Source organism: Streptomyces sp. NPDC048018, assembly GCF_043202995.1.
GTDB lineage: Bacteria > Actinomycetota > Actinomycetes > Streptomycetales > Streptomycetaceae > Streptomyces.
Genome location: NZ_JBIDBK010000004.1, coordinates 267,722 through 324,619, shown reverse-complemented (window position 1 = coordinate 324,619; position 56,898 = coordinate 267,722). Strand labels below are relative to the sequence as shown.

The window sequence follows — 56,898 nt, the reverse complement described above, 5'->3', positions numbered from 1 at the left end:
TTTCGGCTTCGAGCCCATCGGCTTCCGTCGCGGCTACTACCAGCCCGGCAACGTGGACGCCCTCGTGATGCGACACACCGTTCAAGGAACAGAGACTGATTCAGATGGCTGCTGACGAACCGCTCGTACTCGGCATCGAGACCTCCTGCGACGAGACCGGGGTCGGCATCGTCCACGGAACCACCCTGCTCGCCGACGCCGTCGCCTCCAGCGTCGACACCCACGCCCGCTTCGGCGGCGTCGTGCCCGAGATCGCCTCCCGCGCGCACCTGGAGGCCATGGTCCCCACCATCGAGCGCGCCCTGAAGCAGGCCGGGGTGTCCGCCGGGGACCTCGACGGCATCGCCGTCACCGCCGGTCCCGGCCTCGCGGGCGCGCTGCTCGTCGGTGTCTCGGCGGCCAAGGCCTACGCGTACGCCCTCGGCAAGCCGCTCTACGGCGTCAACCACCTCGCCTCGCACATCTGCGTGGACCAGCTGGAGCACGGCCGGCTGCCCGAGCCGACGATGGCGCTGCTCGTCTCCGGCGGCCACTCCTCGCTGCTCCTCTCCAGCGACATCACCTCCGACGTGCGGCCCCTCGGCGCCACCATCGACGACGCCGCCGGCGAGGCCTTCGACAAGATCGCCCGCGTGCTCGACCTCGGCTTCCCCGGCGGCCCGGTCATCGACCGGCTCGCCCGGGAGGGCGACCCGGCGGCGATCGCGTTCCCGCGCGGTCTGACCGGCTCCAGGGACCCCGCGTACGACTTCTCCTTCTCCGGTCTGAAGACCGCCGTGGCCCGCTGGATCGAGGCCAGGCGGAACGCGGGCGAGGAGGTGCCGGTCCGGGACGTCGCCGCGTCCTTCCAGGAGGCCGTCGTCGACGTGCTCACCCGCAAGGCCGTGCGGGCCTGCAAGGACGAGGGCGTCGACCACCTGATGATCGGCGGCGGCGTGGCCGCCAACTCGCGCCTGCGCGCCCTCGCCGAGGAGCGCTGCGAGCGGGCCGGCATCCGGCTGCGGGTGCCCCGGCCGGGCCTGTGCACCGACAACGGCGCCATGGTCGCCGCGCTCGGCGCCGAGATGGTGGCGCGCGGCCGGGCCGCGTCCGACCTGGAGCTCTCGGCGGACTCCTCGCTGCCGGTGACCGAGTCGCACGTGCCGGGGGCGGCCCACGCCCACGACCACGATCACGTGCACGAGGTCAGCAAGGAGAACCTGTACCCGTGACCACGGTGACCCTCATGTGGGAGGCGCGCGCGGCCGAGGGCCGCGGCGCCGAACTCCTCGACTGGGCCCGGGCGTGCGCGCTGCCGGCCGAGCCGCTGCGGCGCGAGACCTTCCGGGCGCCGCAGGACCGGGTGCTGGTCCTGACCTGGTGGGAGACGCCGGACGGGCTCGACGCCGAACTGCCCGAGCTGCCGGAGCCGGAACCGGGTCTGACCACCCGTCCGGTGCACCGCTGGCGCTTCGAATCGGTCGGATAGGCGCCTCCCGAGCAACCTTTCGAGCGATTCGGGCATCCCACAGCGCGTGAAGAAGACCCTCGCGCTGTGGGCGGCGCTGACCGCCGTGGCCCTGTTCGCGACCGGCTGCGCGGTCGCCGACGCCGACGCGCCGCCCGCCCCCACGGCCGGCTCCGTGACCCCCTCGGCCGGGAACAGGGCCCCCGCCACCCCCGCCGCCCCGGACCCGCGCGCCGCCGCCTACGCGAAGTGGGGCCTGAAGCCCCTCGCCGCCCCGCCGGCCCCGCCCGCGAAGAAGCCGGTGACGCGCGCCGCCGGCGGCCCCGTCCCCGTCGTCAGCGACATCCCGACCGAGGACAGGGTCGTCTTCGTCACGATCGACGACGGCGCCGAGAAGGACCCCGAGTTCGTCGCGATGATGCGCGACCTCAAGGTGCCGGTGACGATGTTCCTCACCGACGCCGCGATACGCGCCGACTACCGGTACTTCGAACCGCTGGTCGCCCAGGGCCACGGCGTCGCCAACCACACCCTCACCCACCCCGATCTGCGCACCCTCTCCCAGGACGCCCAGCGCCGGGAGATCTGCGGCCAGCAGGACAGGCTCACCGCGGAGTACGGCAAGCGGCCGCGGCTCTTCCGTCCGCCGTACGGCAACTGGAACGAGGCCACCCGGGCCGCCGCCGGGCGGTGCGGCGCCGACGCGATCGTGCTGTGGCGCGAGTCCATGCAGATCCAGAACATGCAGTACCAGCGAGGCGACCGGAAGCTGCACCCCGGCGACATCGTGCTGGCCCACTTCCGCGGCCCCTCCGAACTCAAGGGGCGGACGATGACGCAGATGATGGCCAACCTGCTGCGGCACATCCAGGAGCAGGGCTTCACGGTGGCCCGCCTGGAGGACTACCTCTGAGCGGCGGCCCTTCGGGGGACCGGGGAAGAAGACCGCGGGCGGTTGTCGATGCGGACGTCTCCCGATCGACGTATGAGTGTGAAGGCGGGGAACGGCCCCGCCCACCGCACCCGAGGAGTCACCATGCCCCGCTTCCTGTCCCTCGTCCGCATCGAGGAGAACACCATCGACATGGAGTCGGCCGACCCCGGCTTCGAGGAGCGCATGGGCGCGCTGTTCGAGGAGATCGCCAAGGCCGGCGCGCTCGTCGACACGGCCGGACTGAAGCCCACCGCCGAGAGCACCCGGATCACCTGGCGGGACGGCAGGCTGTCGTACACCGACGGCCCCTTCACCGAGACCAAGGAGGTCGTCGGCGGCTACGCCATGCTGCAGTGCAAGGACATGGCGGAGGCCGTCGAGTGGGGGAAGCGCTTCCTGGAGGTCCACCCGGCGCACTGGACCGTGGGCCTGGAGGTCCGCGAGGTCGAGGAGATGCCGGGCTCCTGAACCACCACGGCCGTCGGCGGTCTGTGCTGTCATGTGAGACGTGACGGCACAGACGGTCGAGGAGACCCTGGACACGGTCTTCCGCATGGAGTCGGCCCGGATCATCGCCACCGTGGCGCGGATCGTCCGGGACGTCGGGATCGCCGAGGAGATCGCCCAGGACGCGCTCGTCGCCGCACTGGAGCAGTGGCCGGCCTCGGGCGTCCCGGACCGGCCCGGCGCCTGGCTGACGGCCACGGCCAAGCACCGCGCGGTCGACCTGGTGCGGCGGCGCGAGACCTACGCGCGCAAGCTCGCGGAGGCCGGCCGTGAGCTCGTGGAGGAGTCCTGCGATCCCGAGCCGTCGGGGCCGGGGGACATCGACGACGACGTGCTGCGGCTGGTCTTCACGGCCTGCCATCCCGTGCTCTCCGCCGAGGCCCGGGCGGCGCTGACGCTGCGGCTCGTCGGCGGTCTGCGCACCGACGAGATCGCCCGCGCCTTCCTGGTGCCCGAGCCGACGGTCGCCCAGCGGATCGTGCGGGCCAAGCGGACGCTCGCCAGGGCGGGGGTCGCCTTCGAGGTGCCGTACGGGGAGGACCGGGCGGCCCGGCTCGGCTCGGTGCTCGAGGTCATCTACCTGATCTTCAACGAGGGATACGCGGCGACCGCCGGCGACGACCTCCTGCGGCCCGCCCTGTGCGAGGACGCGCTGCGGCTCGCCCGGCAGCTGGCCGCGCTGATGCCCGGGGAGGGCGAGGTGCACGGCCTCGCCGCCCTGCTGGAGATCCAGGCCTCGCGGACGGCGGCGAGGACCGGCCCGGACGGGGCGCCCGTGCTGCTCGCGGACCAGAACCGGCGACGGTGGAACCGGCTGCTGATCCGGCGCGGCTTCGCGGCCCTGGGCCGGGCCGTCGGGGCGGGCGGCGCGAACGGTCCGTACGCGCTGCAGGCCGCCGTCGCCGCGTGCCACGCGCGGGCGGCGACGTACGAGGAGACGGACTGGCGCACCATCGCCATGCTCTACGGGCGGCTCGCCGCCGTCGCGCCCTCCCCGGTCGTGGAGCTCAACCGGGCCGTCGCGGTGTCGATGGCCGACGGCCCCGAGGCGGGTCTGGCCCTGGTGGACGCGCTGGCCGCCGCACCGGCCCTGTCCGGCTACCACCTGCTCCCCAGCGTCCGCGGAGACCTGCTGGCCCGCCTGGGCCGCACCGCGGAGGCCCGCGCCGAGTTCGCACGCGCCGCCGCCCTGACCCGCAACGAACGGGAACGCGCGCTGCTGCGGGAACGGGCCGCGACGGCCGGGGAGCCCGCCGGGGGAGCCCCGCGGGCCCGGCCCTAGAGGGAACCGCGGCCGCGGGGCGTGCGGCGGCCGGGGGCTGGGTCCGGTCCGGGAGCGGTACGGGGGCGGGCCTCGGCCCGGCGCCGGGGCGCAGGGTCCGGAAGCGGTACGGGGCCGGGCGCGGCACTGGGTCGGGTGCGGGGTCCGGGCGCGGCACTGGGTCGGGTGCGGTACGGGGGCGGGGCCTCGGGGCGTGCCTCGGCGGCGTGGGTCGGGCGCAGGTCCGGGCGCGGCAAGGGCCGGGTGCGGGGTCCGGGAGCGGCTCGGGGCCGGGCCGCGGGGGCCGGGGTGGATCTTGGCCGGGGGTGCGGGGCCGGGCGGGGTGGCCACCGCCTAGGCTCCACGCCATGTCGAACCTGCCGCCGCCCCCGCCCCCCGCCGAGCTGCAGAGCTGGCCCGACCGCGCGGCACGGCTCGCCGATCGGGCGCGGGCCCTGGACGAGCTCGGGCGCCGGCTGCTCGGCGCCGGCCGGCTGACGCTGTTTCTGGTGTGGCTGGTGGTGCTGGAGTTCGGCTGGGGCCTCATCGGCGTCGGCATGTCGGCGTTCCGCGGCGGGGGAGTGGCCGACCCGCTCACCCTGCTCTTCGGCCTGTTCTTCGCGATCGCCGGGATCGGTGTCCTGGTCCCGGCCGTCTGGCTGACCGTGCGCAGCGTGCTGCGCGACCGCCTGGCGCGCGAGCGGCTGGTCCGGTGGGCCGCACTCGACGCCGACCCCGTGGCCGACGCCCGGCTGCGCGCCCCCGTGCTGAGCGCCTGCTGGCTGCTGCTGTCGTTCACCCTGTGCGCGACGGGCCTCTGGACCTCCTTCGCGGTCGCCGCGCACACCACCCGCGACAACGGCGGCTACCCGCTGGTCGTCTACGGGATGGGCGCCGCCCTCGGCCTCTGGATCACCGGTCTGATCGGTCTCACGAAGGCCGTCGGGCACTACCGCCTGGCGATCCGCCTCACCGGCCGGCCGGCCGCCCGATCAGCATCGTCGGGGCTCCCGCGACCCGAGTGAGCAGGACCGTCGCCGCGTTGGGGCCCTTCGGCTTCACCCTGCGGCGGATCTCCTCGGGCTCGACGGCCGAACCGCGCTTCTTGACGGTGAGGGTGCCGACCTCGCGTTCGCGGAGCAGGGCCTTCAGTCTCTTGAGGTTGAAGGGCAGCACGTCGGTGATCTCGTAGGCGGCGGCGAACGGGGTCGGGGTGAGGGCGTCGGCCGTGATGTAGGCGATGGTCTCGTCGATCAGACCGCCGTCGAGGTCCCGGGCCACGTCGGCGACCAGGTGGGCGCGGATGACGGCGCCGTCGGGCTCGTACAGGTAGCGCCCGACCGGGCGGACCGCCGGGTCGGGCAGCCCCCGGCCGACGAGGCCGGCGCCGCCGGGCAGCAGCGTCGCGCGCCGGGCGCCGGGCTCGGTGCCGAACCAGAGCACCGCCTCCTTCACGTCGCCGCCGTCGGAGATCCACTCCGCCTCGGCCTCCTCCGGCACCGCCTCGTGGGGGATGCCCGGGGCGATCTTGAGGGCCGCGTGCGGGGCCCTGCGGGCCGCCTCCACCGCCCAGGAGAGCGGCGGGGAGTACGCCTCGGGGTCGAAGATGCGGCCGCGGCCGCCGCGCCGTGCCGGGTCGACGAAGACCGCGTCGTACGGTCCGGTGTCGACCTCGGTCACGTCCGCGCAGCGCACCTCGACCAGGTCCGCGAGCCCGAGCGCGGTCGCGTTCGCCCGCGCCGCGGCCGCGGTCAGCGGGTCGCGGTCGACGGCGAGCACCGAGATCCCGGCGCGGGCCAGCGCGATGGCGTCGCCGCCGATGCCGGAGCAGAGGTCCGCGACGCTCCCGACCCCGAGCGCCCTGAGCCGGGCGGCCCGGTGGGCGCCGACGCTCGCCCGGGTGGACTGCTCGACGCCGTTGGGCGTGAAGTACATCCGGTACGCGTCCTCGGCGCCGAACTTGGCGACCGCCCGCTGCCGCAGCCGGGCCTGGCCGAGCGCCGCCGAGACCAGTTCGGCGGGGTGGTCGCGGCGCAGCCGTGAGGCGACCGCCAGCTCCTGCGAGGGGTCGTGGTCGCGCAGCGTGTCGAGGAGGGCCTGCCCCTCGGGGGCGAGCAGGGCGGTGAAGGCGGCGAGGTCGGTCACCCGTCCCATTGTGCTGGTCGGGGGAGGTGTGGGCCGCCCGGGGGATGGTGCGGGCCCGCCGGTGGTGTCGGCGCCCCGGAGGGGCGTGGCGCTGACAGGATGCGGCGCCATGCAGCTAGTACGACAAAAAGAACAGAGGGTCTCCTTTCGGTCGGTGCGCACGGTCGGGGTCGCCCTGCTCGTCGCCGTGCTCGGCTCCGCCTGCGCCGACCCGGGGGCCGGTGAGCAGCCCGCCCCCGCGAAGCCGGCCGCCGGCCGGCAGGGGCGCCCGGAAGGCGCCGCCGGCGCGCTGAACGCCTATGTCGAACGGGTCCGCCAGGCGCGCGCCGCACGCGTCGCCGCCGCCAGGAAGTGGGGCCTGGACAAGCCCCCGCTCGAGGCGCCCCAGCCGCCCGGGGTGAAGCCGGGGATCACCACCCGCAAGGGCTTCGAGACCGCCGGGAAGGGCCTGCCGCCGGTCTTCACCACCGTGCCGACCAAGGAGAAGGTCGTCTTCCTGACGATCGACGACGGCGCCGAGAAGGACCCCGCGCTGCTGCGGATGATGAGCGACCTGAAGATCCCGTACAGCGCCTTCCTCAGTGACTACCTGGTCAAGGACGACTACGGGTACTTCAGGAAGATGCAGGACGCCGGGGTCTCCCTGCACAACCACACCCTGACCCACCCGTATCTGCCGGGCCTCGACTACGACGACCAGAAGCGCCAGATCTGCGGGATGCAGGACGTCATCCAGAAGCAGTTCGGCAAGCGGCCGCGGCTCTTCCGCCCGCCGTACGGCAACTACAACGAGGACACCCTGCGCGCGGCGAAGTCCTGCGGCGTCGAGGCGGTGCCGCTGTGGGCCTCCGAGGCCTTCGTCGACCACATGGAGTGGCGCGAGTGGGACCGGGACCTGCACCCGGGCGACATCATCCTCACCCACTTCCGCGGCAAGGGGGACTGGAAGGGCACCATGCCGGACATGATCCGCAGGGTGATGAAGACGGTCACGGACAAGGGGTACGCGGTGGCGAAGCTCGAGGACTACGTATGAGCCGGGCGCGCCGGCTGACCGCGGCCCTGGCCCTGACCGGTGCGCTGTTCGCCCTGCCGGCCTGCGCGTCCTCCGTCGACCCGATCGAGCGCCTCGGCCGCAAGGCGGCGGAGAAGGTCTCCCCGCGTGCCCACCGGGACCGGGCGGCGCACCCGCCGGCGGTCCGGCCGCCGGCGGACCCCGGGCCCTCGGCGTCCTTCCGGCCCTCCGCCCCCACCGTCGTCCCGCTCGTACGGAACCACGGACTCCGCCCGGGCGTTCCCCCTCAGGGCGCCGCGGTGAGGGCCGTCGTTCGCGCCACGGGGTCGTGAATTGGCACTCCGCTTGACCGAGTGCTAATCGCGGTCATAGTCTCGGCTCTGGCACTCCCCACTGGAGAGTGCCAACACAGCGACGGGCAGGTCCGGCACCCGCGACGACGGATCCACCTGGTCGCCACCTCAGACAGTTAACCCCGTGAGATCTCCGAAGGGGGAGGTCGGATCGTGACGACCACCAGCTCCAAGGTTGCCATCAAGCCGCTCGAGGACCGCATTGTGGTCCAGCCGCTCGACGCCGAGCAGACCACCGCCTCTGGCCTGGTCATTCCGGACACTGCGAAGGAGAAGCCCCAGGAGGGCGCCGTCCTCGCCGTGGGTCCGGGTCGCTTCGAGAACGGCGAGCGCCTGCCGCTCGACGTCAAGGTCGGCGATGTCGTGCTCTACAGCAAGTACGGCGGCACCGAGGTGAAGTACAACGGCGAGGAGTTCCTCGTCCTCTCGGCTCGCGACGTGCTCGCGATCATCGAGAAGTAAGTCACCAAGGCACCTGAACCAGATGCTTTGAGCTGCGCCCCTGACCCCCTGGTTTCTCCGCGGGCGTTCAGGGGCGCAGTTTTTTCTACGATTTCCGAGAGGGCTGAATCGCTCCCATGGCGAAGATCCTGAAGTTCGACGAGGACGCCCGTCGCGCCCTTGAGCGCGGCGTCAACAAGCTGGCCGACACGGTGAAGGTGACGATCGGCCCCAAGGGCCGCAACGTCGTCATCGACAAGAAGTTCGGCGCCCCCACCATCACCAACGACGGTGTCACGATCGCCCGTGAGGTCGAGATCGAGGACCCGTACGAGAACCTCGGCGCCCAGCTGGTGAAGGAGGTGGCGACCAAGACCAACGACATCGCGGGTGACGGCACCACCACCGCCACCGTGCTCGCCCAGGCCCTGGTCCGCGAGGGTCTGCGCAACGTCGCCGCCGGCGCCTCCCCGGCCGCCCTGAAGAAGGGCATCGACGCCGCCGTCAAGGCCGTCTCCGACGAGCTGCTCGCCACCGCGCGCCCGATCGACGACAAGTCCGACATCGCCGCCGTCGCCGCGCTCTCCGCGCAGGACCAGCAGGTCGGCGAGCTCATCGCCGAGGCGATGGACAAGGTCGGCAAGGACGGTGTCATCACCGTCGAGGAGTCCAACACCTTCGGTCTGGAGCTCGACTTCACCGAGGGCATGGCCTTCGACAAGGGCTACCTGTCCCCGTACATGGTCAGCGACCAGGAGCGCATGGAGGCCGTCCTCGACGACCCCTACATCCTGATCAACCAGGGCAAGATCTCCTCCATCCAGGACCTCCTGCCGCTGCTCGAGAAGGTCATCCAGGCCGGTGGCTCCAAGCCGCTGCTGATCATCGCCGAGGACGTCGAGGGCGAGGCGCTCTCCACCCTCGTCGTCAACAAGATCCGTGGCACCTTCAACGCCGTCGCCGTCAAGGCGCCCGGCTTCGGTGACCGCCGCAAGGCGATGCTCCAGGACATGGCCACCCTCACCGGTGCGACCGTCATCTCCGAGGAGGTCGGCCTCAAGCTCGACCAGGCCGGTCTGGACGTGCTGGGCTCCGCCCGCCGCGTGACCGTCACCAAGGACGACACCACGATCGTGGACGGCGCCGGCACCTCCGAGGACGTCCTCGGCCGCGTCAACCAGATCAAGGCCGAGATCGAGTCCACGGACTCCGACTGGGACCGCGAGAAGCTCCAGGAGCGCCTCGCGAAGCTGGCCGGCGGCGTGTGCGTCATCAAGGTTGGCGCCGCCACCGAGGTGGAGCTGAAGGAGAAGAAGCACCGTCTGGAGGACGCCATCTCCGCGACCCGCGCCGCGGTCGAGGAGGGCATCGTCTCCGGTGGTGGCTCCGCGCTCGTCCACGCCGTCAAGGTCCTCGAGGGCAACCTCGACAAGACCGGCGACGAGGCCACCGGTGTCGCCGTCGTCCGCCGCGCCGCCGTCGAGCCGCTGCGCTGGATCGCCGAGAACGCGGGCCTCGAGGGCTACGTCATCACCGCGAAGGTGGCGGAGCTCGACAAGGGCCAGGGCTTCAACGCCGCGACCGGCGAGTACGGCGACCTGGTCAAGGCCGGCGTCATCGACCCGGTGAAGGTCACGCGCTCCGCCCTGGAGAACGCGGCCTCGATCGCCTCCCTGCTTCTCACCACCGAGACCCTCGTGGTGGAGAAGAAGGAGGAGGAGCCGGCGGACGCGGGCCACGGCCACGGCCACTCCCACTGACGCCTGAACGTACGCCCGTACGTCACGAGGCCCGGTGCTCCCGTCGCGGGAGCACCGGGCCTCGCCCGTGGCCGGCCGCCCCGGCTCATCCCTCGACCGCGCCGAGCTGCCCCATCAGCCCGAGCAGGTCGTACTGCCACCACCCTTCCCTGATCTTCCCGTCGTCCCGGAAGCGGTGGACGACCGTGCCGGTCATGGACACCTCCATGCCGGTGGGCTGCAGCCCCATGAAGTCGCCGGTGTGGGTGCCCTGCCAGGTCCAGCGGGTGCACACCCGGTCGCCCTCGGCGATCTGGTCGTCGACGGTGAAGGTGAAGTCGAAGCCGCCCCGCCACATCTCCACCTCGCGCCGGACGGCGTCCATGCCGATGACGTCCTGCTCGTTCGTCGGGTCGTGGTCGTGGTACCCCTCGGCCAGCACCCCGTCGAGCAGCGCGAGCTCCTCCTCCTCGGCGAACATCCGCAGGAGCCGCCGGGCATTGCCCTTGTACAGCGCCTCGTCCCGCACGACGTCGAGGTCGGTGAAGGTCGGCATCTCGTCGCAGAGCGCCACCATCTCCCGGAAGATCCGGTCGGTCTCGGGAAGCTGCGAATTGCGCATCGCCACGTCGTACGACGGGAATTCGACGATCTCCACGACATGGGAGGCGTCGGAGCGGTCCTTGCCGACCATGCTGTGGGTGGCGGTGCGTCTGCCCTGCGTCTGGTCGATCCAGCGGTCCATGAGGCGATTGAGGCCGTCGACGTCGCTGGTCTTGCAGTCGATGATCTGCACGAAGGTCATGGCGCCTCCCGGAGCCGCTCCCGGACCCGCTCGAACTCTTCCAGTCTAGGTCCGGGGGGCCGGGGTGCCCTGGCAGCATGGGAGCCATGGAGCAGACGCGGGGGGAGCGGCCGGTCACCGTCGACAATTCCGACGGCGTCGTGGTCGTCGGGGACGGAAACCAGGTCGTGGTGGGCGTCGCGCCGGCCGTCCGCTCGGGCTACCGGGAACAGCTGCGCCGGATCGCGCCCGCGGAACTGGTGGGCCGCGAGGCGGAGTCGGCGGAACTCGCCGCCTTCTGCCGGACCGGCTCCGGATACGCGTACTGGCGCGCCGACGCCTGGGCCGGCAAGACGGCCCTGATGGCCGCCTTCGCCCTCGCCCCGCCACCCGGTGTACGCCTCGTGCCCTTCTTCGTCACCGCCCGCTGGGGCGCCCAGAACGACGCCGTCGCCTTCGTGGACGTCGTCGTGGAACAGCTCGCCGAGCTGGCCGGCGAGCCGCTGCCCGCCCTGCTCACCCCCGCCACCCGCGAGGCCCACCTGCTGCGGCTGCACCGGGCGGCCCGCCGCGTCTGCGCCGCGCGCGGCGAACGGCTCGTCCTCCTCGTCGACGGCCTCGACGAGGACCGGGGCGTGACCACCGGCGCGGACGCCCACTCCATCGCGGCCCTCCTCCCGCCGGACGGGCACGTGATCGTCTCCGGCCGTCTCCATCCGCCGCTCCCGCCGGACGTCCCCGAGACCCATCCGCTGCGCGACCCGGCGACCGTCCGGCTCCTCGCCCCGTCCCCCGCCGCCCGCGCGATCCGGACCGAGGCCGAGCGCGAGCTCAAGCACCTGCTGACCGCCGACGGACCGCCGCACGAGATCCTCGCCCTGGTCACGGCCGCGGGCGGCGGCCTCACCGCCGACGACCTCGCGGAGCTGACCGGCGAGGTCCCCTACCGCGTACGGGACGTGCTGCGCACCGGCCCCGGCCGGACCTTCGCCCGGCGCGGCGACGCCTTTCTGCTCGCCCACGAGGAACTCGCCGCCCAGGCCCAGGAGATGCTGGGCACCCGCGAACTCGACCGCCGCCGGAACCGGCTGCACGACTGGGCCGGGGAGTGGCGGCGGCGCGGCTGGCCGGAGGGGACACCGGAGTACCTGCTCCGGTCGTACGGCGCGATGCTGCGGACCGCCGGGGACACGGACCGCATGCTGGCGTGCGCGCTGGACGCCGCACGCCACGACCGGATGCGCGCGGCGACGGGCGGGGACGGGACCGCGGCCGCCGAGGTCCGTGCCGCCGCGGAGGCGCTCCTCGCCCTCGGGGACGGGCCGGACCTCGTCCCGTCGATGCTCCGCCTCGCGATGCGCCGGGACGCGCTCGCCCTGCGCACCGGCGCCCTCCCGGCCGAACTCGCCGGCGCCTGGGCCGCCGCGGGCGAGCTGGACCGGGCCCTCGCCCTCGTCGAGGGCGAGAGCCCGCTGCGCACCGTGCGGGTCCTCGCCGCGATCGCGACCCGGCTGCTGGACGCGGGCGACGGGGCCGCCGCGGCGGAGCTCGTCGACCGGGCGGAGCGGCTCGCGCTCGCGCGGGAGAGCGACTTCGAACGGCACCGGGCCGCCGTGCACCTGACCCCGCTGCTCCTCGCGACGGGCGCGCACCGGCGGGCCGAACGGATGGTCCTGGCCATGCCGGAGGGGTTCAGGAACGAGGAACTGACGGCGCTGGTGCGGGCGCTGTGCGCGGCCGGGGAGTTCGCGTCGGCGCTGCGGATCGCCCGTACGGCGCGCGGCGAGGTCGAGCATCCGCTGCGGATGGCGACGGTCACCCTGGTGTGCCGGGCCCTGCTGGCGGCCGGCCGGCCCGCCGAGGCCGAGGAGGCCGTCACCGGAACCCCCGAGGACCCGTGCCGGGCCGCGCTGCTCCTGCACGGCGCGGACGCCCTGCGGGCGGCCGGGTACGCGGAGCGGGCCGACGCCCTGCGGAGGGCCGGACTGGCGGCGGCCGAGGAGACCGACGCGGACGTCTACGCGCTGCACGCGGTGGCCCGGGCCCTCGTCGACGCGGGGGAGTTCGCACGGCTCACGGCCCTCGGGCTGCGGTTCGGCGGCGGCCCCGGCGAGGAGGAGTTCGCCGAGCAGCTGGCCCGTGCGGGGGCCTTCGACCGGGCGCTGGCCGTCCTGGACCGGCTGCCCGACGACATCACCGGCCGAGCGGTCCGCCGCATCCTGGCCGAGGAGCTGATCGGCGCCGGGCGCGGCGCCGAGGCGGAACCGCTGCTGGACGGTCTGCCCCGCCAGGACGCGGCACGGGGCTGGGAGCTGCTGGCCGCCCAGCGGGCCGAGGCCTGCGACTGGCGCGGGCTCAGGCCGCTGCTGCGGAAGCTCGGCCCCCGCGCCCAGGACCGGGTCCTCGGCGGCTACACGCGGGCTCTCGTCCGGCGCGGCGACACGGCCAGGGCCGTCGCCCTGACCCGTACGGGAGGCGCGACGGACGCCGCCATGGCGCTGGCGGTGGCGGACGAACTCCTGGCCCGCGGGGACCGGGCGACCGCCCTGCAGCTGCTTGCCGACGCCGAGCGGCTGCACAGCGCCCCGCCGCGCGGCGGGCTCGTCCGCCGGATCGCCGGCGTCGCCGAGGCGGTCGCCCCACTGGACGGACTGCTCGGCACGGCCCGCGAGCTCCTTGCGGAGGACCTGCTCCGGGGCGCGGACGGCCAGCCCCTCCGCCTGGTCGACGCCCTGCTGGCGGTGGGCGAGACCGACCGGGCGGAGGCCCTCGCCGGGGAGCTGCCGTTCCTGCTGCGCGAGTCCGCGCTCGTCCCCGTGGTGGAGGCCCGGATCGCGGCGGGCGCCCACGACGCGGCGATCCGTGTCGTGGAGGGCTGCTCCGATCTCGTGGACACCGTCCTTCTGGCGGCCCTGCGCGCCCTGGCGGAGGCGGGCGCGTGGCGGCACGCCGCCCGGCTCGCGGCCGACCCGCCCGACCGGGAGCGCGAGGGTCAGGCGGAGGCGCTCGTGGCGCTGGCACTGGCCCGGGCGGGGCGCCCGGAGCAGGCGCTGGACCGGCTGCGGCGGGCGGAGGCCGCGGTCTCCGTGATCTCCCTGCCGGACCTGGTGCGGGCCCAGCTCGCCCTGGGGCGGCGGGCGGACGCGCAGGACGTGGTCCGGGCGACGGCGACCGCGGCGGCGGACCCGGAGGAGGTCGCCGCCGCCGCCCGGGCCCTCGTCCTCACCGGCCGGCCCGACGAGGCCCTCGCCCTGACCGGCTCCCTGGGCCCGGACGAGGCCCCCGAGCTCCAGCTCGGGCTCGCCCGGGACCTGGTCGCGGCCGGTGACCACGACCGGGCCGAGGAGGTCCTGGCCGGGCTGCACGGGCTCGGGCGGAGCTGCGCCGGGGTCCTGGCGGAGCTCGCCGTCGCCCTGCCGGACACGGAGGCGGCCCGGGCCCGCCGCTGCACCGCGCTCGCGCTGCACCTGGGGCACTGGTTCGACGTGCTCCCGGCGGTGCTGCACCGTGCGCCGGAGGTCCTCCCGGAGGTCCTCGCCGAGGGCGCGCGGCTACGCCGAGCGCTGCAGGTCTGAGGCCCTGACCCGCTCCGCGAACGGCTCCCCCCGCGCGTACCGGGCCACCTCCGCCAGGGCGTGGTCGGCCATGCGGTGGAGTTCGTTGCCGAGGGAGCCGGCGACGTGCGGGGTGAGGAGGACGTTGGGGAGCTCGTAGAGCGGGGAGTCCGGCGGCGGGAGCTCGGGGTCGGTCACGTCGAGGACGGCGTGCAGGCGGCCCGAGCGGAGATGGGGCAGCAGGGCGTCCTCGTCGACGAGGGAGCCGCGGGCGGTGTTGACGAGGGTCGCGCCGTCGGGCATCGCGGCGAGCTGGGGCGCGCCGATCATGCGGTACGTGGCCGGGAGCTGCGGCGCGTGGACGGAGACGACCGTGCTGCGCGCGCACAGTTCGTCGAGGCCGACGAGCTCGACGCCGGGCGGCGCGGCCGTCACGTACGGGTCGTGGAGGAGGACCTGGAGGTCGAAGGGGCGGAGCAGGTCGAGGACCCGGCGGCCGATGCGGGAGGCGCCGACGATGCCGACGGTCCGCCGGTAGTTGCCCCAGTCGGCGGACTCGGCGATCCAGGCCTGGTCGGTGCGCAGTTCGGCGTACTGCCGGGCCGAGTGCAGCACCCGCTTCCCGGCGAACAGGATCGCGGCGAGGGTGTACTCGGCGACGGGCAGCGCGTTGGCGGCGGCCGCCGAGGTGACCTGGATGCCGCGGGCCCAGCAGGCGTCGGTGATGTGGTGCTTGACCGAGCCCGCCGCGTGGACGACGGCCCGCAGCCGCGGGGCGCGGTCGAGGACCTCGGGGGTGAGCGGGGTGGCTCCCCAGCAGGTGAGGAGGAGTTCGGCCTCGGCGAGGGCCGCGGCCGCCTCGGGGGAGGGCGCCGTCAGGTCAGGGGCGACCAGCGAGGGGTCGGTGCGCGTGAGCGCGGCCAGCCGGGCGCGGTGGTCCTCGGTGAGGAGGCGTTCGGCGACGCCCGGGCCCATCGCGAGGAGGAGGGCGGGGCGGTTGTCGGTGGTGGGGTGCATCGTGGGTTCTGGCTTCCTCACTTGACGCTGCCGGCGGTCAGACCCGCCTTCCAGTGGCGCTGGAGGGAGACGAAGGCGACGACCAGGGGGACGACGGCCAGCAGGGATCCGGTGACGACGAGGGGGTAGAAGTCGGGTTCGGCGTGGGCGTTGCTGTTCCACGCGTAGAGGCCGAGGCTCAGCGGGAAGAGCTTCTGGTCCGAGAGCATCACCAGGGGGAGGAAGAAGTTGTTCCATATCGCGGTGAACTGGAAGAGGAAGACGGTGACGAAGCCGGGCATCACCATGGGCAGCCCGATGGACCAGAAGGTGCGCAGTTCGCCGGCCCCGTCGATGCGCGCGGCCTCCAGTGCCTCGTCGGGGATGTAGCCGGCGCTGAAGACCCGGGCGAGGTAGACCCCGAAGGGGTTGACGAGGACCGGGACGAGGACGGCCCCGTAGGTGTTGACGACGCCCACCTCGCTGGCGAGCAGGTACATGGGCAGTGCGAGGGCCGTGGTGGGGACGAGCACGCCGAGCAGGACGACGCCGAACAGCTTCTCCTTGCCCGGGAAGTCGTACTTGTCGAAGGCGTATCCGGCGGCGACGCTGACCAGCGAGCAGGCCAGGGCGCCGAGGCCGGCGTAGAGCAGGCTGTTCAGGTACCAGTGGACGTAGATGCCGTCGTTGTAGGCGGCGAGGCGGGACAGGTTGCCGCCGAGGTCGAAGCCCTCGAAGGAGAAGGCGTTTCCGGCGAGGAGTCCGCCGGCGTCCTTGGTGGCGGCGGTCAGCAGCCAGCCGAGGGGGAGGAGCATGTAGACGACGGCGAGGACGAGGGCGCCGTTGACGGCGGTCTTCGACAGCCAGGCGTTCCGGGGGCGGTTGCTCATGCCGTCCGCTCCGTCCTGCGCCCCCGGCGGCCGGTCAGGCGGGTGACGGCGAAGGAGAGCAGTGCCGCCGTGAGGGCGAGCAGCACGGACGCGGCCGCGGCGAGGCCGTAGTCGTTCCGGTCGAACGCGGCGGTGTACGCGTACATGTTGGGTGTCCAGGTCGAGGTGACGGCCGAGCCGGTGCCCTTGTTGAGGATGAGCGGCTCGGTGAACAGCTGCAGCGAGCCGATGACGGTGAACAGGGCGACCATCGCCAGCGAGGCCCTGATCAGCGGGAGTTTGACGGCGAGGGCGGTCCGCCAGGCACCGGCGCCGTCGACGGTGGCGGCCTCCAGGACGGAGCGGTCGATGGCCTGGAGCGCGGCGTAGAAGATCACCATGTTGTAGCCGAGCCATTCCCACAGCGCGATGTTGACGACGGAGGGCAGCGAGCCCTCGGGGGAGAAGAAGTCGAAGCCGATGCCGCCGGCCTCCATGGCCTGGACGACCGGGCTGAGCTGGGGCGTGTAGAGGTAGACCCAGATCAGCGCGGCGATGATGCCGGGGACGGCGTGCGGCAGGAAGAGCGCGAGCTGGAAGAAGCGGCGGGCGCGGGCGAGCGCCGAGTCGAGCAGCAGGGCGAGGCCGAGGGCCCCGGCGAGCAGCAGCGGGATGTAGAGCAGGCAGTAGCCGAGCAGCACGCCGAAGCCCTCGCGGAAGGCCCGGTCACCCAGCGCCGCGGTGTAGTTGCCGAGGCCGCTGAACACGGTCTCGGCGCCGCCGAAGCCGAGTCCCGACTGCTTCTCGGTGAACAGGCTGAGCCAGACCGCGTAGCCGATCGGCACGACCATCACCACGGTGAAGAGCAGGAAGAACGGGGCCAGCAGGGTCGCCGCCGCGCGGGTGCGGGCCTTCACCGGGTCAGCCCTCGACCTTCAGACCGCGCTTGCCGAGTTCGGCGACGGTGGCGTCGTGACCGGCCTTGATCGCGTCGGTGATGCCGGGGCCGCCGCGCGTGATCTTCCCGAAGTGGTCCTTGATGGTGGTGTTGGTGGTGCCGGTGGTCGGGCCCCACGCCCACTTCCCGTCGATGGAGGCGCCGGCCTCCTCGAAGAGGGCGTAGATGTCCTGGCCGCCGTAGTAGCTCGCGTCGAAGACCGACTTGGCGACCGGGCGCAGGGAGGTCGCGGCGGGGAAGGCGCTGGAGGTGCCGGAGGCGATGCGGGCCTTCACGCCGGCCTCGGTGGTCGCCATCCACTCGGCGAACTCGACCGCCGCGGCCTTCTTCTCGCTGTCCCTGGTCACGGCGAAGGAGGTGCCGCCGAGCATGCCGCTGGCGGGGGTGCCCCAGTTCGGCATGGGCGCGACGGCCCACTTGCCGCTCTGTTCGGGCAGGGTGCCCTTGAGGACGCCCGCGCCCCAGGAGGCGCCGAGGTAGCCGATGGTGGTGCCGTTCTTGAGGGAGCCGGTCCACTCGGGGCTGAAGGAGGCGTTCTTGTGGACGAGGTCGGCGTCGAGGAGGCCCTGCCAGTAGGCGGCGACCCTGGTGGTGGCCGGGTCGGTCGTGTCGATCTTCCAGGTGTCGTTCTCGGCCTTGAACCACTGGGCGCCGGCCTGCCAGGCCATGGCCTCGAAGGTGGTGGGGTCGTCGGGGAAGAAGGTGGCGATCCGGGCCCTGGCGTCGGCCTTCCTGACCTGCTCCGCGGCCGACCTGAACTCGTCCCAGGTCCTGGGGACGGGGACCCGGTACTTCGCGAAGAGGTCCTTGCGGTAGTAGAAGGCCTGCGGGGCGGCGTCGAAGGGCACCGCCCAGGTCCTGCCGCCGAGGGTGGTGAGCTCGACGGTCTGGGGCAGGAGCTTCGCCCGGTCCTGCTCGGTGAACTCGCCGCCGATGTCCTGCAGGGCGCCCGAGGAGACGAACTCGGGGAGCGAGGAGTACTCGACGGAGACCAGGTCGGGGGCGTTGCCGGCCTTCACGGCGTTGGAGATCTTGGCGTAGCCGCCGGCGGTGCCGGACGGGATCTCCTCGAACGTCACCCGGATGTCGTCGTGGGAGGCGTTGAAGGCGTCGACCACGTCCTTGGAGCCCTTGGCCCAGCCCCAGAAGGTGATGGTCACGGGCCCGTTCGCGCTGCCCTTGCCCGTGTCGTCACCGCTCCCGCCGCAGGCCGTGAGGAGGGCCAGGGCGGTGGCGGTGCCCGCCATCACGCGGGTGGTTCTGCTCCAGGGGTTCCAACTACGGCTCACGGCACGGCTCCTGACACGGCGGCGCGGACGGGGTTGGCCGTGATCCTGGGGCGCTGCCTGAGCGAAGTCAAGAGCGAAAGATTGATTGATCGAAAAAAGATCAGAACGTGTGCGGAGTGACCGGCTTCCCGTCCGCACCGCACGAGGCCCGGACGCGCAGCCGCGGCAGCAGGCTCAGGTGCCGCCGCGCGGACTCCTCGCCCGCCCCCTCCGTCAGCCGCTCGACCAGCAGCTCCGTGGCGTGCCGGCCCACCTGCCGCTTGGGCGGGGCGACCGCCGTGAGCGGGGTGTCGGCGAGCGCGGCGACCTCGTCGTCGTACGCGATCAGGGCCAGGTCCTCCGGCACCCGCACGCCCAGCTCGGCGAGCCGCTGCACCATCTGGATCGCGTCCACGTCGTTGTGGACCAGTGCCGCGCTCGCGAGCCCCGAGGCCACCGCCTCGTGCAGGGCGCGCACCGCCCCCTCGAAGCCCTCCGGGTCGGTCTCCGCGGGCACGGAGCCGATCACCGGGTGCGGCGCCTCCAGGCCCAGCGTCGCCAGGGCCTCCGCGTACCCCGCGCGCACCGCGAGCGCCGTCGGGCTGTCCCCGCGGGCCACCAGGAGCGGGGTCCCGTGGCCGAGCCCGAGCAGATGGCGCACGGCGAGCAGCACCCCGTGCGCGTGGTCGGAGGACACCCGGTCCAGGCCGTCGAGCGGGGTGCCCGGCGCGGCCCGGCGCTCCAGGAGGACGGCCGGCACCGGCAGTCCGGCCAGCCAGTCCCCGTACGCGGGCAGGTCCTCGGGCCCGCGCCAGCCGGGCGCGACCAGCACGCCCTCGGCGCCGGCCGCGAGCAGGCCCTCGGTGCGGGCCCGGTCCTCCTCGGGCCGGTAGTCGGAGATCCGCAGGATGAGCCGGGCGCCGGCCCGGGCCGCGGCCTCGTGGGCGCCCCGGATGACCTCGGCGAAGTAGTACGTGGCGGAGGGCGCGAGCAGTCCGAGGACCGGGCCGCCGGCCGCGGCGGGCCCGGTGCCCGCTCCCGCGCCGCCTGGCCAGGACACCTGGCCGTGCACCCGGTCGAGCAGGCCCTTCGCGGCCAGCGCCTCGACGTCCCGGCGCGCGGTGACGGGAGAGACCCCGAGCTGTCCGGCCAGGTCGGAGACGCGGGCCGTGCCGCGCTCGCGCACCAGGGCCAGCAGTCGGGCGTGTCGTTCGGCGGCACTCTCGCGCACGGTGCGGTCCCCCTTGCGGTGGTGGTGGTCACCCGACCTTAGTCCAGGCCGAGGCGAAATGATCGAACGGAAGGAGTTTCGATCATTCGCTCCGTCTCCCCTTGACGTCCGATCGAAGCGTCTTCAGGATTCCGGGCGACGCCGACGTCCCCAGCGAGTTCCAGGGAGCATCATGCCCACGCCGCCCGAGAAGCGTGAGCCCGCGGCCGCGGTGCCCGCGCCCCCGGCCCCCGCCGCACCCGCGCCCCCGGCCCCGGCAGCACCCGCCGTGCCCGAGGACCGCGTGCTCAGCCCGCACACCGGATGGACCCGGGCCCACTGGGAGGACGCCGCCGACCGGCTCCTGCACGCCGTCCGCCCCCACGCCTCGCCCCGCGGCGGCCTGATCGACCTCCCCGGACCCCGCCCCAGCGTGTCCGGCCCGCGCTCGGACGGACTGGAGGGCTACGCCCGCACCTTCCTCCTCGCCGGCCTCCTCGGCGACGACGCCCACCTCGCCCGCTACGCCGAAGGACTCGCCGCGGGCACCGAACGCCCCGGGACCGGCGGACCGGAGTCCTGGCCGCTCGCGTCCGGCACCCCCCAGGCCGTCGTCGAGTCCGCCTCCGTCGCCCTCGCCCTGCGCCTCACCCGCACCCGCCTGTGGGACCGGCTCGACGACCGCGTCCGCCAACGGGCCGTCGACTGGCTGCTCCCCGCCCTCGGACCGTCCCCCGTCGACAACAACTGGTGGCTCTTCGGCCTCACCGTCGCCGGCTTCCTCCAGGACGCCGGCATCGAGACCGACCGCGCCGCCGCCACGATCGCGCGCTCCCTCGACCGGATCGAGAAGTGGTGGCTCGGCGAGGGCTGGTACAGCGACGGCGACAACCGTGCCTTCGACCACTACAACGCCTGGGCCCTGCACTTCTACCCCGTGCTGCACGCCCACCTCGCCGGAGACCGCGCCCTCCTCGACCGCTACGGCCGCCGCCTGCGGGAACACCTCGACGACCACGTCCGGCTCTTCGACGCCAACGGCGCCCCGCTCCCCTACGGACGCTCCCTGACCTACCGCTTCGCCGCCGCCGCGGCCCCCTGGCTCGGCGCCCTCACCGGGCACACCCCGCTCACCCCCGGCGCCACCCGCCGGCTCGCCTCCGGCGCCCTGCGGTACTTCCTCGACCGCGGCGCCACCGACGCCCGCGGACGGCTCACCCTCGGCTGGCACGGTCCGTACGAGCCCGTCCTCCAGCCCTACTCGGGCCCCGGCTCCCCGTACTGGGCGGCCAAGGGGTTCCTCGGCCTGCTGCTCCCCGCGGACCACCCCGTGTGGACCGCCACCGAGGAGCCGCTGCCCGCCGAACGCGCCGACGCCGTCCGGCCCCTCGGGCCCACCGGACTGCTCGTCCAGAGCACCGTCGCCGACGGACTCGTCCGCCTCCACAACCACGGCAGCAACCACGCCGGCGCGGACGACGACCCCGGCTACGCCCGGTTCGCCTGGTCCACCCGTACGGGGCCCACCACCGCCCCCGACCCGGCCGACAACCACTTCGCGCTGCTCCGCCCCGACGGCACCGCGACCGTCCGCGGCCCCGTCGGCCCGCTGGGCACCGGTCCCGGCCGGGCGGTCTCCCGCCACACCCCGCTGCCCGGCGTCCGCGTCCTGTCCGCGACCCTCGCCCACGGCCGCGCCGAGGTCCGCGCCCACCTCGTGCTCGGTGCTCCGGAGGGGACCCCGGTGCGGCAGACCGGCTGGGCCACGCACACCGGCGGCCCCGTCTCCCAGCTGCACCCCGTCCACGGCTACGGCCCCGGGGTGACCGAACTGCCCACCGGGGCGACCCTCCAGGGTCCCGGTCCCACCCGCACCCCCGCCGTGCACGGCCGCACGAGCGGCGGCGAGACGCTCTTCGTCGCCCTCGTCTCCCTCACCGCCGAGCCCGCCCCCGGCCCCGTCGCCGCCCTCGCGACCGTCCGGGTCACCGGCCCCCGCACGCTCCGCGTGACCTGGCGGGACGGCTCCACCGCTCGTCTCGCCTACGACGACGTCGACCACCCTCCGGACCCCGTGAGCCCGGCATGATCCGAGAGGACAGGACCTAGCGTCCCCCGTCGCCGCGCCGTCCGCGTCCGGTGAGGGAGGCGACCAGGGCGGAGACGGCGAAGGCCCCCGCGAAACCTCCCACGGCGACCGTGCCCACGCCGATCACGTAGAGACCGCTGGCGTCGTCCGACCAGTCGGCGAAGGCGGCGACGGTCAGCCCGGTCGCGGTGCCCGACGCGGCGGCCATGACGTGGCGCCGGGACGCCGCCCAGCACACCGGCACCAGCAGCGTCAGGACGAGACCGACGACCTGCCAGGCCTCGTACGGGCCGGTCTCCGAGCCGTCCGGGTGGACGTCACGGTGCTGGTCCCAGCCCAGCCACGCGAGCCAGGCCGCGGCCGACACGGCAGCGGTCAGCAGGAGGGGAACGGGTCTCAGGGGCTTCATGTCCATGCCCCGAGTCTCCTGCCGCGCCCGGTGCCCGGGCAGAGCGCCCGTACTCAACCCCCGCTGAGTAGCGGTTCTTCCGGGCACCGGCCCCGTACGGGACCTACTTAGGGCCGTACTTGCGGCCGGCCTTCGACGACACCCCGCCGAGCAGACCGCGCGGGGCCAGCTTCACCACACCCATGAGCGCCTTGTAGCGGGGATCGGGGACGGACAGCGTCCGGCCCCGGGACAGGTCGGCGAGCGCCGCCGTCACCAGCTTGTCCGCGTCCAGCCACATCCAGCCCGGGATGTTGTCCGTCCCCATGCCCGCCCGCTGGTGGAACTCGGTCCGTACGAAGCCTGGGCACAGCGCCATCAGGCGCACCCCGCTGCCCGCCAGGTCCCGGGCGGCGCCCTGGGTGAACTGCACCACCCAGGACTTCGAGGCCCCGTAGGTCCCGCGCGGCACGAACGCGGCCACCGAGGCGACGTTCACCACCCCGCCCCGGCCGCGCGACCGCATCGCCCCGGCGGCCGCGGAGGTCAGCCGCAGCACGGCCTCGCAGTGCACCTTCAGCATCCGCAGCTCGTCGTCCATCGACACCTCGAGGAAGCGGCCCTTGTTGCCGAACCCGGCGTTGTTCACCAGGAGATCGACCGGGCGCCGCTCGTCGGAGAGCCGCGCCTCGACGGCCGCGATGCCCTCTTCCTCCGCCAGGTCCGCCGCCAGCACCTCGGCCTCGATCCCGTGCCGGTCGTGCAGCTCGGTGGCCTGCTCCCGGAGCCGCTTCACGTCGCGTGCCACGAGCACCACGTCATGTCCGTCCGCGGCGAGCCGCCGCGCGAAGGCGGCGCCGATGCCGGCGGTCGCACCCGTAATCAATGCAGTCGTCATACGCGGCACGTTAGCCCGCGCCGTGTGAACGACGTGTGTGCGAAGGCGCCCGGCCGCGGACGGCGACGGCCTACCGCCCCCGCTCCGCCCCGCCCGGCCGCCCGCCCTCCGTCCCGTACTTCGCCGCGTAGGTGCGGGCGAGTCCCAGGAGGCCCGACTCCATCCACTCGGCCGCCACCAGGGTCTCCGGCAGCAGCGAGCGGTCGGCGGTCACGGCGTGGTGCAGCCGGGCGACGCTGATCTCGTGGGCGGGCCGGTGGACGACCTCGATGCGGTCGCCGGCCCGGACCTCGCCGGGGACGACCACCCGGAGCAGCGCGCCCGGTCCGGCCGCCGAGGCGTTGAAGCGGCGCACCCAGCCGGCCTCCTCGACGAAGCCCGCGAAGGTACGGCACGGGATGCGGCCGCCGGTCACCTCCAGGACGACCCCGTCGCCGATCCGCCAGCGCTCGCCGATCAGGGCGTTGTTGACGTCCAGGCCCCGGGTGGTGAGGTTCTCGCCGAAGGAGCCGGGGGAGAAGGAGCGGCCGAGCTCGGCCTCCCAGGAGTCCAGGTCCTCGCGGGCGAAGGCGTAGACGGCCCGGTCCGGGCCCCCGTGGAAGCGCAGGTCGCAGACGGCGTCCCCGGCGACCCCGCTCGCTCCGCCGGGGACGGGCGCGGCGACGCGCACGGGTCCGTCGACGGGGCGCTTGTCGATCCCCGTCCGCCCCGAGGGGGCGTTCGTGTAGTCCACCGGGCGGTCCTGTCCGACGTTCACGCTCAAGAGCTCCATGGACGCACCCTAGGACGGGCCCGGTGGATCATGCCCGTGACCTGGGAGGGCACCCGGACGGCCCTCAAAGTTCAGCTACAGAATTCGCGCGCCCACCCAAGGTCCGCTTATGCTCGAAACATGATCGAGGCCCGCCATCTCCGTGTCCTGCGCGCTGTCGCCGCGACCGGCTCCTTCTCCGCCGCCGCACGGGAACTCGGCTGCACCCAGCCCGCGGTGAGTCAGCAGATGAAGGCGCTCGAAGCCTCCGCCGGCACCCCGCTGCTCGTCCGCACCGGACGCGAGATGCGCCTCACGCAGGCGGGCGAGGCCCTGGTCCGGCACGCCTCCGGCATCCTCGCCGGGCTCACCGCCGCGGAGGAGGAGGTCGCCGCCATCGCGGGCCTGCGGGCCGGCCGGGTCCGGCTGGTCTCCTTCCCCAGCGGCAGTTCCACGCTGGTGCCCACCGCGCTCGCCGCCCTGCGCGCCGCCCACCCCGGCACCCGGGTCTCGCTCGTCGAGGCCGAGCCGCCGCGCTCGGTGGAGATGCTCCGCGAGGGCGACTGCGACGTGGCCCTCGCCTTCCGCTACGGAGCGAGCCCCGACGCCTGGGACGACCTCGTGGTCCGGCCGCTCCTCGCCGACCGGCTCGTCGGGCTCGTCCCCGAGGGGCACCGGCTCGCCGGGGCGGAGTCCGTCACGATCGGCGAGCTCGCCGAGGACCCCTGGATCGCGGGCTGTCCGCGCTGCCGCCGCCAGTTGGTGGACGTCTGCGAGAAGGCGGGCTTCACGCCGCGGATCGACTTCGCCACCGACGACTACCCGGCCGTGGTGGGCCTGGTGGGCGCGGGGCTGGGCGTGGCGGTGCTGCCGGAGCTCGCGATCGAGTCCGTACGCCCGAAGGGAGCCGTCACCGTGACGGTGGAGCCCGCCGAGGAGCGCGAGATCGTGGCGCTGACCCTTCCGGACCTGGCCCAGGTCCCCGCCGTCGCCGCCACCCTCGACGAGCTGGCCCGCGCCGCCGCGCGCGGCACGAACCCCGCGGGGACACGGGTGTAGGGCCGTCGGAGTGACGCGCCGGTGCGGCCGTACGAGTGGTCCGCCCACCGGCCGTACGGGTGGATTGCGGGTCCCGTACGGCCCAGCGCGCAGGGCCGTCGGAGTGACCCGCGCGGGGCCGTCCGGGTGGCCGGCCCGGGGCCGGCCGGGTGACGGCGTGTGGGCCGTCGGAGTGGGCGCCGTGCGTCCGTCCGTGCGCCTCGCGGTGTCCGCCGCTCCGCCGCGCGGGTGAAGCGGGCGGCGCGGATCGGGGCCGTCCGGGCGCCCGGGGTCGGGCCGTCCGGGTGAGGACCGTCCGGCATCCGGGGTCCGCGCCCTCGCATGCCGGGGCCGCGCTCCGTACGCCCCCGGGCCGCGTGCGGCGCGGGGACCGGGCCCGTGGTGCCACTCCGCCGGTCAGCGGAGCAGAAACGTTCCTTCAGGCGTGGGCCACGCCTGCCGAGCTCGATGCCGACGCCCGTGCCGCGGCGGCCGTGGCCGCCGTCGTGGCCGTCGTCGCGACCAGGCGGTTGCGCGCCCGGCCCATGAGTTCCTCGCGTTCGTCCTCGGTGAGGCCGCCCCAGACGCCGTAGGGCTCACGCACGGCGAGCGCGTGTGCCGCGCACTCCGCGCGTACCGGGCACCGCATGCAGACCTCTTTCGCCGAGTTCTCGCGCGCACTCCGTGCCGCGCCGCGCTCTCCCTCGGGGTGGAAGAACAGGGAACTGTCGACTCCGCGGCAGGCCGCGAGGAGCTGCCAGTCCCACAGATCGGCGTTGGGTCCGGGAAGGCGGGAGAAATCTGCCATTGCGCTAGTCCCCTTGAAACCGTTTCGAACGGATTTTTGGTGGGCGGGTGGATGGCTGATCGTCGGGAGCCCTTCGCCCCCGTGGGGCTCGGGTACCCGCTCTCGCGGGTTCGACCCGACCGTACAACTACTGACTGAGTAGATGTAAATATGACTCATTGCGAATCTAGCCACAGACACCGCGAAAAGGGAAGAAAACCCGCTAAATGGGGCATAGCTTCGAGGCGAAGGACGGATGACCTGCGACGCTCTCCTCCGCTTACGGGCCCTCACGTAGAGTGCCGAAGGCGGCCGTCCGACCCGTAACTCTTTCGAGTGACCGTCGTTGAGAGTGCGGAGGCGGTTGAAGGAACAAGCGCTCGGGCAGGTGTCCGAGGGCGTCAACCGCACAGGTGACGATACGTACCAGCCCTGGAGGCTCAAGGTGACGCGCATCAGCTGCGAGAGCCGCGGAGGTCAGTCGTGACATCCGTGCTCGTCTGCGACGACTCCCCGCTTGCCCGAGAGGCGCTTCGCCGGGCGGTCGCGACCGTGCCCGGCGTCGAGCGCGTGACGACCGCGGCCAACGGCGAGGAAGTCCTCCGCCGCTGGGGTGCGGACCGCTCGGACCTGATTCTGATGGACGTGCGCATGCCCGGCCTGGGCGGCGTGGAGACCGTCCGCCGGCTGCTGTCCGCGGACCCCGGCGCCCGCATCATCATGCTCACCGTCGCCGAGGACCTGGACGGCGTCGCGCTCGCGGTCGCCGCCGGTGCCCGTGGCTATCTGCACAAGGACGCCTCGCGCGCCGAGCTGCGGGCCACCGTCACGCAGGCGCTCGCCGACCCGACCTGGCGGCTCGCCCCGCGCCGGCTGCGCTCGGCCGAGATGGGCGCGGCCCCCACCCTCACCGCCCGCGAGATCCAGGTCCTGGAGGGCATGAGCCACGGCCGGTCCAACGCGGAGATCGGGCGCGAGCTCTTCCTCTCGGAGGACACGGTCAAGACCCACGCCCGGCGTCTCTTCAAGAAGCTGGGTGCCTCCGACCGGGCGCATGCCGTCGCCCTCGGATTCCGCTGGGGCCTGGTCCGCTGACCTGCGGCCGCCGGGCGTATCCCCGTCCGCCGCGGGGCGGACGGGGTGGGCTTGTGTCACTTCCCCGCGGAATGCCGCATCCTTGAAGGCGTGGAGTTCCTCGGGGACGAGACGAGCGAGCCGGCGGAAGACAAGCTGAAGGGGAGGGCGCAGGAGATGAGTCCCGGCGCACCTGCTCATAACGCTTCGGTGCACAACTACGGACGCGGTGCCGCGAACGACGCGGCGCCGGGGCACCATGGAGCGATGCGCGACGACGAGACCGTGGGGTCGCCCGTGCCTCCCGGGCAGGGGGAGATCGGTGCCCTCGTTCGCCGTGCCGTCGAGGGGGACGGGCAGGCCACGCACGACCTCCTGGCGCGCGTGCATCCCCTCGCCCTGCGCTATTGCCGTACGCGGCTGAACAGGCTGCCCGGCGACGCCCGGCACTTCGTGGAGGACCTCGCCCAGGAGGTCTGCGTGGCCGTCCTCATGGCGCTGCCCCGCTACAAGGACACCGGCAGGCCCTTCGAGGCCTTCGTCTTCGCCATCGCCGGCCACAAGGTCGCCGACCTGCAGCGGGCCGCCATGCGGCACCCCGGGTCCACGGCCGTGCCCTCCGACGAGATGCCCGAGCGGCCCGACGACTCCCTCGGCCCCGAGGAGCGCGCGCTGCTCAGCGACGACGCCGAATGGGCCAAGAGGCTGCTCGCCAACCTCCCGGAGAACCAGCGCGAACTCCTCGTCCTGCGGGTGGCCGTCGGGCTGACCGCCGAGGAGACCGGGCAGATGCTCGGCATGTCCCCGGGCGCCGTCCGGGTGGCGCAGCACCGCGCGCTCAGCCGGCTGCGGGCGCTGGCCGAGCAGTAAGGGTTGTGCGGGGTTTGTGTCCCTCACGTACACGTAGGATTGTCCAAAGCTTCCCGCTGATCTTGCTCGTGGAATGAGACACGGCTGCGGCCCGTTAGCATGGACATCCGCACCGATCAAGGCCATTGGGGAAGGTGTCATGACCAACGTCGACGGAGTGCCCGAGAAGTTCGCGACACTCGGGCTGACCTACGACGATGTGCTGTTGCTGCCGGGTGCCTCAGAGGTCCTCCCGAACGCGGTCGACACCTCGTCCCGCATCTCCCGGAACGTGCGGGTGAACATCCCGCTGCTGTCGGCGGCGATGGACAAGGTCACCGAGTCCCGCATGGCGATCGCCATGGCCCGTCTGGGCGGCGTCGGCGTCCTCCACCGGAACCTCTCCGTCGAGGACCAGGTGAACCAGGTCGACCTGGTGAAGCGCTCCGAGTCCGGCATGGTCACCGACCCGATCACGGTGCACCCGGACGCGACGCTCGCCGAGGCGGACGCGCTGTGCGCCAAGTTCCGCATCAGCGGCGTCCCGGTCACCGACCCGGCCGGCAAGCTCCTCGGCATCGTGACCAACCGCGACATGGCCTTCGAGACCGACCGCAGCCGTCAGGTCCGCGAGGTCATGACGCCGATGCCGCTGGTCACCGGCAAGGTCGGCATCTCCGGCGTGGACGCCATGGAGCTGCTGCGCCGCCACAAGATCGAGAAGCTGCCCCTGGTCGACGACAAGGGCGTCCTCAAGGGCCTCATCACGGTCAAGGACTTCGTCAAGGCGGAGAAGTACCCGAACGCCGCCAAGGACGCCGAGGGCCGCCTGCTCGTCGGCGCGGCCGTCGGTGCCAGCCCCGAGGCCCTGGAGCGCGCCCAGGCGCTCGCCGCGGCCGGCGCGGACTTCCTCATCGTCGACACCTCCCACGGGCACAACAGCAACGCCCTGAGCTGGATGGCGAAGATCAAGTCGAGCGTGAACGTCGACGTGATCGGCGGCAACGTCGCCACGCGTGACGGCGCGCAGGCGATGATCGACGCCGGTGTCGACGGCATCAAGGTCGGTGTGGGCCCCGGCTCCATCTGCACCACCCGTGTGGTCGCGGGCATCGGCGTCCCGCAGGTCACCGCCATCTACGAGGCCTCGCTCGCCGCCCGCGCCGCCGGCGTCCCGCTGATCGGCGACGGTGGTCTGCAGTACTCCGGCGACATCGGCAAGGCGCTCGCCGCCGGTGCCGACACCGTGATGCTCGGCAGCCTCCTCGCGGGCTGTGAGGAGTCGCCCGGCGAGCTGCTCTTCATCAACGGCAAGCAGTTCAAGTCGTACCGCGGCATGGGCTCGCTCGGCGCCATGCAGTCCCGTGGCCAGGGCCGGTCGTACTCGAAGGACCGCTACTTCCAGGCCGACGTCGCCTCCGACGACAAGCTCGTGCCCGAGGGCGTCGAGGGCCAGGTGCCCTACCGCGGCCCGCTGGCCAACGTGCTCCACCAGCTCGTCGGCGGTCTGCGCCAGACCATGGGCTACGTGGGCGCCGCCACCATCGAGGAGATGGAGTCCAAGGGCCGCTTCGTCCGGATCACGGCCGCGGGGCTCAAGGAGAGCCACCCGCACGACATCCAGATGACGGTCGAAGCGCCGAACTACAGCAGGACGAAGTAAGGCTCGACCGGCCCACCGGCATGGAGGGGGCGGTTCCGGCATGTGGCCGGAACCGCCCCTTCGGCGCGTGTCGGGGATACTGGTAGGCGCAGACACAGAGGGAAAGGCCACACAACGTGACTGAGATCGAGATCGGGCGCGGCAAGCGCGGCCGCAGGGCGTACGCGTTCGACGACATCGCCGTCGTACCGAGCCGGCGCACCCGGGACCCGAAGGAGGTCTCGATCGCCTGGCAGATCGACGCCTACCGCTTCGAGCTGCCCTTCCTGGCCGCCCCGATGGACTCGGTCGTCTCGCCGCAGACCGCCATCCGCATCGGCGAGCTCGGCGGCCTGGGCGTGCTGAACCTCGAAGGCCTGTGGACCCGTTACGAGGACCCGCAGCCGCTGCTCGACGAGATCGCCGAGCTGGACGAGGCCGCCGCGACCCGCCGTCTGCAGGAGATCTACGCAGCGCCGATCAAGGAGGAGCTGATCGGGCAGCGCATCAAGGAGGTGCGCGACTCGGGCGTGGTCACCGCCGCCGCGCTCTCCCCGCAGCGCACCGCCCAGTTCTCCAAGGCCGTGGTCGACGCCGGCGTGGACATCTTCGTCATCCGCGGCACGACCGTCTCCGCCGAGCACGTCTCCGGCGCCGCCGAGCCGCTGAACCTGAAGCAGTTCATCTACGAGCTCGACGTCCCGGTCATCGTCGGCGGCTGCGCCACCTACACGGCGGCCCTGCACCTGATGCGCACCGGCGCCGCGGGCGTCCTGGTCGGCTTCGGGGGCGGCGCCGCCCACACGACCCGCAACGTGCTCGGCATCCAGGTCCCGATGGCCACCGCCGTCGCCGACGTGGCCGCCGCCCGCCGCGACTACATGGACGAGTCCGGCGGCCGCTACGTGCACGTCATCGCCGACGGCGGCGTGGGCTGGTCCGGCGACCTGCCGAAGGCCGTCGCGTGCGGTGCCGACGCCGTCATGGTGGGCTCGCCGCTGGCCCGTGCCACGGACGCTCCCGGCAAGGGCCACCACTGGGGCATGGAGGCCGTCCACGAGGACGTGCCGCGCGGCAAGCTGGTCGACCTGGGCATCGTCGGTACCACCGAGGAGATCCTCACCGGTCCGTCGCACACGCCCGACGGCTCGATGAACTTCTTCGGCGCCCTGCGCCGCGCGATGGCCACCACCGGCTACAGCGAGCTCAAGGAGTTCCAGCGCGTGGAGGTCACGGTCGCGGACGCGCAGCACAAGCGCTGACCCGCTCCCGTACGCCCGAGGGGCCCCGCACCACCCGGTGCGGGGCCCCTCGTGCTACGGCCGCAGGGCTCAGGCCGCGGCCTTCTTCGAGCCGCTGAACGCGGCGAAGGCGGCGAGCGCGAAGAACAGGAAGGTCAGCGGGTCCAGCTCGTCCTTCCACACCTGCGTCAGGCCGTCGAAGTGCTCGAAGAAGACGGTGGAGGCCGAGACGTCCAGCTCCTTGCCGGCGATGATCGCGAGGGCGACCAGCTGGCCGAAGTAGACGGCGCCGAGCGAGAGCACGGCGCTGACCACGGGCAGGGCGGGGTTGTTGCCGCCGGCCTTGCCGGCCGCGAAGCCGACGAGGAAGCCCACGCCGACGGCCGCCCAGCCGATCTCCCGCTCGATGCCGCCCGCGAGGGCGCCGTAGACGCCGCCCGCGACGAGGGCGGCGACGAGGGCCGCCACCAGGCCGAGCCCCACGTGGGAGCGGGCCGGGGCTGCGGGCGGGGCGGGCGGCGGCGCCTGCGGCACCTGGCCGGGCCCGGCCCCCTGGGCGAACGGGTTGCCGGGCGGCGGAACGGACTGGCTCATGGAACGTAAATCCCCCCTGGGACGGTGCCGCACGAGTGTGCGGTCAAGCGCCGGAGGCTAGCAGCTCCCTGTGACGGGGCGGGGGGATTTACGGGCCCTGGAGGCCCAGGGGGACGCTCAGAGCCGGTGGGCGGCGCCCGCCGGGGTCGCGCCGCGGGTGTCGAGGAGGAGCTGCGCCTTCACCGCGAGGCCCTGGAGGTCGTATGTGCGGTGGTGCTGGAGGAGCAGCGTCAGGTCGGCGTGGGCGGTGGCCTCGTAGAGGGAGTCGGCGCGGGGGACGGGCAGGTCACGGACGCGCCAGTCGGGGACGTACGGGTCGTGGTAGCTGACGGCGGCGCCGAGGTCCATCAGGCGGCGGGCGATCTCGTCGGCGGGGGAGCCCTGGCGGTCGGCGAGATCGGGTTTGTACGTGACCCCGAGCAGCAGGATCCGGGCGCCGCGGGCGGACTTGCCGTGTTCGTTGAGGAGCGTGGCGCAGCGCTGGACGACGTACTGCGGCATGCGTTCGTTGACCTGCCCGGCGAGTTCGACCAGGCGCAGCGGGCGGTGGCCGCCCACGGTGTCGACGGGCACGCCGTGGCCGCCGACGCCGGGACCCGGGCGGAAGGCCTGGAAGCCGAAGGGCTTGGTCTCGGCGCAGCGGATGACGTCCCAGAGGTCGACGCCGAGCTCGTGGCAGAGCACGGCCATCTCGTTGACGAGGGCGATGTTGACGTGCCGGAAGTTCGTCTCCAGGAGCTTGACGGTCTCGGCCTCGCGCGGGCCGCGGGCGCGGACGACCTTGTCGGTGAGGCGGCCGTAGAAGGCGGCGGCGGACTCGGTGCAGGCGGGGGTCAGGCCGCCGATCACCTTGGGCGTGCCGGCGAGGGCGTGGGCGCCGTGGGCGCCGCGGCCGCCGGGGTCGATCCGGCCGGGGGAGTACGCGAGGTGGAAGTCGCGTCCGGCGCGCAGCCCGGACCCCGTTTCGAGGAGCTCGCGCAGCGGGCCCTCGGTGGTGCCGGGCGGCACCGGGGACTCCAGCACGACGGTGGTGTGGGGCCGCAGCCGGGCGGCGAGGGCGCGGACGGCGTCGGTGACGGCGGTGAGGTCGAGTGCTCCGTCGGGTCCGGACGGGGTGGGCGCGCAGATGACGGCGGTGCGGACCCGGCCGAGCTCGGCCGGGTTGGCGGCGGGCGAGAAGCCGCTGGCGAGCATCCGGCGGATCTCGGCGGCGGTGAGGGAGCCGTCGACCGGGGGACGTCCGGCGGCCAGTTCGGCGAGGGGGCGGGGGTCGGTGTCGTAGCCGATGGTGGCGATGCGGGCCGCTGTGGCCGCCTGGGCGAGGGGGAGTCCGTGGTGACCGAGGCCGATGACGGCGAGATCAGCGGGCATGGGGGGTGGGCCGTCCTTCCCAGTAGCCGGAGGGAACGCGGTGCGCAAGCCCGGTGGACCGAAGGGGGCCGACGCAATGTCAGACTAGGCGTAAATATGACCGATATGCGGCATTGCGGAGCCGAAGGTCGCCGAGTGTTATCCACAGGGTGGGGGCGAGGCGGTGGCTGAAGTCGGGCGGGCGGGACAGAATCGACGGTGAGCCGGACCGCACGAGGACCGGTTCGCGTGCTGACGCAGACGGGGGACGACGGGAGGCACCAACCGTGAGGACAGCGACACTGGGACCGGCCGAGCGCACCGAGGCGCTCGCGGCCATGGCCGAGCGCGAACTGGACGTGCTGGTCGTCGGCGCCGGGGTCGTCGGCGCGGGCACCGCCCTCGACGCCGCCACCCGAGGACTCTCCACCGGCCTCGTCGAGGCCCGCGACTGGGCGTCCGGCACCTCCAGCCGGTCGAGCAAGCTGATCCACGGAGGCCTGCGCTATCTGGAGATGCTCGACTTCGCCCTCGTCCGCGAGGCGCTGAAGGAGCGCGGCCTCCTCCTCGAACGCCTCGCTCCCCACCTCGTCAAACCGGTCCCGTTCCTCTACCCCCTGCAGCACAAGGGCTGGGAGCGGATGTACGCGGGCTCCGGCGTCGCCCTGTACGACGCGATGTCGGTCTCCTCGGGCCACGGCCGCGGCCTCCCGGTCCACCGCCACCTCAGCCGCGGCAAGGCCCTCCGCGTGGCGCCCTGCCTGCGCAAGGACGCCCTCGTCGGCGCCCTGCAGTACTACGACGCCCAGATGGACGACGCCCGCTTCGTCGCCACCCTCGTCCGCACCGCCGCGAGCTACGGCGCGAAGGTCGCCAGCCGGGCCCGGGTCGTCGGCTTCATGCGCGAGGGGGAACGGGTCGTCGGCGCCCGCGTCCAGGACGTCGAGACCGGCGGCGAGTACGCGATCAGGGCCCATCAGATCGTCAACGCCACCGGCGTGTGGACCGACGACACCCAGGCGCTCATCGGCGAGCGCGGCCAGTTCCACGTCCGCGCCTCCAAGGGCATCCACCTCGTCGTGCCCAAGGACCGCATCCACTCCACCAGCGGACTCATCCTGCGCACCGAGAAGTCGGTCCTCTTCGTCATCCCCTGGGGCCGCCACTGGATCATCGGCACCACCGACACCGACTGGGACCTCGACAAGGCCCACCCGGCCGCCTCCAGCGCCGACATCGACTACCTGCTGGAACACGTCAACACCGTGCTCGCCACCCCGCTCACCCGCGACGACGTCGAGGGCGTCTACGCGGGCCTGCGGCCCCTGCTCGCCGGCGAGTCCGACGCCACCAGCAAGTTGTCCCGCGAGCACATCGTCGCCCACCCGGTGCCCGGCCTCGTGGTCGTCGCCGGCGGCAAGTACACGACCTACCGCGTGATGGCCAAGGACGCCGTCGACGAGGCCGTCCACGCCCTCGACAAACGGGTCGCCGCCTGCGTCACCGACGACGTCCCGCTCCTCGGCGCCGAGGGCTACCGGGCACTGTGGAACGCCCGCGCCGGCATCGCCGCGCGCGCCGGACTCCACGTGGCCCGGGTCGAGCACCTGCTCAACCGCTACGGCTCCCTGACGGAGGAGCTCCTCGACCTGATCGCCGCCGACCCGGCGCTCGCCGCGCCCCTCCCGGCGGCCGAGGACTATCTGAAGGCCGAGATCGTCTACGCCGCCTCGCACGAGGGCGCGCGGCACCTGGACGACGTCCTGACCCGGCGCACCAGGATCTCCATCGAGACCTTCGACCGGGGCACGCTGAGCGCCCGCGAGTGCGCCGAACTCATGGCGCCGGTGCTCGGTTGGGACGCCCTCCAGATCGACAAGGAGGTCGAACACTACGAGAAGCGGGTCGAGGCGGAGCGCGAATCCCAGCGTCAGCCCGACGACCTGACGGCCGACGCGGCCAGGCTCGGCGCGCCGGACATCGTGCCGATCTGACCCGTTTCGCTTCTCGGACTCCGGACCCGGGGGAGCCGGCGGTCCCGGAGTGAGGGACAATGAGCTCTCTTCCAGGGCGGGTTGCCGCATCAAGCGGGAGCTGCGGACGCGGGCGGGAATCAGGGATCGCAGAGGGGACGCATGTCGGAGGCGGAGCAGTCGCGGGACACGGGGCAGGCCCCCCGGCGGGACGCCGCCGCGGGTGCCGCGACCGACGGCGACCGGGGCACGGTCCCGGCGGCGCGCGCGGCCGGGCGGAACGAGGACGCCACGGCGCGCGAGGGCGGGCCCGAGGGCCCGTCGGAAAGCGGGCCTGCGGGCGCGGGTGACGCCGCGTCGGCGGCACCGGAGGACGCGCCGCGCGCGTCCGGCGCCGACCGGGAACCGGCCGGACCGGAGGACGCGCCGCGGGCCGGGGCGTCGGCGGACACGTCCGCGGACGACGCCACGGACGCGGCGGAACCACGGGACGCGGCGCCGAGGGACGCGGCACCCGGGCTCGTGAAGCCCACGGCCGCGACGCCCGGTGACGGCGGCACGGCGGGCGCCGGGAACGACCGGGCCCGCGGCCGGGATCCGCGGGCCGGCGTGGGGCTCGCGAAGAGCGCCGGTGCCGGTCAGGGCGGGCGCAGCGGCTCGACCGACGGGGCCGCGCCGGCCGCCGGGTTCGGCGCGGACGCCACCGGAACCGGCGCCCGGACCGGACGCGCTGACACGCCGTCGGCCGAGGGGCGGCTGCTGGCCGGCCGCTACCGGCTCGGCGTGGTCCTGGGCCGCGGTGGCATGGGCACGGTGTGGCGCGCGGTCGACGAGACGCTGGGCCGGACCGTCGCCGTCAAGGAACTGCGCTTCCCCAGCAGCATCGACGAGGACGAGAAGCGACGCCTCATCACCCGGACCCTGCGCGAGGCCAAGGCCATCGCCCGGATCCGCAACAACGGCGCCGTGACCGTCTACGACGTCGTCGACGAGGACGACCGCCCGTGGATCGTCATGGAGCTCATCGAGGGCAAGTCCCTCGCCGAGGCCGTACGCGAGGACGGCACGCTCACCCCGCGCCGCGCCGCCGAGGTCGGTCTCGCCATCCTCGACGTCCTGCGCTCCGCGCACCGCGAGGGAATCCTCCACCGCGACGTGAAGCCCTCCAACGTGCTGATCGGTGAGGACGGCCGCGCCGTCCTCACCGACTTCGGCATCGCCCAGGTCGAGGGCGACCCCTCGATCACCTCCACCGGCATGCTCGTCGGCGCCCCCTCGTACATCTCGCCCGAGCGGGCCCGCGGCCACAAGCCCGGCCCCGCCGCCGACCTGTGGTCCCTCGGCGGACTGCTGTACGCGGCCGTCGAGGGCAGCCCTCCGTACGACAAGGGCTCCGCCATCGCCACGCTCACCGCGGTGATGACCGAGCCGGTCGACCCGCCGAAGAACGCGGGCCCCGAGCTGGAGAAGGTCATCTACGGCCTGCTCGCCAAGGATCCGGAACAGCGGCTCGACGACGCCGGCGCGCGGGTGCTGCTGCGCGCCGTCCTCGACGCGCCCGAGGCACCGCCGAAGCCGTCTCCCGAGGCCACCAGGGTCGTACCGCTGCCCCCGCTCCCGGAGGGCCCGCCGAGCGGCGGCCCCGCCACGCCCGGCACGCCGAAGCCGGTCCGCGAGAAGACCGCCGACGCGGCCGCCGAGCGGATGCGGGGCGCCCTGAAGTCGGTCCGCAACGCCGCGGTCTCGGCCAAGGCCGCCTCCGGGCGCGCGACCGGCGCCGGGACCCCGGACCGGCCGGCGTCGAGCAGGGCCTCGCTCACCGACGTCGTCCCGCGCCGCACCCTGGTGGTCATCGCCGCCGTGGTGCTCGTCGCGCTGCTCGGCACGATCCTGTACGTCGCCCTCGGCGGCGGCCAGGACGGTGCCGACCAGGGCAAGGGCAAGGCGACCGGCGGCACCACCGCCTCGGCCGGCAGCGCGTCCGGCGGGACCGACGGGCAGGGCACGGACAAGGGGTCGGGCGACCCGTCCCAGCAGGGCGGCGGCAAGCCGGCCGCCAACAGCGGCGGCCAGAGCGGCGTCACGCCCACCGGGACCCCTGGCGGCGGTCCGTCCGGCGGCGGGAGCGGGCCGCAGCTGCCGCCCGGCTACGTCATGGTGACCAACGCCCGCTTCCACTTCACCATGGCGATGCCGGCGTCCTTCCGGATGACCGACATAGCGGGTGAGAACTCCGGAGGCATCTTCAACGCCTCCCAGGGCGCCTTCCCCCGCGTGCAGGTCGACTTCAACGACAGTCCGAAGGACGACGCGGCCGCCGCCTGGCGTGCCGCGCTGACCGCGGTCGCCGCGACCAGCAACGGCTACCGGCACATCGGCATACACCCGGTCTCCTACAAGGGCTATCCGACCGTCGCGGACTGGGAGTTCGAGCGCACCCAGAAGGGTGTGCGGGTCCACGTGCTCAACCGCGGCTTCAAGGTCGACGCCGGGCACGGCTACTCGATCATGGTGAGCTGCCGGGCCGAGGCGTGGGACGCCGCGGAGTGCAAGACGCTGCGGGACACCGCGTTCGCCACGTTCAGCCCCAAGGACTGACCGGCGGCACGTATCGTGAGAGGCCCCGTCCGCGAGGGCGGGGCACGGGGGACGTGGGGCGCGTGGGGAGGCGTCGTGGACGACTACGCGGGAAGAGTGCTGGCGGACCGGTACCGCCTGCCCCTGCCGTCGGCGGACGCGGACGATCCCGTCGAGACGCGGGCCTTCGACACGTACAGCGGCCAGGAAGTGCGCATCCGTCATGTGCCGCTGCCGGAGGTCGTCGACGCCGAGTTCGTCGACGACGAGCCGTACGCGGGCCCGGGCCGCGCCACCCGCAGCCCGGCCGACCCGGCCGTCCGCCGTGCCGTCGAGGCGGCCCAGGCAGCCGCCCGGATCCCCGACCACCCGCGCCTCGACCAGGTCTTCGACGTGTTCGCGGAAGCCGGTTCGCTGTGGATAGTGAGTGAGTTCGTCGCGGCCACGCCGCTCTCCGAGCTCCTGACGGAGGGGCCGCTCACCCCCTACCGGGCCGCCGAGATAGGCGCCGACCTGCTCGCCGCCCTGCGCGCCCTGCACGCGCACGGCTGGACCCACCGCAACGTCACCGCCCGCACGGTCCTGGTCTGCGACGACGGTCGCGTCGTCCTCACCGGCCTCGCGGCCGGCGCCGCCGAGGAGGCCCTGTGCGGCTACGCCCCGGTGCCGGTGGAGGAGGACCCGCTCCCGTTCGGCGGGCCGCAGGAGGCGTACGAGGAGCCCGGGTCCCAGGACGAGTACGGCGCGTACGCCGGGCACGACGCGTACGACGAGCCCGAGGCCTATGACGAGCCCGAGGCCTACGACGAGCACGGTGCCTACGCCGAGACCGCAACCTACGCCGAGACAGAGGCTTACGCCGAGACAGAGGCCTACCCCGAGACCGAGACCGAGGCCTACGAGGAGCGCGGCGCGTACGAGGCCCTCGGGGCCGGCCCGGCCGTCCACGAACTGGAGCCGTACGAGCCGTACGAGCCCTACGCCCCCGAGATCCACGGCCGGGGTGCCCCGGCCCCCGCCCCGATGTCCGGCGCCCCCGCCGACCCCCACGGCCACGTGCCCGCCGCCCGCGAAGCCGCGCCCGTCGAGTACGGCGAGCCCGACCGGGCGGCCGGGAGCGGTCACCACGGCGCGCACGACGGCGCCGACGGCGCCCACGGCGCGCCCGAGGACGGGCCCGGCACCCCCGACGCCCCGTCCCGCGCCGGATACGGCCCCGACGGCGGCACCCCGTACGGACGCGGGAACGGGACCGAGCGGACCGAGTCGCCCGCCGCCCCCGCGACGCCCGCAGGACCCGCCGTGCCGCCCGCCGCCGACGTGCGGGCGGCCCGCGCCGGAGCCATCGCCGCCTACCGGGCCGGTGCCCGCGCCGCCGCGCGGATCGGCGAGACCGGGGCCCTTCCGGTGCAGCGCCCCGCCCCGCCGGCGCCGCCCGAGGCCCCGCCTGCGGCTCCGGAGGCCCCGGAGGCCCCGCCCGCGGCGCCAGGGCCGCAGTGGTGGTCCCGGGTGGGCGAGGACGACGACGTCGACGACGAGGACGAGACGGGCGGCGGCTACGGCACTCCGCCGCCCCGGGCCTATCTCACCGGCTCCTGGAGCGACGGCCCGCACGCCGCCCGCGACGGCGGGCGTTCCGTCCCGGCCGGCGGCGGCCAGGGCCCCGCGCTGCCCGCGCTCCCGGCCGGATACACCGCGGCGGCTCCCCGGCCGCCCCTGGTGCCCGCCGCCGCGTCCCGCGCGCCGGGCGGTCCCGACGAGGCGTACCGGGGTCCGGCGACCCGCCTCGCCGCCGAGCGGGCCCGGCAGACCCGCATGGCGGTCGTCGGCCCGGTCACCGAGCGCTGGGCGCCCGAGCAGGCGGGCCCGGTGCACGAGCACTGGCGGCTGGCCCCGCCCATCGGCCCCGCCACCGACCTGTGGGCGCTCGGCGCCCTGCTCTACCGGGCCGTTCAGGGCCACGCCCCGTACCCCGAGGACCACACCGCCGAGCTGGTGCAGCTGGTGTGCGCCGAGCCCCCGGCCTTCGCCGAGGAGTGCGGGCCGCTGCGCCCCGTGGTCGAGTCGCTGCTGCGCCAGGACCCCACCGAGCGCCCCGACGTGGAGGAGCTGAGCGGCTGGCTGCGCTCCCTGGTGCGTTCGGCGCCCGAGCCGGAGGCCGGGATCGGCGTCGTACCGCTGCCCTCCCCGGACGCCCGGAGGCTGCCCATCGTGCGCCGCCGCGGCGAACTGGTGCGCCGGCGACGCGGCGGGGCGGGCGGCGGACGGCACCGCCAGGGCAAGGGCGGGCGCGCCCCGCGCGAGGGGGCGTACCCGACGCGGGCCGACGCACCCTTCTTCGACGCGCCCGTGCACGAGGAGATCCCGCAGCGTGCCCCGCGAGCCCCCCGCGCGCCGGGGAGCTCTCCGGGCTCGCCGCGCTCCCTGGGCCGCATGCTGCTCCTCCTGGTCCTCCTGCTGCTCGGCGGGGCGGTCGCGTACGCCGTCCTCTTCATGCCCCGGCAGGGCGAGGAGGGCGGCCGCACGGCGCCGCCGCCGACGCGGTCCGGCTCCGCGGCGCCGAAGCCGCCGCAGAGCACGCCGCCGTCCGCCACCGGGACCCCGTCCAAGGGGCCCACGCCCTCCGCCGACCCGTCCGCCCCGGCGCTCGCCGCCGGCTACGCGCTGCGCAAGGACCCGGAGGGCTTCCAGCTGGGCGTGCCGCGCGACTGGCGGCGCAGCCCGATCAACGACGCCGGGCAAGTGCGCTACACGGGCGGCGACTTCACGCTGATCGTGGTGCCCGGCCGGGACACGGTCCAGGCGAACGGCACCGACCCCATGGCCTACCAGCGGACCAGGGAGCGCGAGCTCCAGCCCTGGCGGGACTCGTCCTGGTCCAGCGCCTCGGGCCTGCGCCGGATCGACGTCGGCCGACAGGCCATGGCGGTCGGCCAGTTCACCTGGCAGGACAGCACCGGCCGTGAGGTGTTCGTGCGCAATCTGGCGCTGATCGAGGGCGGCCGCTATCACGTCGTGCAGGTCATCGGGCCGGAGAACGAGCGCGACAAGGTCTCCGAGATCTACGACCAGGCGGTGAAGGCCTACCGGGTCACCCGGTGACCTGCGCCGTCGTCCACCGGCCCGCCTCCGGCGCCCGCTTTTCCGCCGTGCTCCCCGCCAACGGCCGCGCCGCGTACCGGCCCGAGCACCGCGAGTGGCCGAAAACCGCCGCTGGTCACAGAGTTGTTCCCAAAGGCGCCCCGAGGTTTCGCGGGCCGCTTCCCTCTCCGTACCCTTGCCTCGGAAGCAAACAGGCGGGGGCACGTGGAACATTCTGAGAGCACCGGAACCGGGCTGCTGCTCGCCGGACGCTACCGGTTGGGCGAATCCATCGGGCGCGGCGGCATGGGCAAGGTCTGGCGTGCCCACGACGAGGTCCTGCACCGGGTCGTGGCCGTCAAGGAGTTGACGGCGGGCCGGTTCGTCGCCGAGGCCGACCGGCTGGTCCTGCACGCCCGGACGCAGAAGGAGGCGCGCGCGGCCGCCCGGATCACCCACCCGGGCGTGGTGACCGTGCACGACGTCCTGGAGCACGACGACCGGCCGTGGATCGTCATGCAGTACGTGGACGGCCCCTCGCTCGCGGACGCGGCGAAGGAGGCCGGCACGATCGCGCCCGGCGAGGCGGCCCGGATCGGGCTGCACGTCCTCGGCGCCCTGCGCGCGGCGCACGCCGCCGGGGTGCTGCACCGGGACGTGAAGCCGGGCAACGTGCTGCTCGCGCGCGACGGCCGGGTCCTCATCACCGACTTCGGTATCGCGGCGATCGAGGGCGACTCCTCGATCACGCGCACCGGCGAGCTCGTCGGCTCCATCGACTACCTGGCCCCCGAGCGGGTGCGCGGCGGCGACCCGGGTCCCGCCTCCGACCTGTGGTCCCTGGGCGCCACGCTCTACTCGGCGGTGGAGGGCACCTCGCCGTTCCGCCGCGGTTCGCCGATCAGCACCATGCAGGCCGTGGTGACCGAGGAGCCGCCGTACCCGGAGAAGGCCGGCGCGCTCGCCCCGGTCATCGTGGCGCTGCTGCGCAAGGACCCGGAGCAGCGCCCGCGGGCCGACGAGGCCGAGCGGATGCTGCTCGACGCCATGGAGGGCCGGGAGCCGCAGGCCGCACAGGCCTTCGTGCCCACCCAGCGGGTGGGCGCCGAGGAGCTGGCCGCCGCCGCCCCGTCGCTGACCGCGCCGCTGCCGGTGCCGCAGGACGACCCCGCGGCCGTCCCGGCGGCCACGCCGGCGACCGCGCCGGCGGAGCCCGCCACGCCCTCCACCGGCGTCACCGCCCCCGGTCTGCCGGGCGGTGCGGGCGGCTCCGCCGGACGCCGGGGCCGCTGGCGTGCCGCACTGCTCGCCGCGGTCGTCGCCGGGCTGCTCGCGGGCGGCGCGGTGTTCGCCGCGATGACCCACATGGGTGGCAAGGCGGACAAGGGGGGCGACACGCCCGTCACCCAGACCACGGGCAAGGACGGCAAGGATTCGGCCAAGGGTGCCGTCCCCGTCGGCTGGCACCGGGTGCAGGACCCGGAGGGCTTCAGCCTGGTCGTCCCCGACGGCTGGAAGCGCCGGATGGACGGCGACCAGATCGACTACACGCCGGACGACGGGCGGCACCGCATCCGCGTCAGCATCGACCGCTCGCCCGACTTCGAGAACCCGTACATGCACATGCTCGACCTGGAGAAGATCGTGCAGCGGCGGGCCGAGTACCAGCGGATCCGGCTGACCCAGAACACCTTCCGCGACCAGGTCGACTCCGCCGTCTGGGAGTTCACCTGGATCGAGAAGCAGACCTTCCCGGGACCGCGGCACGCGATCGACCAGGTGTACTACGACGAGGACGGTACCGAGTACGCCCTGTACATGGCCGCGCCGGAGGAGAACTGGGAGCGGACGCGCGAGCAGTTCGACATCGTGAAGAAGTACTGGAGAGCCCCTGGAGCTACCGTGAGCCCCTGATCAGGGCTTATGTGCCAGTGATCGCTGGCGCGATGGGGGCGTGCGGTGAAAACGCGTTACTCACGGGTACCCAAAGGGCGGAATGCGTCCTACGCTCGGCCCCATGACGGACTCGCAGGTACTTCCCACGACGGCCACCGCCCGCACCAACCCCGTCGCGCCCGCGCCCGCCGGGGTGCGCACGGCCGCCGACGTGGTCACGCCCGAGCTGGTCGCCCGGCTCACCCGCGGCGTCGCGGGCTCCGGCCGTACCGCCAACCACACCCCCTTCACCGGGGACAAGCTGGCGGACCTGCCCGAGGCCACCCCCGAGGACGTCGCCGAGGCCTTCACCCGCGCCCGCGCCGCCCAGGCCGTCTGGGCCGCGACCCCCGTCCGGGCCCGCGCGGCCGTGCTGCTGCGCTTCCACGACCTGGTCCTCCGCCGTCAGGCCGAGGTCCTCGACCTCATCCAGCTGGAGACCGGCAAGGCCCGTCTGCACGCCCACGAGGAGGTCCTGGCGGTCGCCGTCGCCGCGCGCCACTACGGCCGCAAGGCCCCCGCCTACCTGCGCCCCAAGCACCACACCGGCGTCGTGCCGACCCTCACCAAGGTCACCGAGCTGCGCCAGCCGCGCGGGGTCGTCGGCCAGATCGCGCCCTGGAACTACCCCCTGGAGCTGTCGGTCGGCGACGCCCTGCCCGCCTTCGTCTCCGGCAACGCCGTCGTCATGAAGCCGGACACCGAGACCGCGCTGACCGCCCTGTGGGCCCGCGACCTGCTGATCGAGGCCGGTCTGCCCGCCGAGGTCTTCCAGGTCGTGCTCGGCGAGGGCCCCGTCGTCGGCCCCGAGGTGGTCCGGCACGCCGACTACGTCTCCTTCACCGGCTCCACCCGGACCGGCCGCGAGGTCGCCCAGGGCGCCGCGGCCCGCCTCGTCGGCGTCAGCCTGGAGCTCGGCGGCAAGAACGCCATGCTGGTCCTGGAGGACGCCGACATCGAGAAGGCCGCCGCCGGCGCCGTCCGCGCCTGCTTCTCCTCCGCCGGCCAGCTGTGCATCTCCATCGAGCGGCTGTACGTGCACGAGTCGGTCGCCGACGCCTTCCTCGACCGCTTCGCCGCCCGGACGAAGGCCATGCGGCTCGGCAACTCCCTCGCCTACGGCGCCGACATGGGCTCCCTCGTCGGCGAGCGCCAGCTGGAGACCGTCACCCGGCACGTCGAGGAGGCCGTCGCCAAGGGCGCCAGGCTGGTCGCCGGCGGCCACGCGCGTCCCGACATCGGCCCGTACTTCTTCGAGCCGACCATCCTCGACGGCGTCGACGCCCCGATGGCCGTCTGCGCCGAGGAGACCTTCGGCCCGGTCGTCTCGATCTACCGCTTCACGGACGAGGACGAGGTCGTCGAGCTCGCCAACGCCACCCCGTACGGCCTGAACTCCTCCGTCTGGACCACCGACTCCCGCCGCGGCCACGCGGTGGCCGCCCGGCTGCGCACCGGCACCGTCAACATCAACGAGGGCTACGCCCCCGCGTACGGCAGCGTGCAGTCCCCGATGGGCGGCATGAAGGACTCCGGCCTCGGCCGGCGCCACGGCTCCGAGGGCATCCTCAAGTACACCGAGGCCCAGACCGTGGCCCAGCAGCGGCTGATCCCGCTCGCGCCCTCCTTCGGGATGGACGACGAGAAGTACGCGGCCTTCATGAGCACCTCCCTGAAGGTCATGAAGGCCCTGCGACTGCGCTGACCGTCCGCCCCACCTGCCCGTTCCCCGTACGAGGAGAGCCATGACCGCGGTACCCCCTGCCCAGAACCAGGCCGAGGACGCCTCGGACGCCGCCTACGACTACGACGTCCTCGTCGTCGGCTCCGGCTTCGGCGGCTCGGTCACCGCCCTCCGGCTCACCGAGAAGGGCTACCGGGTCGGCGTCCTGGAGGCCGGCCGGCGCTACACCCGCGCGACCCTGCCGAAGAACTCCTGGGACCTGAAGAACTTCCTCTGGGCACCGGCCCTCGGCCTCTACGGCATCCAGCGCATCCACCTGCTCGGCAACGTCATGGTGCTCGCCGGCGCCGGCGTCGGGGGCGGCTCCCTCAACTACGCCAACACCCTCTACGAGCCCCTGGCGCCCTTCTTCGACGACCCGCAGTGGAAGGACATCACGGACTGGCGGGCGGAGCTCGCGCCCTACTACGACCAGGCCAAGCGCATGCTCGGCGTGCGGCTCAACCCCACGATGACGCCCTCCGACGTGCACCTGAAGGCCACCGCGCAGGCGATGGGCATCGGCGACACGTTCCACATGGCGCCGGTCGGCGTGTTCTTCGGGGACGGCGAGGACGCCGACGGGGCCGAGGCGGCGAAGGCACGGCCGGGCGGCGAGGTGGCCGACCCGTACTTCGGCGGCGCGGGCCCCTCCCGCAGGGCGTGCACCGAGTGCGGCGAGTGCATGACCGGCTGCCGGCACGGCGCCAAGAACACCCTCAACGAGAACTACCTCTACCTCGCCGAGAAGGCCGGCGCCGTCGTCCACCCGATGACCTCGGTGGTCGCCGTCACCGAGGACTCGCGCGGCGGCTACGCGGTCAGGACCCTGCCGACGGACAACAGGAAGAAGGGGGCCGGCCGGACCTTCACCGCCCCCCGGGTGGTGATCGCGGCCGGCACGTACGGCACGCAGACCCTCCTGCACCGGATGAAGGACACCGGGCTGCTGCCCCACATCTCCGGCAGGCTCGGCGAGCTGACCCGGACCAACTCCGAGGCGCTGGTCGGCGCGCAGACCACCGACCGCCGCTACCGCAAGCGCCACGGCAAAGACCGCGCCGACTTCACCAAGGGCGTCGCGATCACCTCGTCGATCCACCCGGACGAGAACACCCACATCGAGCCCGTCCGCTACGGCAAGGGATCCAACTCCATGGGCGGCATGACCGTCCTCCAGGTGCCCTACGGTGCCCACCGGGTCCGCAACTGGCTCCTCGAACTGGTCAGGCACCCCGCGCTCGCCATGCGCTCGCTCTCCAACCGCCGTTGGTCGGAGCGGACCATCATCGGCCTGGTCATGCAGTCCCTCGACAACTCCCTGACCACCTACCGCAAGCCCGGCGGCCTCGGGAAGGGCCTGCTCACCGCCCGCCAGGGGCACGGCGCGCCCAACCCGACCCAGATCGAGGCCGCGACCCGGGCCGCCGCCCTGATGGCGGAGGAGATCAACGGCTTCGCCGGCTCCAACATCGGCGAGCTCATGGGCACCCCGCTCACCGCCCACTTCCTGGGCGGCTGCCCGATCGGCGCGGACGCGGAGACGGGGGTGATCGACCCCTACCACCGGCTCTACGGCCACCCGGGCATCTCGGTCGTCGACGGCGCGGCCGTCTCCGCCAACCTGGGCGTCAACCCGTCGCTGACCATCACGGCGCAGGCGGAGCGGGCGATGTCCTTCTGGCCGAACAAGGGCGAGGAGGACGCGCGGCCGCGGCAGGGCGAGCCGTACGTCCGGCTGGCCGCGGTCGAGCCCACGTCGCCCGCCGTCCCGGCGGAGGCGTTCGGCGCCCTGAAGCTGCCGTTCCTGGGCATTCCCGCGGTCCCGCCGAAGAAGGCCTGAGCGGACTCCGGAAAAGTGAAAGGGCGCTGCACCCCCCTCCGAGTGCAGCGCCCCTCCAGCTTTCGGGTGGTGCTGCATAGATGACCGGTGACCTGGGGGATTGGTTGTAGCCCGGAGACGGGTTCTTTGTGTGACGCGCGTCACGCGGAGCGGGCCGTGCGGCGCGGGAGCCCCGCGTCGCGATTCCGGTCGCGGCGCGGGGCTCCTGGGTGCGGCACCGGCGTCGGGGCTGCGGGCGGTGCCGGGGGGCGCGGCGCCGGGGGTGGAGCGCCGCAGCGGTGTCGGGGTGTGGGGGAACGGGACGCGGGTCTCGGGTGGTTCGTTCGGCCGGTTGCGGCCGGCCCCGGGCGTCCCCGGGACCGACCGCCCCTTCTGGGTGACCGGGCTGCTGTCCCCTGCCGTCCGGTCACGTGCGCCGGGGCGAGGTCCCACGGCGCACCTGAGGTGCGCCACACGCCCCGGCGAATCCACGCGTGGTCTCCATACGGGCCCGCCCCTGGCTGGCACGGACATCACGACCAACGAAGCGCCGAGCCGCCCGGTCACGCGCCGTACGGGTGAGGATGCGACCGAACTCGGGTGCGGGGCGGCACTCGCACGCGCCGGGGCGGCACCGCACGAGCCGCGGCGCCCGGAGCCGCGCCGGGCGCCCGGTCCGGGCCGGTCGCGGGCCCCGACCGACCTGGGTGTCCGCATCCGCCCCGGGCGCCCCGCATCCGTCCGGGGCGCCCCGCATCCGGTCCGGGCGACGGCCGGCCGCCGCTCAGATGCGGCCGCGGCACAGCTCCAGCATCGTCATCGCGAGCGCGGTGCCCGGCTTGCCCAGCGCGTCGCGGTAGTGGCCGAGCACCTCCATCTCGCGGGCCAGGTTCACCCGGCGGCCGCCGGAGGAGATGCGGGCCTCCTGGATGACGGCCGAGACGGCCATCCGTTCCTGGATCAGGCCGATGATCCGGTCGTCGAGTGCGTCGATGCGCTCACGGGCGTCGCCGATCAGGGCCGCGGCCTCGTCGGTGCGGGCGCCGGTCTGCTCGGTGACGGTACGGGTGGCGGTCTTCGTGCTCATGGGGGCTCCTGGAGGTGATCGGCTGCCCCGGAGCGACAAGGCCCGGAGAACGCAGAGCGCCCCGGGCCTTGTCGGCCCGGGGCGCCTGGGAAGTCGCTTGTCAGTTGCTCAAGCAGCACGACCATGGCATCCGGACCGGCCGGTGCCATAGGTAAAGACGAAGGTCGTGAGCTTGCGCATGGCGTCAGTATGGACCCGCCCCGGCCCCCCGCGACAACCCGGGCCCGGATGGTGAGACGAAGGCCACCCCGGTTCGGATGGTGAGACGAAGGGCAAGGGCGGCGCGCCGGTAGAATCGACAAATAACCCCCCCTTCGGGGGACCCTCTCCTACCGCCGGAAGGCCGCCGTAGTGTCATCAGCGACCCCCGCTGCCGCGCCCGACGTCACCAACCCGGACGTAGTCCTCGTTGTCGACTTCGGCGCCCAGTACGCCCAGCTCATCGCCCGTCGCGTCCGTGAGGCCCGGGTCTACAGCGAGATCGTCCCGTCCACCATGCCGGTGGCCGAGATGCTGGCCAGGAACCCGAAGGCGATCATCCTCTCCGGCGGCCCGTCCTCCGTGTACGCCGAGGGCGCCCCGCGCCTGGACCGCGAGCTCTTCGAGGCCGGTGTCCCCGTCTTCGGCATGTGCTACGGCTTCCAGCTGATGGCGACCACGCTCGGCGGCACCGTCGACAACACGGGCGCCCGCGAGTACGGCCGTACGCCGCTGCACGTCAGCAAGGCCGGCTCCACGCTCTTCGAGGGCACCCCGGTCGAGCAGTCGGTGTGGATGTCGCACGGTGACGCCTGCTCCGCCGCCCCCGAGGGCTTCACCGTCACCGCGTCCACCGACGTCGTGCCGGTCGCCGCCTTCGAGAACGACGAGAAGAGGCTGTACGGCGTCCAGTACCACCCCGAGGTGCTGCACTCCACGCACGGCCAGCAGATCCTGGAGCACTTCCTCTACCGCGGCGCCGGCATCGAGCCCGCCTGGACGACCGGCAACGTCATCGAGGAGCAGGTCGCGGCGATCCGCGCCCAGGTCGGCGACAAGCGCGCCATCTGCGGTCTGTCCGGCGGTGTCGACTCCGCGGTGGCCGCCGCGCTCGTGCAGAAGGCCATCGGCTCGCAGCTGACCTGCGTCTACGTCGACCACGGCCTGATGCGCAAGGGCGAGACCGAGCAGGTCGAGAAGGACTTCGTGGCCGCCACCGGCGTCCAGCTGAAGGTCGTCGACGCGCAGGAGCGCTTCCTCACCGCCCTCGCCGGCGTCTCCGACCCGGAGACCAAGCGCAAGATCATCGGCCGTGAGTTCATCCGCGTCTTCGAGCAGGCGCAGCTGGAGATCCTCCAGGAGGAGGGCCCCGAGGTCGCCTTCCTGGTCCAGGGCACGCTGTACCCGGACATCGTCGAGTCCGGCGGCGGCACCGGCACCGCCAACATCAAGTCCCACCACAACGTGGGCGGCCTCCCCGAGGACATCGAGTTCGAGCTCGTCGAGCCGCTGCGGCAGCTCTTCAAGGACGAGGTCCGCATGGTCGGCCAGGAGCTCGGCCTGCCCGAGGAGATCGTCCAGCGTCAGCCGTTCCCCGGCCCCGGCCTCGGCATCCGCATCGTCGGCGAGGTCACCAAGGAGCGCCTGGACCTGCTGCGCGAGGCCGACGCCATCGCCCGCGAGGAGCTGACCGCCGCCGGTCTCGACCGCGAGATCTGGCAGTGCCCGGTCGTGCTGCTCGCCGACGTCCGCTCCGTCGGCGTCCAGGGCGACGGCCGCACCTACGGCCACCCGATCGTGCTGCGCCCGGTGTCCTCCGAGGACGCCATGACCGCCGACTGGTCGCGCCTGCCCTACGAGGTCCTCGCCCGGATCTCGACCCGCATCACCAACGAGGTCGCGGACGTCAACCGCGTGGTCCTCGACGTGACCAGCAAGCCGCCGGGCACCATCGAGTGGGAGTGACCCCTCCCGCGAGCGAGTGAGCCGCCGCCCCCGGACACCACCGGGGGCGGGGGCTTCGTCCGTGGCGACCTCGGCAGCCCCGGCGGCCCGGCCCGGCCCCGGCAGTGGGGTCGCCAGGGCCGCCCGGAGCGGCTGGGCTGCCGATCCCCGGGCTGCCGGGCTGCCGGGCCCCCTGAGCCGTCAGGGCCGTCCGGGCCGTCCGGGGGCGTGGACGGGGCTCCGGAGAGCCCGTCCCGTCGTTCCGCCCCCGCCCCCGTCCGCGGATCCCGTACGCGTGTGCGCAGATCCCCTACGCGGATCTGCGTACGGGATCTGGTGAGTTGACCGGCCGGGCGTTACCTTCCGGCGCATGACCGAGATACCGGCGTCCGTTCCGGCCCCCGTTCCCGTCGAACAGCTCCACTTCGCGATGCCGCCCGTCCACGCGACGGCCGGCGAGGAGCGCGCCCACCGCAAGCAGCGGCTCGCCGCCGCGCTCCGGGTGTTCGCACGGCTCGGATACGAGGAGGGGGTGTCCGGCCACATCACCGCCCGGGACCCCCAGCACCCCGACTGCTACTGGGTGAACCCCTTCGGCGCCCCCTTCGCCGAGCTCACCGCGAGCGACCTCGTCCTGGTCAACGGCGACGGCCACGTCGTGTACGGCGCCCACCACGTCAACCAGGCCGCCTTCGCGGTGCACGCCCAGGTGCACCGGGCCCGGCCCGAGGTCGTGGCCGTGGCGCACACCCACTCCCCGCACGGCCGGGCGCTCGCCGCCCTGGGCGAGCTGATCGACCCGATCACCCAGGAGGCCTGCGCCTTCTACCAGGACCACGCCCTCTACGACGCCTACACCGGGGTCACCGTCGACCCCGAGGAGGGCCGCCGGATCGCGATCGCGCTCGGCGGCTTCAAGGGCATCGTGCTGCGCAACCACGGGCTGCTCACGGTCGGTTCGTCCGTCGACGCGGCGGCCTGGTGGTTCATCGCCATGGAGCGGTGCGCCCAGGTGCAGCTGACCGCGCGGGCCGCGGGCAAACCGGTGCTCATCGACCACCGCGACGCCGTCGCCACCCGTGAGCAGCTCGGCAGCGACCTGGTGGCCTGGATCAACTACCAGCCGATGTGGCGGCGGATCAGCCGTACGGAGCCGGAACTGCTGTCGTAGGACGTGCGCTTGGCTGTCCTTACGTCAATGTGATGACTCTTCAATCACTCCCGCGCGAAGGGTGCACAGCCCTCCGTGCGGGCATGGGGTGAGGCACAATTCCCAGGAATCAACAGCCAGTTGACCACGGCACCTGTGGCCGGTCGACCGATCGGGAAGTGGGCGGCGCCGTGGCGGTGCACGAGGCGAGACAGTGCGGGGACGATGCGGAGGGCGGCTGCCCGCACTGCGGCGGCTCCGGCCACCGGCGGGCCGTCGCCGCCTTCCTCGCCCGGCGCGACGAGCTCGCCGCCGGACACGGCGTGCCCGCCGCCCTCGCCCACTCGCCGGTCGCCTCCCGCCAGTGGGTCTCCGACGAACTCGCCCAGTCCGCCCGTACGGTCACCGCGCGCGGCCGGGAGGCCGGCGGCGCCCGGCGCGGGCGGGTGTACCGCGGCACCCTCGCCGCCGTCTGGGGCGGCGTTCTCGCGCTGCTCCTCGGGCAGGCCCTCACCGCCGTCGGCAGCGGCTGGACCGGCGCCCGCACCGCCGCTCTCGGCACCGCCGTCCTGCTCGCCGCCGCCCTGACGGCCGTGGCCCGGACCCACCGCGACCGCGGCGGGGTCCTCGCCCCGCTCCTCGGCGAGGACAACCGGCTCTCCACCTCCCGCACCGTCGCCGGCGCCTGGCTCCTGCTCGCCGTCTTCGGCGTGCTCCTGCTGTCCCTGCGCCTGGCCGGCGGGGCGCCGCACGTGGACCTCGGCCTGCGGCGCGGCGCCGGACTCCTCGCCGTCCTCGCCCTGGTCGGCCTGGCCGCCGTCACGGCCCGGCTGATCGTGGCGCTGCGGGTCGCCGCCCGCCGGCTGCAGAAGGTGCGGGCCGAGCGGCCGCGCCCGGCCGACCTCCTCTGCGACGACGACGGCCGTGCCTCCCTCACCGACGTCCAGTACGTGCTGGTCTCCGCCGCCGTCCTGGTCCTCGCCGCCGTCCGGCTGGGCCGGGCCCCCGACCGGCTGCCCGGGCTGCCCTGGGCGCTGGTGCTGCTCGTCGCCGTCTCCGTGGCCTGCTACCTCTCCGGCAAGTGCGCCGAGGGCGGCCGCCCCAAGATCTTCTCGGTGGTCCGGGCCCGCGAGGCAGGTGACCTCGACGCCCCGATCCGCACCGGCGACGACATCGAGATCCGCGGCACGGGCTTCGTCCCGGCGGGGGCGGCGGGCCCGGACCCGCTGACCCGGCTCGTCGTCCGGATCGGCCCCGTCCACGCGCACGTCCCGCTCGTCCCCGTCCCCGGCGGCTTCGCCAACCCCACCGACACGGCCCTGACCGTTCCCCTCCCGGTGGACGTGGAACCGGGCCGGGTGGAGGTCTCCGTCGTGACGGCCGCCGGCGTGGAGACCAACCGGGTCACCATCGACGTCCTCGACTGAGCCGTCCCCGGCCGCCCGTCCCGGTCCCCCGGCGAATCGCCTCCGCCCGGGAATGTCCCTCCCCGGGCAATCCAGGGAGAATCGTTCCTCGTAACACAGGGCAGAGGCGTGGAGAGGCGGCCGGACATGACGGAACGGACGGACGGAACGGCGGGCCGGGGCTCCGGGAGCTCCGGCGGCCGCGGAACCTCCGCCGGAGTCGGCGGACCCGACGGCTGGAAGGCGCTCGCCTCCCGCTACGCGCTGGTGCCGCTGAGGATCTTCCTCGGCATCACCTTCATCTACGCGGGCCTCGACAAGCTCACCGATCCCGGCTTCTTCGCCGACACCGGTTCCGGTTCGATCGGCGAGGTCATGCGGGGTGTCCGGGACAGCTCGGCACTGCCCGCCCTGGTCGACCTGGCCCTGAAGAACCCGGTCGGCTTCGGCTACGCCATCGCCCTCGGCGAACTGGCCGTCGGCCTCGGCACCCTCTTCGGTCTCTTCGCCCGGGCCGCCGCGCTCGGCGGCGCGCTGATCTCGCTGAGCCTCTGGCTGACCGTCAGCTGGCAGGTGCACCCGTACTACCTCGGCAACGACCTCGCCTACCTCATGGCCTGGCTGCCGCTGCTGCTGGCGGGCGCCCCGGTGCTGTCGCTCGACGCCCTCCTCGCCGCCCGCCGGCGTACCCGGTAGGCGATCCAGGAGGCGACCGCCGCCAGGACGAAGGCCCCGCCCAGCAGCGGGAACACCACGTACCAGGCGACCGGCCAGGTGCCGGCCGCGTCCCCGGCGAAGAGCGCGGCGAGGGCGAGGGCGGCCGTGCCCAGGATCAGCCGGCCGGGGCGGAACTCATGAACCGGCACGGGTGACCTCCACCTGTCCGAGGCCGACCTCCAGGAAGAGGTCGACGGTGCCGCCCGGGGTGACGCCCGGCGGCGGCGTGAGCGTACGGGTCTCGTCGAGGTCCGGCGCGATGTCGATGTCGCCCCGCTGCGCCGGCACGGCGGACGGCGCCGGCGGCGTCGGCGGTACGGGCGGCCGCGCGGAGGGCTGTGCCGTCGCCCGCCCCGGGGCGGGCGGGGTCGGCGGGGCGGCCGGTACCGGCGCCGCTCCGTCCGGGGGCAGCCGGAGGTCGCCGAGGCCCGCCCGGGCGCGCAGCGTCACCGTCACGTTCCGCGGCACGATCACCTCCAGCCTCCCCGCGCCGACCTCCGCACGGGTCGTCACCTTCGTCCCCGGCGGCACCGCCAGGCCCGACAGGTCGAGCGTGCCGACACCCGTGCCGAGCTCGTACCCCGGCTGCACGGCCGCGACCGTCGCCGGGCGCCAGGTCTCGCGCGCCCAGACGGTGGAGATCTCCTTCGGCAGTACCGACGCCACCGTGAGCAGGCCCGCCGTCACGAGCATGAGGAAGACGGTGCCGAAGCCGGTCCGGCCCACCAGGCTGCTGACGACCAGGCCGAGTCCGAACACCGCGAGCGCGGCCGCCAGACCGATCTGCAGGCTGGTGCCCAGCGGATGGCCGTCCCAGGACAGAGCCGTGCCCGACCCGCCCGCGACCAGGGCGAGCAGGAACACCAGGCCGCCGATGGACGGCGGGGTCGTGCGGACCCGGGTCGAGGGGGCCGGCCGGCTGGGCTGCCCGGGGCCGGGGCCCCACCGGCCGGCGGGGGGCGGGGCCACCCCGTCCGTGCCGTCCTCGTCGAGGAGGCCGGACGGGCCCCAGAGGTAGCCGACGGCCACCTTGCCGGTCGAGCCGTCCTTGACGATCGGGTCCCGCCACCACGACGGGAACTCGACCGGCGGCGGCGCCTTCGTCTCCGGCGGCGCCTCCGCGACGGCGAGCGCCGCGGCCGCGTCGATCCGGCCGCCCTCCTCGGCGGTCGCCGCCACCGACGGGCGCCGCTGCGACCACACCGCCGCCCCGCTCACCGCGAGGGAGAGGATCAGCGCGAACGCCAGCGTCCCGCCGTTGTGCAGCATCGACAGGAAGACGCCGCAGCCCACGAGTGCCATCAGCACCGCGCTCAGCGAGGAGCCGGAGACCCGGCCGGTCAGCAGCCGGCGGCCCTCGCTCTCCTCCTCGTCCGTGAGCGGTACCAGCAGCCACGCGAAGCCGTAGAAGATCAGTCCGACGCCACCGGTGACGGCGAGCACGCCGAGCGCGATCCGGAAGATCACCGGGTCGAGGTCGAAGTGCCGGCCGAGACCGCCGCACACGCCGGCCACGACCTTCTGCCCGCGCGAGCGCCGCAGCGGCGGGGCGGGCGGGCCCTCGGCCGGCGGCGGGGCCTCGTGGGGCGAAGGCGTCGTACTCGTCATACCTCCATGGTGACCGCCCGTGACGCCCCGCGGCACCGGGTCCGACCCTGCCTTGACCCTGATCTTCCGGTCGGACCGGACCCCGAGACGGACCCGGGGGCGATATCGGGGCCGACCCTGATGCCCGGAGGCGGCCGAACGTGTGACGATCGGTCCATGCCCGTTGCCGCCCGTGTCCCCGAGCTCGACGAACCGCCCGTGCGCAAGCTGTACCGCAGCGCCGACGGACGGTGGCTCGGCGGTGTCGCGCGCGGCCTCGCGGGGCACCTGGGGCTGCCGGTGATCTGGGTGCGCGCGTTCTTCGTGGCCCTGATGCTCGCGGACGGCCTCGGCGCGCTGCTGTACGCGGTGTTCTGGATCGTCGTGCCGCTCGGCGTCGGCGGCCGCTCGGCCCCGCGGTCGGTGTTCGAGACCACGGCCGACGGCCGCAGACGCCTCCGCAAGCCCGACCGGGGCCAGGTCTTCGCCCTGATCGCCCTCGCGCTCGGCATCTCCGCCTTCGTCGGCAATCTCCATGTGGACCGGGAGGCCGGCCGCTACATCTGGCCCTCCCTGCTGATCGGCGTCGGTGTCGTCCTCGTCTGGCGCCAGGCGGACAACGCCCGCCGGGCCAGCTGGACCGACCCCGGCCGGCGCCGCCGCGCCCTCCAGCTCGTCCGCGGACTCGTGGGCGTCGCGCTGGTCGGCACCGGACTCGCCGTGTTCATGGTGGTGCGCGGCTCGGTCGCCCAGCTCGGCACGGCGCTGACCGCCGCCGTCGCCGTCCTCACCGGGATAGCGCTGCTCGCCGGGCCCTGGCTGGTCCGGATGTCGCAGGACCTGAGCGAGGAGCGCACGCTGCGCATCCGCGCCCAGGAGCGTGCCGAGGTCGCCGCCCACGTCCACGACTCCGTCCTGCACACCCTCACGCTGATCCAGCGGAACGCCGACGACCCCGGTGAGGTCCGCCGGCTCGCCCGCGCCCAGGAGCGGGAGCTGCGCAACTGGCTGTACAGGCCGGAGGGCACCGGCAAGGAGGAGGACGAGGAGCCGGCCACCGTCGCCGAGGCGGTCAAGCGGGCCGCCGCCGAGGTCGAGGACAAGCACGGCGTCCCGCTGGAGGTCGTCGTGGTCGGCGACTGCCCGCTCGACGAGAGACTGGGGGCGCAGATGCAGGCCGCGCGCGAGGCGATGGTCAACGCCGCCAAGTACGGTGGCGAGGGGGGACCGGTGCAGGTCTACGCGGAGGTGGAGGGCCGGACGGTCTTCGTCTCCGTGAAGGACCGGGGGCCGGGCTTCGACCTGGACGCGGTACCGGACGACCGGATGGGCGTACGAGAATCGATCATCGGCCGGATGCAGCGCAACGGCGGATCGGCGCGGCTGAGGTCCGTGCCCGGCGGGGGTACCGAAGTGGAGCTGGAGATGGAGAGGGCGGACGGATGAGCGACGAGACGGGGACCGGGAGCGGGGCGGCGCAGGACACGGAGCGCCGGGTGCGGGTCGTGCTCGTCGACGACCACCGCATGTTCCGCACCGGGGTGCAGGCCGAGATCGGCCGGACCGACGTGACCGGTGTCGAGGTGGTCGGCGAGGCCGCCGACGTGGACCAGGCGGTCACGGTGATCACCGCCACCCGCCCCGAGGTGGTCCTCCTCGACGTGCACCTGCCGGGCGGCGGCGGGGTCGAGGTGCTGCGCCGTTGCGCCAGCCTGATGGCGGCGGCCGAGAACCCGGTCCGGTTCCTGGCCCTGTCGGTGTCCGACGCGGCCGAGGACGTCATCGGGGTCATCCGCGGCGGCGCCCGCGGCTATGTCACCAAGACCATCAACGGCACCGACCTGGTCGACTCGGTCTTCCGGGTGCAGGAGGGCGACGCCGTCTTCTCGCCGCGCCTGGCCGGCTTCGTCCTCGACGCCTTCGCCTCGACGGACGCCCCGCCCGTGGACGAGGACCTGGACCGGCTCACCCAGCGGGAGCGCGAGGTGCTCCGGCTGATCGCCCGCGGTTACGCGTACAAGGAGATCGCCAAGCAGCTCTTCATCTCGGTGAAGACGGTCGAGTCCCATGTCTCGGCGGTGCTCCGCAAGCTCCAGCTCTCCAACCGGCACGAGCTGACCCGCTGGGCGACCGCCCGCCGCCTCGTCTGAGGACCGGCGTCAGCCCACCCGGGTGGCGCCCGCGAAGGGCATCTCGTCGATCGGGGCGATCCGGACCGGGGCGCCCGGGCGCGGGGCGTGGATCATCTGTCCGCCGCCGATGTAGAGGCCGACGTGGCTGATGCCGGAGTAGAAGAAGACCAGGTCGCCGGGGGCCAGCTCGGAGCGTGAGACCCGGCGGCCGGCGTTGATCTGGGTGTACGTGGTGCGCGGCAGCGAGACCCCGGCGGCGCGCCAGGAGGCCTGGGTGAGCCCGGAGCAGTCGAAGGCGGACGGCCCCGTCGCCCCCCACACGTAGGGCTTGCCGAGCTGCGCCCGGGCGTACGCGATCGCCTCGGCGGCGCGCGTGGTGGGCGCCGCGATCGGGCCGCGCGGCAGGGAGCCCCGGTCGGCCCGGTCCGTCGTCCCCGCGGCGCCGGCCGCGTCGTGCGCGCCGGCCGCGACGGCGGCCTCGTACCGGGCCCGCTCCTCGTCGGTGAGCCGGGCCAGGAGGGTGCGGGCCGCGTTCAGCTTCCCCTGCACGGTGGCCTTCTGGCGCCGCAGCTCGGCCTCGTGCGTGCGCAGCTCCCGGAGCCGCCCCTCGGCCTCGCCGCGCAGCTGCCGCACGGCCGTCAGCTCGCGCCGTACGGAGGCGACGGCCGCCGCCTGCCGGTCGCCGGCCTTCTCGGCGAGCGCGGCCCGCTCCAGGTACTGGTCCGGGTCGGAGGTGAGGGCGAGCTGGATCGCCGGGTCGAGGCCGCCGGAGCGGTACTGCGCGGCGGCGATCGTGCCCAGCGACTCGCGGGAGCGGTTGAGCCGGTCGGTCCTGCGGGCGGCCTCGTCGCGCAGCCGGTCGAAGGCGGCCCACGCCCGGTCGGCCTGCTCCTTGGCGCCGTTGTACTTCTCGGTCGCGACCTCGGCCTCTTCGTAGAGCCGGTCCACCTCGGCCTTGACCTGGGCGGGGGTCGGCCGGGGCGCGGCGTGCCCGGAGCCCTCGAAGACGGTCGCGGTGGCCGCGGAGGCGAGGGCCAGAGTGGCCGCCGTGCGGGCGGCCTGGCCGCCGAGCGGGGACTGCTTGGGCTTGCGGTGCGCTGCCACGAGGGCGGGTCACATCCTCTCCCTGCGGGGGACATCGCCCGCCGGGGCCGGCGGCGGCCCGCACAGGGGGACGGGCCGCCGCCGGTTTTCTCGGCGGGGGTGACCGGCAGCCGTCGGAGTCCGGCGGTGGTGGGGAGCCGGTCACCTGGGGGAGGACGCTAAACCTGGCGGACGCCCCGCGGCGCCGGGTTGACCGCTATTGGCGCCCGATGGCCTTCCGGGACCGTTCTCTTTCGAACAGGGTGAGGTCCGGACGGCGCTTCCGGCAGCCCCCTGACCGAAGCCGGGGAGAAGGCGGACCCGCCCCGAGGCCGCTGACACGGCCCCGGTTAGGCTCCGCCCCATGGACGTACTCATTCATGTCTTCGTCGCTCTTCACATCATCGGAATCGGTGCGCTGCTCGGCGGATTCCTGACCCAGATGAAGGCGATGGGCGCCGGTACGGCCCGCTTCACCCCGGCGATGCTGCACGGCGCCCTGACCATGCTCGTCACCGGC

At 74.0% G+C, this 56,898-nt stretch carries 48 protein-coding genes (2 of these 48 only partly in view); 31 read left to right on the top strand and 17 right to left on the bottom strand.

The genetic code is table 11. From position 1 onward, the window contains the following. The 7 genes from rimI to ACGF1Z_RS17290 all read left to right on the top strand — a co-directional run. Window positions 1-115, top strand: partial view of a ribosomal protein S18-alanine N-acetyltransferase gene (gene rimI / locus ACGF1Z_RS17320; protein ID WP_393005644.1) — the end only. Its footprint begins 368 nt before the window's first position; 115 of the gene's 483 nt are visible here — the last part of the coding sequence; its start codon lies beyond the left edge, outside the window; it ends in the stop codon at window positions 113-115. Further along, window positions 105-1,211 (top strand): tRNA (adenosine(37)-N6)-threonylcarbamoyltransferase complex transferase subunit TsaD, encoded by a 1,107-nt coding sequence (tsaD, locus tag ACGF1Z_RS17315; RefSeq protein ID WP_393004741.1) that lies wholly within the window; start codon window positions 105-107, stop codon window positions 1,209-1,211. Before rimI ends, tsaD begins: the two co-directional genes overlap by 11 nt. Window positions 1,212-1,225: 14 nt before the next feature. Then, the gene (locus ACGF1Z_RS17310) at window positions 1,226-1,468 is read left to right on the top strand and encodes a hypothetical protein (RefSeq protein WP_393005642.1); all 243 of its coding nucleotides are present in this window, start codon (window positions 1,226-1,228) and stop codon (window positions 1,466-1,468) included. 46 nt (window positions 1,469-1,514) lie between these two features. Further along, the gene (locus ACGF1Z_RS17305) at window positions 1,515-2,360 is read left to right on the top strand and encodes a polysaccharide deacetylase family protein (protein WP_393004739.1); all 846 of its coding nucleotides are present in this window, start codon (window positions 1,515-1,517) and stop codon (window positions 2,358-2,360) included. A 123-nt stretch (window positions 2,361-2,483) separates the two neighbouring features. Continuing rightward, window positions 2,484-2,849 carry a YciI family protein gene (locus ACGF1Z_RS17300; RefSeq protein WP_393004737.1) on the top strand — a complete coding sequence of 122 codons (366 nt, stop codon included), beginning with the start codon at window positions 2,484-2,486 and terminating at the stop codon, window positions 2,847-2,849. An 85-nt stretch (window positions 2,850-2,934) separates the two neighbouring features. Next, window positions 2,935-4,170, top strand: coding sequence for an RNA polymerase sigma factor (locus tag ACGF1Z_RS17295; protein ID WP_393005640.1), 1,236 nt, complete (start codon window positions 2,935-2,937; stop codon window positions 4,168-4,170). 347 nt (window positions 4,171-4,517) lie between these two features. Continuing rightward, complete coding sequence (locus tag ACGF1Z_RS17290; protein WP_393004735.1) at window positions 4,518-5,174, top strand: hypothetical protein; 657 nt, start codon at window positions 4,518-4,520, stop codon at window positions 5,172-5,174. Here ACGF1Z_RS17290 and ACGF1Z_RS17285 read toward each other — a convergent pair. Beyond that, a complete protein-coding gene (locus ACGF1Z_RS17285) occupies window positions 5,119-6,303 on the bottom strand; it encodes an SAM-dependent methyltransferase (RefSeq protein ID WP_393004734.1) in 1,185 nt (394 codons plus the stop codon). The two genes, ACGF1Z_RS17290 and ACGF1Z_RS17285, sit on opposite strands and share 56 nt — an antisense overlap. A gap of 100 nt (window positions 6,304-6,403) precedes the next feature. On the opposite strand from ACGF1Z_RS17285, the gene ACGF1Z_RS17280 reads away from it, so the two are divergent. From ACGF1Z_RS17280 to groL, 4 genes are all read left to right on the top strand, one after another. Further along, the gene (locus ACGF1Z_RS17280) at window positions 6,404-7,330 is read left to right on the top strand and encodes a polysaccharide deacetylase family protein (protein WP_393004733.1); all 927 of its coding nucleotides are present in this window, start codon (window positions 6,404-6,406) and stop codon (window positions 7,328-7,330) included. Continuing rightward, complete coding sequence (locus tag ACGF1Z_RS17275) at window positions 7,327-7,641, top strand: hypothetical protein (protein WP_393004731.1); 315 nt, start codon at window positions 7,327-7,329, stop codon at window positions 7,639-7,641. The genes ACGF1Z_RS17280 and ACGF1Z_RS17275 overlap by 4 nt, the downstream gene beginning before the upstream one ends. Before the next feature lie 174 nt (window positions 7,642-7,815). Continuing rightward, window positions 7,816-8,124: a co-chaperone GroES gene (gene groES, locus ACGF1Z_RS17270; RefSeq protein ID WP_057584642.1), complete on the top strand. Its 309-nt coding sequence runs from the start codon at window positions 7,816-7,818 to the stop codon at window positions 8,122-8,124. Window positions 8,125-8,240: 116 nt separating this feature from the next. Next, window positions 8,241-9,863: a chaperonin GroEL gene (gene groL, locus ACGF1Z_RS17265; protein WP_393004728.1), complete on the top strand. Its 1,623-nt coding sequence runs from the start codon at window positions 8,241-8,243 to the stop codon at window positions 9,861-9,863. Window positions 9,864-9,948: 85 nt separating this feature from the next. Here the strand turns inward: groL and ACGF1Z_RS17260 are convergent, their stop codons facing one another. Next, the gene (locus tag ACGF1Z_RS17260; RefSeq protein WP_393004726.1) at window positions 9,949-10,647 is read right to left on the bottom strand and encodes an ester cyclase; all 699 of its coding nucleotides are present in this window, start codon (window positions 10,645-10,647) and stop codon (window positions 9,949-9,951) included. Between the two features lie 86 nt (window positions 10,648-10,733). On the opposite strand from ACGF1Z_RS17260, the gene ACGF1Z_RS17255 reads away from it, so the two are divergent. Then, window positions 10,734-14,201: a hypothetical protein gene (locus ACGF1Z_RS17255; RefSeq protein ID WP_393004724.1), complete on the top strand. Its 3,468-nt coding sequence runs from the start codon at window positions 10,734-10,736 to the stop codon at window positions 14,199-14,201. Here the strand turns inward: ACGF1Z_RS17255 and ACGF1Z_RS17250 are convergent. The 5 genes from ACGF1Z_RS17250 to ACGF1Z_RS17230 form a co-directional block, all read right to left on the bottom strand. After that, complete coding sequence (locus ACGF1Z_RS17250) at window positions 14,178-15,197, bottom strand: hydroxyacid dehydrogenase (protein ID WP_393004722.1); 1,020 nt, start codon at window positions 15,195-15,197, stop codon at window positions 14,178-14,180. The genes ACGF1Z_RS17255 and ACGF1Z_RS17250 overlap by 24 nt on opposite strands. 17 nt (window positions 15,198-15,214) lie before the next feature. After that, window positions 15,215-16,066, bottom strand: coding sequence for a carbohydrate ABC transporter permease (locus tag ACGF1Z_RS17245; protein WP_393004720.1), 852 nt, complete (start codon window positions 16,064-16,066; stop codon window positions 15,215-15,217). Then, window positions 16,063-16,962 (bottom strand): carbohydrate ABC transporter permease, encoded by a 900-nt coding sequence (locus ACGF1Z_RS17240; RefSeq protein WP_393004718.1) that lies wholly within the window; start codon window positions 16,960-16,962, stop codon window positions 16,063-16,065. Before ACGF1Z_RS17240 ends, ACGF1Z_RS17245 begins: the two co-directional genes overlap by 4 nt. A 4-nt stretch (window positions 16,963-16,966) precedes the next feature. After that, window positions 16,967-18,250, bottom strand: a complete 1,284-nt coding sequence (locus ACGF1Z_RS17235) for an ABC transporter substrate-binding protein (protein WP_393005638.1) — start codon at window positions 18,248-18,250, stop codon at window positions 16,967-16,969. A 142-nt stretch (window positions 18,251-18,392) separates the two neighbouring features. Then, window positions 18,393-19,502 (bottom strand): substrate-binding domain-containing protein, encoded by a 1,110-nt coding sequence (locus ACGF1Z_RS17230; RefSeq protein ID WP_393004716.1) that lies wholly within the window; start codon window positions 19,500-19,502, stop codon window positions 18,393-18,395. A gap of 172 nt (window positions 19,503-19,674) precedes the next feature. Here ACGF1Z_RS17230 and ACGF1Z_RS17225 point away from each other — a divergent pair, with 172 nt between their 5' ends. Next, complete coding sequence (locus ACGF1Z_RS17225; RefSeq protein WP_393004714.1) at window positions 19,675-21,570, top strand: DUF2264 domain-containing protein; 1,896 nt, start codon at window positions 19,675-19,677, stop codon at window positions 21,568-21,570. A gap of 16 nt (window positions 21,571-21,586) precedes the next feature. On the opposite strand, the gene ACGF1Z_RS17220 is transcribed toward ACGF1Z_RS17225, so the two are convergent. From ACGF1Z_RS17220 to ACGF1Z_RS17210, 3 genes are all read right to left on the bottom strand, one after another. Continuing rightward, window positions 21,587-21,985 (bottom strand): hypothetical protein, encoded by a 399-nt coding sequence (locus ACGF1Z_RS17220; RefSeq protein ID WP_393004712.1) that lies wholly within the window; start codon window positions 21,983-21,985, stop codon window positions 21,587-21,589. A 97-nt stretch (window positions 21,986-22,082) separates the two neighbouring features. After that, a complete protein-coding gene (locus tag ACGF1Z_RS17215; RefSeq protein WP_393004710.1) occupies window positions 22,083-22,856 on the bottom strand; it encodes an SDR family NAD(P)-dependent oxidoreductase in 774 nt (257 codons plus the stop codon). Window positions 22,857-22,926: 70 nt separating this feature from the next. Next, a complete protein-coding gene (locus tag ACGF1Z_RS17210; RefSeq protein WP_393004708.1) occupies window positions 22,927-23,628 on the bottom strand; it encodes an MOSC domain-containing protein in 702 nt (233 codons plus the stop codon). A 120-nt stretch (window positions 23,629-23,748) separates the two neighbouring features. Between ACGF1Z_RS17210 and ACGF1Z_RS17205 the strand changes: the two genes are divergently transcribed. Next, on the top strand, window positions 23,749-24,666 hold the full coding sequence (locus ACGF1Z_RS17205) for a LysR family transcriptional regulator (RefSeq protein WP_393004706.1): 918 nt from the start codon (window positions 23,749-23,751) through the stop codon (window positions 24,664-24,666). A 418-nt stretch (window positions 24,667-25,084) separates the two neighbouring features. Here ACGF1Z_RS17205 and ACGF1Z_RS17200 read toward each other — a convergent pair whose 3' ends face one another. Next, window positions 25,085-25,453 (bottom strand): WhiB family transcriptional regulator, encoded by a 369-nt coding sequence (locus ACGF1Z_RS17200; protein WP_393004704.1) that lies wholly within the window; start codon window positions 25,451-25,453, stop codon window positions 25,085-25,087. Window positions 25,454-25,915: 462 nt separating this feature from the next. Here ACGF1Z_RS17200 and ACGF1Z_RS17195 point away from each other — a divergent pair, with 462 nt between their 5' ends. From ACGF1Z_RS17195 to ACGF1Z_RS17180, 4 genes are all read left to right on the top strand, one after another. After that, window positions 25,916-26,527, top strand: a complete 612-nt coding sequence (locus ACGF1Z_RS17195; protein ID WP_003948568.1) for a response regulator transcription factor — start codon at window positions 25,916-25,918, stop codon at window positions 26,525-26,527. 246 nt (window positions 26,528-26,773) lie between these two features. Beyond that, entirely contained in the window at window positions 26,774-27,376 is a 603-nt protein-coding gene (locus tag ACGF1Z_RS17190) for a sigma-70 family RNA polymerase sigma factor (RefSeq protein WP_393005636.1), read from the top strand. A gap of 139 nt (window positions 27,377-27,515) precedes the next feature. Beyond that, window positions 27,516-29,018, top strand: a complete 1,503-nt coding sequence (guaB, locus tag ACGF1Z_RS17185) for an IMP dehydrogenase (protein WP_393004702.1) — start codon at window positions 27,516-27,518, stop codon at window positions 29,016-29,018. A gap of 116 nt (window positions 29,019-29,134) precedes the next feature. Beyond that, on the top strand, window positions 29,135-30,259 hold the full coding sequence (locus tag ACGF1Z_RS17180; RefSeq protein ID WP_393004700.1) for a GuaB3 family IMP dehydrogenase-related protein: 1,125 nt from the start codon (window positions 29,135-29,137) through the stop codon (window positions 30,257-30,259). Window positions 30,260-30,328: 69 nt separating this feature from the next. Here ACGF1Z_RS17180 and ACGF1Z_RS17175 read toward each other — a convergent pair whose 3' ends face one another. Next, window positions 30,329-30,832, bottom strand: coding sequence for a hypothetical protein (locus tag ACGF1Z_RS17175; protein WP_393004698.1), 504 nt, complete (start codon window positions 30,830-30,832; stop codon window positions 30,329-30,331). Window positions 30,833-30,949: 117 nt separating this feature from the next. After that, window positions 30,950-32,203 carry a nucleotide sugar dehydrogenase gene (locus ACGF1Z_RS17170; RefSeq protein ID WP_393004696.1) on the bottom strand — a complete coding sequence of 418 codons (1,254 nt, stop codon included), beginning with the start codon at window positions 32,201-32,203 and terminating at the stop codon, window positions 30,950-30,952. Between the two features lie 266 nt (window positions 32,204-32,469). On the opposite strand from ACGF1Z_RS17170, the gene ACGF1Z_RS17165 reads away from it, so the two are divergent. The 6 genes from ACGF1Z_RS17165 (at window position 32,470) to ACGF1Z_RS17140 (ending at window position 45,314) form a co-directional block, all read left to right on the top strand. Further along, window positions 32,470-34,176, top strand: a complete 1,707-nt coding sequence (locus ACGF1Z_RS17165; protein WP_393004694.1) for a glycerol-3-phosphate dehydrogenase/oxidase — start codon at window positions 32,470-32,472, stop codon at window positions 34,174-34,176. Between the two features lie 141 nt (window positions 34,177-34,317). After that, window positions 34,318-36,753 carry a protein kinase gene (locus ACGF1Z_RS17160; protein WP_393004692.1) on the top strand — a complete coding sequence of 812 codons (2,436 nt, stop codon included), beginning with the start codon at window positions 34,318-34,320 and terminating at the stop codon, window positions 36,751-36,753. Window positions 36,754-36,828: 75 nt separating this feature from the next. After that, window positions 36,829-39,834 carry a protein kinase gene (locus ACGF1Z_RS17155; RefSeq protein ID WP_393004690.1) on the top strand — a complete coding sequence of 1,002 codons (3,006 nt, stop codon included), beginning with the start codon at window positions 36,829-36,831 and terminating at the stop codon, window positions 39,832-39,834. Window positions 39,835-40,038: 204 nt separating this feature from the next. After that, the gene (locus ACGF1Z_RS17150) at window positions 40,039-41,727 is read left to right on the top strand and encodes a serine/threonine-protein kinase (protein ID WP_393004688.1); all 1,689 of its coding nucleotides are present in this window, start codon (window positions 40,039-40,041) and stop codon (window positions 41,725-41,727) included. A 103-nt stretch (window positions 41,728-41,830) separates the two neighbouring features. Then, window positions 41,831-43,453 (top strand): succinic semialdehyde dehydrogenase, encoded by a 1,623-nt coding sequence (locus tag ACGF1Z_RS17145; protein WP_393004686.1) that lies wholly within the window; start codon window positions 41,831-41,833, stop codon window positions 43,451-43,453. 40 nt (window positions 43,454-43,493) lie between these two features. Then, window positions 43,494-45,314, top strand: coding sequence for a GMC oxidoreductase (locus ACGF1Z_RS17140; protein ID WP_393004684.1), 1,821 nt, complete (start codon window positions 43,494-43,496; stop codon window positions 45,312-45,314). Window positions 45,315-46,077: 763 nt separating this feature from the next. On the opposite strand, the gene ACGF1Z_RS17135 is transcribed toward ACGF1Z_RS17140, so the two are convergent. Next, window positions 46,078-46,380: a chorismate mutase gene (locus ACGF1Z_RS17135; RefSeq protein ID WP_393004682.1), complete on the bottom strand. Its 303-nt coding sequence runs from the start codon at window positions 46,378-46,380 to the stop codon at window positions 46,078-46,080. 351 nt (window positions 46,381-46,731) lie between these two features. Here ACGF1Z_RS17135 and guaA point away from each other — a divergent pair, with 351 nt between their 5' ends. The 4 genes from guaA to ACGF1Z_RS17115 all read left to right on the top strand — a co-directional run bounded on the left by guaA (window position 46,732) and on the right by ACGF1Z_RS17115 (window position 51,555). Next, window positions 46,732-48,324: a glutamine-hydrolyzing GMP synthase gene (guaA, locus tag ACGF1Z_RS17130; RefSeq protein ID WP_393004680.1), complete on the top strand. Its 1,593-nt coding sequence runs from the start codon at window positions 46,732-46,734 to the stop codon at window positions 48,322-48,324. Window positions 48,325-48,673: 349 nt separating this feature from the next. Further along, window positions 48,674-49,474 carry a class II aldolase/adducin family protein gene (locus ACGF1Z_RS17125; protein ID WP_393004678.1) on the top strand — a complete coding sequence of 267 codons (801 nt, stop codon included), beginning with the start codon at window positions 48,674-48,676 and terminating at the stop codon, window positions 49,472-49,474. Window positions 49,475-49,644: 170 nt separating this feature from the next. Further along, entirely contained in the window at window positions 49,645-50,880 is a 1,236-nt protein-coding gene (locus ACGF1Z_RS17120; RefSeq protein ID WP_393004676.1) for a hypothetical protein, read from the top strand. Window positions 50,881-51,006: 126 nt separating this feature from the next. Beyond that, window positions 51,007-51,555 carry a DoxX family protein gene (locus ACGF1Z_RS17115; RefSeq protein ID WP_393004674.1) on the top strand — a complete coding sequence of 183 codons (549 nt, stop codon included), beginning with the start codon at window positions 51,007-51,009 and terminating at the stop codon, window positions 51,553-51,555. Here the strand turns inward: ACGF1Z_RS17115 and ACGF1Z_RS17110 are convergent. Continuing rightward, entirely contained in the window at window positions 51,465-51,725 is a 261-nt protein-coding gene (locus ACGF1Z_RS17110) for a hypothetical protein (protein ID WP_393004672.1), read from the bottom strand. The genes ACGF1Z_RS17115 and ACGF1Z_RS17110 overlap by 91 nt on opposite strands. Beyond that, window positions 51,712-53,184 (bottom strand): PspC domain-containing protein, encoded by a 1,473-nt coding sequence (locus ACGF1Z_RS17105; RefSeq protein WP_393004670.1) that lies wholly within the window; start codon window positions 53,182-53,184, stop codon window positions 51,712-51,714. The genes ACGF1Z_RS17110 and ACGF1Z_RS17105 overlap by 14 nt, the downstream gene beginning before the upstream one ends. Before the next feature lie 156 nt (window positions 53,185-53,340). Here ACGF1Z_RS17105 and ACGF1Z_RS17100 point away from each other — a divergent pair, with 156 nt between their 5' ends. Both ACGF1Z_RS17100 and ACGF1Z_RS17095 read left to right on the top strand, forming a co-directional pair. Beyond that, window positions 53,341-54,609, top strand: a complete 1,269-nt coding sequence (locus ACGF1Z_RS17100; protein ID WP_393004668.1) for a PspC domain-containing protein — start codon at window positions 53,341-53,343, stop codon at window positions 54,607-54,609. Next, a complete protein-coding gene (locus ACGF1Z_RS17095; RefSeq protein WP_393004666.1) occupies window positions 54,606-55,313 on the top strand; it encodes a LuxR C-terminal-related transcriptional regulator in 708 nt (235 codons plus the stop codon). The genes ACGF1Z_RS17100 and ACGF1Z_RS17095 overlap by 4 nt, the downstream gene beginning before the upstream one ends. A gap of 9 nt (window positions 55,314-55,322) precedes the next feature. Here the strand turns inward: ACGF1Z_RS17095 and ACGF1Z_RS17090 are convergent, their stop codons facing one another. After that, window positions 55,323-56,399, bottom strand: coding sequence for an NlpC/P60 family protein (locus tag ACGF1Z_RS17090; protein ID WP_393004664.1), 1,077 nt, complete (start codon window positions 56,397-56,399; stop codon window positions 55,323-55,325). A 343-nt stretch (window positions 56,400-56,742) separates the two neighbouring features. Here ACGF1Z_RS17090 and ACGF1Z_RS17085 point away from each other — a divergent pair, with 343 nt between their 5' ends. Further along, window positions 56,743-56,898, top strand: partial view of a hypothetical protein gene (locus ACGF1Z_RS17085; RefSeq protein WP_393004662.1) — the 5' end (the start) only. It continues 198 nt past the right edge of the window; only the first 156 of its 354 coding nucleotides appear in the window; the start codon lies at window positions 56,743-56,745; the stop codon falls past the right edge of the window.

Bases quoted from the DNA above. Each gene is read 5' to 3' on its own strand.
- tsaD (WP_393004741.1), top strand. From the start codon at position 105: ATGGCTGCTGACGAACCGCTCGTACTCGGCATCGAGACCTCCTGCGAC.
- ACGF1Z_RS17310 (WP_393005642.1), top strand. From the start codon at position 1,226: ATGTGGGAGGCGCGCGCGGCCGAGGGCCGCGGCGCCGAACTCCTCGAC.
- ACGF1Z_RS17300 (WP_393004737.1), top strand. From the start codon at position 2,484: ATGCCCCGCTTCCTGTCCCTCGTCCGCATCGAGGAGAACACCATCGAC.
- ACGF1Z_RS17295 (WP_393005640.1), top strand. From the start codon at position 2,935: ATGGAGTCGGCCCGGATCATCGCCACCGTGGCGCGGATCGTCCGGGAC.
- ACGF1Z_RS17290 (WP_393004735.1), top strand. From the start codon at position 4,518: ATGTCGAACCTGCCGCCGCCCCCGCCCCCCGCCGAGCTGCAGAGCTGG.
- ACGF1Z_RS17285 (WP_393004734.1), bottom strand. From the start codon at position 6,303: ATGGGACGGGTGACCGACCTCGCCGCCTTCACCGCCCTGCTCGCCCCC.
- ACGF1Z_RS17280 (WP_393004733.1), top strand. From the start codon at position 6,404: ATGCAGCTAGTACGACAAAAAGAACAGAGGGTCTCCTTTCGGTCGGTG.
- ACGF1Z_RS17275 (WP_393004731.1), top strand. From the start codon at position 7,327: ATGAGCCGGGCGCGCCGGCTGACCGCGGCCCTGGCCCTGACCGGTGCG.
- groL (WP_393004728.1), top strand. From the start codon at position 8,241: ATGGCGAAGATCCTGAAGTTCGACGAGGACGCCCGTCGCGCCCTTGAG.
- ACGF1Z_RS17260 (WP_393004726.1), bottom strand. From the start codon at position 10,647: ATGACCTTCGTGCAGATCATCGACTGCAAGACCAGCGACGTCGACGGC.
- ACGF1Z_RS17255 (WP_393004724.1), top strand. From the start codon at position 10,734: ATGGAGCAGACGCGGGGGGAGCGGCCGGTCACCGTCGACAATTCCGAC.
- ACGF1Z_RS17250 (WP_393004722.1), bottom strand. From the start codon at position 15,197: ATGCACCCCACCACCGACAACCGCCCCGCCCTCCTCCTCGCGATGGGC.
- ACGF1Z_RS17245 (WP_393004720.1), bottom strand. From the start codon at position 16,066: ATGAGCAACCGCCCCCGGAACGCCTGGCTGTCGAAGACCGCCGTCAAC.
- ACGF1Z_RS17235 (WP_393005638.1), bottom strand. From the start codon at position 18,250: ATGGCGGGCACCGCCACCGCCCTGGCCCTCCTCACGGCCTGCGGCGGG.
- ACGF1Z_RS17225 (WP_393004714.1), top strand. From the start codon at position 19,675: ATGCCCACGCCGCCCGAGAAGCGTGAGCCCGCGGCCGCGGTGCCCGCG.
- ACGF1Z_RS17220 (WP_393004712.1), bottom strand. From the start codon at position 21,985: ATGGACATGAAGCCCCTGAGACCCGTTCCCCTCCTGCTGACCGCTGCC.
- ACGF1Z_RS17215 (WP_393004710.1), bottom strand. From the start codon at position 22,856: ATGACGACTGCATTGATTACGGGTGCGACCGCCGGCATCGGCGCCGCC.
- ACGF1Z_RS17210 (WP_393004708.1), bottom strand. From the start codon at position 23,628: ATGGAGCTCTTGAGCGTGAACGTCGGACAGGACCGCCCGGTGGACTAC.
- ACGF1Z_RS17205 (WP_393004706.1), top strand. From the start codon at position 23,749: ATGATCGAGGCCCGCCATCTCCGTGTCCTGCGCGCTGTCGCCGCGACC.
- ACGF1Z_RS17200 (WP_393004704.1), bottom strand. From the start codon at position 25,453: ATGGCAGATTTCTCCCGCCTTCCCGGACCCAACGCCGATCTGTGGGAC.
- ACGF1Z_RS17190 (WP_393005636.1), top strand. From the start codon at position 26,774: ATGCGCGACGACGAGACCGTGGGGTCGCCCGTGCCTCCCGGGCAGGGG.
- guaB (WP_393004702.1), top strand. From the start codon at position 27,516: ATGACCAACGTCGACGGAGTGCCCGAGAAGTTCGCGACACTCGGGCTG.
- ACGF1Z_RS17175 (WP_393004698.1), bottom strand. From the start codon at position 30,832: ATGAGCCAGTCCGTTCCGCCGCCCGGCAACCCGTTCGCCCAGGGGGCC.
- ACGF1Z_RS17170 (WP_393004696.1), bottom strand. From the start codon at position 32,203: ATGCCCGCTGATCTCGCCGTCATCGGCCTCGGTCACCACGGACTCCCC.
- ACGF1Z_RS17160 (WP_393004692.1), top strand. From the start codon at position 34,318: ATGTCGGAGGCGGAGCAGTCGCGGGACACGGGGCAGGCCCCCCGGCGG.
- ACGF1Z_RS17145 (WP_393004686.1), top strand. From the start codon at position 41,831: ATGACGGACTCGCAGGTACTTCCCACGACGGCCACCGCCCGCACCAAC.
- ACGF1Z_RS17140 (WP_393004684.1), top strand. From the start codon at position 43,494: ATGACCGCGGTACCCCCTGCCCAGAACCAGGCCGAGGACGCCTCGGAC.
- ACGF1Z_RS17135 (WP_393004682.1), bottom strand. From the start codon at position 46,380: ATGAGCACGAAGACCGCCACCCGTACCGTCACCGAGCAGACCGGCGCC.
- ACGF1Z_RS17125 (WP_393004678.1), top strand. From the start codon at position 48,674: ATGACCGAGATACCGGCGTCCGTTCCGGCCCCCGTTCCCGTCGAACAG.
- ACGF1Z_RS17115 (WP_393004674.1), top strand. From the start codon at position 51,007: ATGACGGAACGGACGGACGGAACGGCGGGCCGGGGCTCCGGGAGCTCC.
- ACGF1Z_RS17105 (WP_393004670.1), bottom strand. From the start codon at position 53,184: ATGACGAGTACGACGCCTTCGCCCCACGAGGCCCCGCCGCCGGCCGAG.
- ACGF1Z_RS17100 (WP_393004668.1), top strand. From the start codon at position 53,341: ATGCCCGTTGCCGCCCGTGTCCCCGAGCTCGACGAACCGCCCGTGCGC.
- ACGF1Z_RS17095 (WP_393004666.1), top strand. From the start codon at position 54,606: ATGAGCGACGAGACGGGGACCGGGAGCGGGGCGGCGCAGGACACGGAG.